This is a genomic window from Streptococcus mitis (assembly GCF_002860865.1).
Classification (GTDB): Bacteria; Bacillota; Bacilli; order Lactobacillales; family Streptococcaceae; genus Streptococcus; species Streptococcus mitis_AT.
On sequence record NZ_PKIE01000001.1, the window covers coordinates 458,689 to 516,359 of the forward strand.

The 57,671-nt window shown below is 40.1% G+C and carries 34 protein-coding genes and 1 other RNA gene (2 of these 35 only partly in view); 27 read left to right on the forward strand and 8 right to left on the reverse strand.

Annotated features, from left to right (window positions below):
- From glyA to CYK18_RS02385, 5 genes are all read left to right on the forward strand, one after another.
- Positions 1-242, forward strand: partial view of a serine hydroxymethyltransferase gene (glyA, locus tag CYK18_RS02360; protein ID WP_000575485.1) — the end only. The gene continues 1,015 nt to the left of window position 1, outside the view; the window shows 242 of its 1,257 coding nt (coding positions 1,016-1,257); its start codon lies off the left edge, out of view; its stop codon occupies positions 240-242.
- 7 nt (positions 243-249) lie between these two features.
- A complete protein-coding gene (locus CYK18_RS02365) occupies positions 250-1,224 on the forward strand; it encodes a nucleoid-associated protein (RefSeq protein ID WP_180947998.1) in 975 nt (324 codons plus the stop codon).
- Positions 1,224-1,838 carry a cell wall hydrolase Pmp23 gene (pmp23, locus tag CYK18_RS02370; protein WP_061439446.1) on the forward strand — a complete coding sequence of 205 codons (615 nt, stop codon included), beginning with the start codon at positions 1,224-1,226 and terminating at the stop codon, positions 1,836-1,838. Before CYK18_RS02365 ends, pmp23 begins: the two co-directional genes overlap by 1 nt.
- A 72-nt stretch (positions 1,839-1,910) precedes the next feature.
- Positions 1,911-2,885, forward strand: a complete 975-nt coding sequence (locus tag CYK18_RS02375) for a DUF1002 domain-containing protein (RefSeq protein ID WP_001227768.1) — start codon at positions 1,911-1,913, stop codon at positions 2,883-2,885.
- Positions 2,886-3,100: 215 nt separating this feature from the next.
- Positions 3,101-4,492: an APC family permease gene (locus CYK18_RS02385; RefSeq protein ID WP_001020332.1), complete on the forward strand. Its 1,392-nt coding sequence runs from the start codon at positions 3,101-3,103 to the stop codon at positions 4,490-4,492.
- A gap of 18 nt (positions 4,493-4,510) precedes the next feature.
- Here CYK18_RS02385 and CYK18_RS11010 read toward each other — a convergent pair whose 3' ends face one another.
- Positions 4,511-4,642, reverse strand: a complete 132-nt coding sequence (locus tag CYK18_RS11010; RefSeq protein ID WP_004248630.1) for a hypothetical protein — start codon at positions 4,640-4,642, stop codon at positions 4,511-4,513.
- A gap of 153 nt (positions 4,643-4,795) precedes the next feature.
- Between CYK18_RS11010 and adcAII the strand changes: the two genes are divergently transcribed.
- From adcAII to CYK18_RS02430, 9 genes are all read left to right on the forward strand, one after another.
- Complete coding sequence (gene adcAII / locus CYK18_RS02390; protein ID WP_000744913.1) at positions 4,796-5,713, forward strand: zinc-binding lipoprotein AdcAII; 918 nt, start codon at positions 4,796-4,798, stop codon at positions 5,711-5,713.
- A gap of 7 nt (positions 5,714-5,720) precedes the next feature.
- Positions 5,721-8,741: a pneumococcal-type histidine triad protein gene (locus tag CYK18_RS02395; protein ID WP_101784819.1), complete on the forward strand. Its 3,021-nt coding sequence runs from the start codon at positions 5,721-5,723 to the stop codon at positions 8,739-8,741.
- Between the two features lie 162 nt (positions 8,742-8,903).
- Positions 8,904-12,056 carry a pneumococcal-type histidine triad protein gene (locus CYK18_RS02400; protein WP_101784821.1) on the forward strand — a complete coding sequence of 1,051 codons (3,153 nt, stop codon included), beginning with the start codon at positions 8,904-8,906 and terminating at the stop codon, positions 12,054-12,056.
- Between the two features lie 354 nt (positions 12,057-12,410).
- Entirely contained in the window at positions 12,411-13,082 is a 672-nt protein-coding gene (locus tag CYK18_RS02405; RefSeq protein WP_101784823.1) for a CPBP family intramembrane glutamic endopeptidase, read from the forward strand.
- Between the two features lie 129 nt (positions 13,083-13,211).
- Positions 13,212-16,487 carry an ATP-dependent nuclease subunit B gene (gene rexB / locus CYK18_RS02410; protein ID WP_101785305.1) on the forward strand — a complete coding sequence of 1,092 codons (3,276 nt, stop codon included), beginning with the start codon at positions 13,212-13,214 and terminating at the stop codon, positions 16,485-16,487.
- Positions 16,484-20,134 (forward strand): helicase-exonuclease AddAB subunit AddA, encoded by a 3,651-nt coding sequence (gene addA, locus CYK18_RS02415; RefSeq protein WP_101784825.1) that lies wholly within the window; start codon positions 16,484-16,486, stop codon positions 20,132-20,134. Before rexB ends, addA begins: the two co-directional genes overlap by 4 nt.
- 178 nt (positions 20,135-20,312) lie before the next feature.
- A complete protein-coding gene (locus CYK18_RS02420) occupies positions 20,313-21,491 on the forward strand; it encodes a hypothetical protein (RefSeq protein WP_101784827.1) in 1,179 nt (392 codons plus the stop codon).
- Between the two features lie 218 nt (positions 21,492-21,709).
- Positions 21,710-27,913, forward strand: a complete 6,204-nt coding sequence (locus CYK18_RS02425) for a ZmpA/ZmpB/ZmpC family metallo-endopeptidase (protein ID WP_101784830.1) — start codon at positions 21,710-21,712, stop codon at positions 27,911-27,913.
- 41 nt (positions 27,914-27,954) lie between these two features.
- Positions 27,955-33,546 carry an SIALI-17 repeat-containing surface protein gene (locus tag CYK18_RS02430; protein ID WP_101784832.1) on the forward strand — a complete coding sequence of 1,864 codons (5,592 nt, stop codon included), beginning with the start codon at positions 27,955-27,957 and terminating at the stop codon, positions 33,544-33,546.
- 300 nt (positions 33,547-33,846) lie between these two features.
- Here CYK18_RS02430 and CYK18_RS02435 read toward each other — a convergent pair whose 3' ends face one another.
- Both CYK18_RS02435 and rsmG read right to left on the reverse strand, forming a co-directional pair.
- Entirely contained in the window at positions 33,847-35,130 is a 1,284-nt protein-coding gene (locus CYK18_RS02435; RefSeq protein WP_060628761.1) for a uracil-xanthine permease family protein, read from the reverse strand.
- A gap of 203 nt (positions 35,131-35,333) precedes the next feature.
- Entirely contained in the window at positions 35,334-36,047 is a 714-nt protein-coding gene (rsmG, locus tag CYK18_RS02440) for a 16S rRNA (guanine(527)-N(7))-methyltransferase RsmG (RefSeq protein WP_101781888.1), read from the reverse strand.
- Between the two features lie 93 nt (positions 36,048-36,140).
- Here rsmG and CYK18_RS02445 point away from each other — a divergent pair, with 93 nt between their 5' ends.
- Both CYK18_RS02445 and htpX read left to right on the forward strand, forming a co-directional pair.
- Positions 36,141-36,701 carry a LemA family protein gene (locus CYK18_RS02445; RefSeq protein WP_000219834.1) on the forward strand — a complete coding sequence of 187 codons (561 nt, stop codon included), beginning with the start codon at positions 36,141-36,143 and terminating at the stop codon, positions 36,699-36,701.
- A 1-nt stretch (position 36,702) separates the two neighbouring features.
- Entirely contained in the window at positions 36,703-37,602 is a 900-nt protein-coding gene (gene htpX, locus CYK18_RS02450) for a zinc metalloprotease HtpX (RefSeq protein ID WP_033687100.1), read from the forward strand.
- A gap of 163 nt (positions 37,603-37,765) precedes the next feature.
- Here the strand turns inward: htpX and CYK18_RS10765 are convergent, their stop codons facing one another.
- The 3 genes from CYK18_RS10765 to def all read right to left on the reverse strand — a co-directional run bounded on the left by CYK18_RS10765 (position 37,766) and on the right by def (position 39,623).
- Entirely contained in the window at positions 37,766-37,906 is a 141-nt protein-coding gene (locus CYK18_RS10765) for a hypothetical protein (protein WP_180947999.1), read from the reverse strand.
- A gap of 332 nt (positions 37,907-38,238) precedes the next feature.
- A complete protein-coding gene (gene rlmB / locus CYK18_RS02455) occupies positions 38,239-38,967 on the reverse strand; it encodes a 23S rRNA (guanosine(2251)-2'-O)-methyltransferase RlmB (RefSeq protein WP_101781890.1) in 729 nt (242 codons plus the stop codon).
- 44 nt (positions 38,968-39,011) lie between these two features.
- Positions 39,012-39,623: a peptide deformylase gene (gene def, locus CYK18_RS02460; protein ID WP_001272956.1), complete on the reverse strand. Its 612-nt coding sequence runs from the start codon at positions 39,621-39,623 to the stop codon at positions 39,012-39,014.
- Between the two features lie 174 nt (positions 39,624-39,797).
- Here def and CYK18_RS02465 point away from each other — a divergent pair, with 174 nt between their 5' ends.
- The 4 genes from CYK18_RS02465 to ssrA all read left to right on the forward strand — a co-directional run bounded on the left by CYK18_RS02465 (position 39,798) and on the right by ssrA (position 43,012).
- A complete protein-coding gene (locus CYK18_RS02465; RefSeq protein ID WP_101785307.1) occupies positions 39,798-41,117 on the forward strand; it encodes a CapA family protein in 1,320 nt (439 codons plus the stop codon).
- 21 nt (positions 41,118-41,138) lie between these two features.
- Entirely contained in the window at positions 41,139-41,966 is an 828-nt protein-coding gene (locus tag CYK18_RS02470) for an HAD family hydrolase (protein WP_101784835.1), read from the forward strand.
- A gap of 1 nt (position 41,967) precedes the next feature.
- Positions 41,968-42,603 (forward strand): SGNH/GDSL hydrolase family protein, encoded by a 636-nt coding sequence (locus tag CYK18_RS02475; RefSeq protein ID WP_101784837.1) that lies wholly within the window; start codon positions 41,968-41,970, stop codon positions 42,601-42,603.
- 61 nt (positions 42,604-42,664) lie between these two features.
- Positions 42,665-43,012, forward strand: a transfer-messenger RNA (tmRNA) gene (gene ssrA, locus CYK18_RS02480).
- A gap of 190 nt (positions 43,013-43,202) precedes the next feature.
- Here the strand turns inward: ssrA and CYK18_RS02485 are convergent.
- Positions 43,203-43,550, reverse strand: coding sequence for a DUF6568 family protein (locus tag CYK18_RS02485; RefSeq protein WP_101784839.1), 348 nt, complete (start codon positions 43,548-43,550; stop codon positions 43,203-43,205).
- Positions 43,551-43,661: 111 nt separating this feature from the next.
- Entirely contained in the window at positions 43,662-45,380 is a 1,719-nt protein-coding gene (locus tag CYK18_RS02490) for a phospho-sugar mutase (RefSeq protein ID WP_101784842.1), read from the reverse strand.
- A gap of 153 nt (positions 45,381-45,533) precedes the next feature.
- Here CYK18_RS02490 and abc-f point away from each other — a divergent pair, with 153 nt between their 5' ends.
- The 7 genes from abc-f to glgB form a co-directional block, all read left to right on the forward strand.
- Positions 45,534-47,435: a ribosomal protection-like ABC-F family protein gene (gene abc-f / locus CYK18_RS02495; protein WP_101784843.1), complete on the forward strand. Its 1,902-nt coding sequence runs from the start codon at positions 45,534-45,536 to the stop codon at positions 47,433-47,435.
- A 2-nt stretch (positions 47,436-47,437) separates the two neighbouring features.
- Positions 47,438-48,301: an Rgg family transcriptional regulator gene (locus tag CYK18_RS02500; RefSeq protein WP_101784845.1), complete on the forward strand. Its 864-nt coding sequence runs from the start codon at positions 47,438-47,440 to the stop codon at positions 48,299-48,301.
- Between the two features lie 79 nt (positions 48,302-48,380).
- Positions 48,381-49,559 carry an MFS transporter gene (locus CYK18_RS02505; protein ID WP_101784847.1) on the forward strand — a complete coding sequence of 393 codons (1,179 nt, stop codon included), beginning with the start codon at positions 48,381-48,383 and terminating at the stop codon, positions 49,557-49,559.
- Between the two features lie 92 nt (positions 49,560-49,651).
- Entirely contained in the window at positions 49,652-51,610 is a 1,959-nt protein-coding gene (ligA, locus tag CYK18_RS02510; RefSeq protein ID WP_101784849.1) for an NAD-dependent DNA ligase LigA, read from the forward strand.
- A gap of 112 nt (positions 51,611-51,722) precedes the next feature.
- Positions 51,723-54,002, forward strand: a complete 2,280-nt coding sequence (pulA, locus tag CYK18_RS02515) for a type I pullulanase (RefSeq protein ID WP_101784851.1) — start codon at positions 51,723-51,725, stop codon at positions 54,000-54,002.
- A gap of 265 nt (positions 54,003-54,267) precedes the next feature.
- Positions 54,268-55,692, forward strand: coding sequence for an NADP-dependent glyceraldehyde-3-phosphate dehydrogenase (locus tag CYK18_RS02520; protein ID WP_101781907.1), 1,425 nt, complete (start codon positions 54,268-54,270; stop codon positions 55,690-55,692).
- Between the two features lie 274 nt (positions 55,693-55,966).
- Positions 55,967-57,671: the 5' portion of a 1,4-alpha-glucan branching protein GlgB gene (gene glgB / locus CYK18_RS02525; RefSeq protein WP_101784853.1), read on the forward strand. It continues 224 nt past the right edge of the window; only the first 1,705 of its 1,929 coding nucleotides appear in the window; it begins with the start codon at positions 55,967-55,969; its stop codon lies off the right edge, out of view.

Consider the following 57,671-nt stretch of genomic DNA (forward strand, 5'->3'; position numbering starts at 1 on the left):
AAGTCAATATTACCCTAAATAAAAACTCAATTCCTTACGAAACCTTGTCACCATTCAAGACAAGTGGTATTCGTATCGGATCTGCAGCCATTACTGCGCGTGGATTTGGTGAAGAAGAAAGTCGCAAAGTGGCTGAACTCATCATTAAAACCTTTAAGAATGCAGAAAATGATGCTGTCTTAGAAGAAGTGAGAAGTGCAGTCAAAGAATTGACAGATGCCTTCCCATTATACGAGGACTAAAACTTTTATGGACATTTATATTAAGAAAGCCATTATTCACCAGTTCAGTCCGGATGACACCGAGCTGTTCCTAGCGGATAAGTTTCTCAATATTACTCCAAAAATCGAAGAATACTTGCGTAAAAAAATTGAACGTGTGTATTCAGATGAAGCCAAGACTGGGATTTTCGAAGAAGAAAATCCCTTCTTCAATCATATCACAGACGATTTGTTGGAGACATCAGTAACACTGGCTAATCTCTGGAAAGAAGAGTTCAGTATTTCTGAAAACTTCAAGACAAATGACTTGATTTTTGTGCAATTTTCTAAAGAAGGCGTGGAACATTTCGCTTTCTTGCGAATTGCTCTGCGTGAGACCTTGACCCACCTCGGTGGAGAAGTTGATAATCCAATCAAGCTGACTCAGAATAACTTGCCTGGATTTGGAACAGGGGCTGATGAGGCCTTGGTGGTTAATCTTCAAAGCCACAAGTACCATCTGATTGAAAAACGAATCAAGTACAACGGGACTTTTTTGAACTATTTTTCAGAAAATCTTCTTGCTGTCGCTCCTAAGATTTCTCCTAAGAAATCTATCAAGGAATTGGAAAAAACAGCCCAAAGAATTGCTGAGACTTTTAACACAGATGATTTTCAATTTCAATCCAAGGTCAAATCAGCGATTTTCAACAACCTAGAAGAAAGCAATGAATTATCACCTGAAAAATTGGCCAATGACCTTTTTGACAATAATCTGACGGCTCGTTTGAGCTTTATTGACCAAGTCAAGGAAGCTGTACCAGAACCAGTTCAATTTGATGAAATTGATGCCAGTCGCCAGCTTAAAAAATTTGAAAACCAAAAACTCTCCTTATCAAATGGAATTGAGCTCATCGTTCCCAATAACGTCTATCAAGACGCCGAGTCTGTTGAGTTTATCCAAAATGACAATGGAACTTACTCTATCTTAATCAAAAATATCGAGGATATCCAAAGTAAATAATGTTTAAACGAATTCGAAGAGTGCTTGTACTAGCAGTCTTCCTTTTTGCTGGATATAAAGCTTATCGAGTTCACCAAGATGTTAAGCAAGTCATGACCTATCAACCCATGGTGCGAGAAATTTTGAGTGAAAAAGACACTCCAGCAAACGAAGAGCTTGTGCTCGCTATGATTTATACTGAAACAAAAGGAAAAGAAGGCGATGTTATGCAGTCTAGTGAGTCTGCAAGTGGTTCCACCAACACCATCAATGATAATGCCTCTAGCATTCGGCAAGGCGTTCAAACTCTGACAGACAATCTCTATCTGGCCCAGAAGAAGGATGTAGATGTCTGGACAGCTGTTCAAGCCTATAATTTTGGACCTGCCTATATCGATTTTATCGCCCAAAATGGCAAGGAAAATACCTTGGCTCTGGCCAAACAGTACTCTCGTGAGACTGTTGCCCCCTTGCTTGGCAATACCACTGGAAAGACTTATAGTTATATTCACCCTATTTCCATTTTTCACGGTGCCGAACTCTATGTAAATGGAGGAAACTATTACTATTCTAGACAGGTGCAACTCAACCTTTACATCATCAAATGTTTCACTCTCTTTTCGACATCTGGCTAGCCCAGGTGTTTTTTTATAAGTTTTCTTTAAGATAGATATATTACTCTAGAAAGGTAAAGGAGGAAATTCCCTATGAGAAAGAAACTCTTTCTGACTAGTGCTGCGGTCTTGTGGGCAGTAACAGCTATGAATAGTGTCCATGCAGCAACAGATGTTCAAAAAGTCATCGATGAAACCTATGTTCAACCTGAATATGTCCTAGGTTCATCATTGTCTGAAGACCAAAAAAATCAAACCCTTAAAAAACTGGGCTACAATGCCTCAACAGACACCAAAGAACTCAAGACCATGACACCTGATGTCTATTCTAAGATTATGAATGTTGCCAATGATTCTAGCTTACAATTGTATTCATCAGCCAAGATTCAAAAGCTAGGTGACAAATCACCACTTGAGGTCAAGATTGAAACACCAGAAAACATTACTAAGGTGACGCAGGATATGTACCGCAATGCGGCCGTAACTTTGGGTGTGGAACACGCCAAAATCACTGTAGCAGCACCTATTCCAGTTACAGGTGAGAGTGCTTTAGCAGGGATCTACTATTCGCTAGAAGCTAATGGAGCCAAGGTGCCGCAAGCCAATAAAGACTTGGCTCAAGAAGAGTTGAAGGCTTTGTCAGATATCAATGCTGAAAACAAGGACAAGTCAGGCTATGATGCTAATAAATTAAACGTTGCCCTAGCTGATATCAAGTCAGGACTGGCCAAAGCTAAAGAAAGCAAGGGAAATCTGACAGAAGAAGATGTCCGTAAAATTGTTGAAGATACTTTAAAAAATTATAAACTTGATCAGGTTATAACAGGAAACCAGATCAATATCATCATCAATTTTGCATTGAACCTCTCAAAGAGTGATATCCTCAGCAATGCAGACTTCACTAAAACCCTAAATGACCTGAAACAAAGTATTGTTTCACAAGCTGGCGACAGTTTTAAAAATATCAATCTTAACTTTGATGCGGATAAGGCGCTAGAGGACGGGGGTAATTTCTTAAGCGCCCTCTGGCAAGCCATTGTCAACTTCTTCAAGAGTTTTGGTTCTTAATACTCTTCGAAAATCAAATTCAAACCACGTCAACGTCGCCTTGCCGTACTCAAGTACAGCCTGTGGCTAGTTTCCTAGTTTGCTCTTTGATTTTCATTGAGTATAAGCTATTACAAAAAGGTAGTCAGATTTTTTCAGAAAAATGTTTTATAAATATTCACAAATCTCCTATATTTATGGTAAAATAGAATCATCATTTTATTTTGGAGTCAAAGATGAATATATTTAGAACAAAGAATGTTAGTTTAGATAAAACGGAGATGCATAGGCATTTGAAGTTATGGGATTTGATTTTGCTGGGAATCGGAGCCATGGTAGGGACAGGCGTCTTTACAATTACAGGCACTGCAGCCGCAACTCTAGCAGGTCCAGCCCTAGTGATTTCAATCGTTATTTCTGCCTTGTGTGTGGGATTATCAGCCCTCTTTTTTGCAGAATTTGCTTCGCGAGTACCCGCTACAGGTGGTGCCTACAGTTATCTCTATGCTATTTTAGGAGAATTCCCAGCCTGGTTGGCTGGCTGGTTAACCATGATGGAATTCATGACAGCCATATCTGGTGTGGCTTCGGGTTGGGCAGCTTATTTTAAAGGCTTGCTTTCTCAATATGGGATAGTCCTTCCTCAGGCTTTAAATGGCACCTTCAATCCTCAAGCAGGGACATTTGTTGATTTATTACCTATTCTTGTCTTAGTTTTAGTTACCTCGCTTGTTTTACTTAATGCCAAGGCTGCCTTACGCTTTAATTCTATTCTAGTAATTTTGAAATTTTCCGCTTTAGCTCTCTTTATTTTGGTGGGAATTTGGCATATCAAGCTTGATAATTGGAGCAACTTTGCTCCTTATGGTTTTGGACAAATCTATGGAGCTAGTACTGGTATTATGGCTGGTGCGTCCTTAATGTTCTTTGGATTTTTGGGATTTGAATCCATCTCTATGGCTGTAGATGAGGTCAAGAATCCTCAAAAAAATATTCCTAGAGGGATTGTCTTATCGCTTTCTATTGTAACCATTCTCTATGCCTTGGTGACCCTTGTCTTGACTGGTGTGGTTCACTATAGTCATCTAAATGTAGATGATGCTGTTGCCTATGCTCTTCGTAGCGTTGGGATTAGTTGGGCAGCTAACTATGTGTCATTGGTGGCTATCTTGACCTTGATTACAGTTTGTATTTCGATGACCTATGCCCTATCGCGTATGATTTACAGTTTAGCGCGTGACGGCTTAATGCCTGCCTCCTTTAAAGAACTAACGAAGACTAGCAAGGTACCAAAGAATGCTACTATCTTGACAGGTCTAGCTTCAGCAGTAGCTGCAGGAATATTCCCACTAGCCAGTATCGCAGCCTTCTTAAACATTTGTACCTTGGCCTACTTGATCATGCTGGCTTATGGTTTGATTCGCTTACGGAAAGAAAAAGGAATGCCCAAAGCTGGAGAATTTAAAACACCATTGGTACCCTTATTACCAATTTTATCAATCATCATTTGTTTATCCTTTATGTTGCAGTATAATATGGAAACTTGGATTGCTTTCCTAGTTGCATTGTTAGTAGGAAGTATTATTTACTTCACTTATGGCTATAAGCATTCTACCATAGAAGAATAATACTCTTCGAAAATCTCTTCAAACCACGTCAGCTTCATCCACAACCTCAAAACAGTGTTTTGAGCTGACTTCGTCAGTTTCATCTACAACCTCAAAGCAGTGCTTTGAGCAACCTGCGGCTAGCTTCCTAATTTGCTCTTTGATTTTCATTGACTATATAAAGTGAGAATCTGTTGAGTTATTGAAACTCAGCAGATTTTTATATGTGAAAGAAATTTCAATTTTTTTCTTAAAATAGCTTGACAGATTAAATTTTTAGGAGTAGAATGTTTACCAGTTAATTAAATAGTTAAGGGGTTATCCATGAAGAAACAAAGTTTATTTTTAGTATTGTTAAGTATCTTTCTTTTGTGTTTAGGTGCTTGTGGTCAAAAGGAAAGCCAGTCAGGTAAAGGGATGAAAATTGTAACTAGTTTTTATCCTATCTATGCTATGGTCAAGGAAGTATCTGGTGACTTGAATGATGTTCGAATGATTCAGTCAAGTAGTGGGATTCACTCCTTTGAACCTTCAGCAAATGATATCGCAGCCATCTATGATGCAGATGTTTTTGTTTACCATTCTCATACGCTCGAATCTTGGGCAGGAAGTCTGGATCCAAATCTAAAAAAATCTAAAGTGAAGGTTTTAGAGGCTTCAGAGGGAATGACTTTAGACCGCGTCCCAGGGCTAGAAGATGTGGAAGCAGGGGATGGAGTTGATGAAAAAACACTCTATGACCCTCATACTTGGCTCGATCCTGAAAAAGCTGGCGAAGAAGCCCAGATTATCGCTGATAAACTTTCAGAGGTGGATAGTGAGCATAAAGAAACTTACCAGAAAAATGCGCAAGCCTTTATCAAAAAAGCTCAAGAACTGACTAAGAAATTCCAGCCTAAATTTGAAAAAGCGACTCAGAAAACATTTGTAACACAACATACAGCCTTTTCTTATCTAGCGAAGAGATTTGGACTTAATCAACTTGGTATTGCAGGCATCTCTCCTGAACAAGAACCAAGTCCACGACAACTTACAGAAATTCAGGAATTTGTTAAAACCTATAAGGTTAAAACGATTTTTACAGAAAGTAATGCTTCTTCAAAAGTAGCTGAAACTCTTGTCAAATCAACAGGTGTGGGGCTTAAAACTCTGAATCCTTTAGAGGCAGACCCACAAAATGACAAGACTTATTTAGAAAACCTGGAAGAAAATATGAGTGTTTTAGCAGAAGAATTAAAGTGAGGAAAGAATGAAAATCAATAAAAAATATGTAGCGAGTTCGGTGGCAGTCCTTGCCCTAAGTGTTTGTTCCTATGAACTTGGTCGGTATCAAGCTGGTCAAGTTAAGAAAGATTCTAATCGAGTTGCTTACATAGACGGTGATCAGGCTAGTCAAAAGGCAGAGAACTTGACACCCGATGAAGTCAGTAAAAGAGAGGGAATCAACGCAGAACAGATCGTCATCAAGATTACGGATCAGGGTTATGTGACCTCTCATGGAGACCATTATCATTACTATAATGGCAAGGTTCCTTATGATGCCATCATCAGTGAAGAACTCCTCATGAAAGATCCGAATTATCAGTTGAAGGATTCAGACATTGTCAATGAAATCAAGGGTGGCTATGTGATTAAGGTAGGCGGGAAATACTATGTTTACCTTAAAGATGCGGCTCATGCGGACAATATTCGGACAAAAGAAGAGATTAAACGTCAGAAGCAGGAACACAGTCATAATCATGGAGGCGGTTCTAACGATCAGGCGGTAGTTGCTGCCAGAGCTCAAGGCCGTTATACAACGGATGATGGTTATATCTTCAATGCCTCTGATATCATTGAGGACACGGGTGATGCTTATATTGTTCCTCATGGCAATCACTTCCACTATATTCCTAAGAGTGATTTGTCTGCTAGTGAATTAGCTGCTGCCCAAGCTTTCTTATCTGGGAAAGGTGGCCAATTAAGTACGGTTGAATATCGTTCAAGCAGAGCTGAAACAAGATCTAGTCTAAGAATGAGTCAATCTGAAACTCCTCAAGATTCTGCCAAAGCTCCTGAAAGTCAAAGTGAGGATTTAGCTAGTCTCCTTCAAGAATTGTACGCTTTGCCACTTAGCCAACGTCATGTGGAGTCTGATGGCTTGGTGTTTGATCCAGCACAGATTACAAAACGTACTGCAAATGGTGTGGCAGTTCCTCACGGAGATCATTTCCATTTCATTCCTTATTCGCAAATGTCTGCTTTGGAAGAAAAATTGGCTCGAAATCTACCAATTGGAGGTCAGCCAGTTCAAAGTCATGATGACAATACGAAACCAAGCAGTCCTGAGAAACCAAGTTTAACATCAAGTTCAACGATTAAACCAAACTTTAATCTCAATTCACAGGCACCAAATCGAGGAACTGGAGGCGCTTATACAACGGATGATGGGTATGTCTTTAGTCCGACAGATGTAATTGAAGATACAGGAGACGCTTTTATTGTACCGCACGGCAACCATTTCCACTATATACCAAAAGGTGCTTTGTCTGCAGGGGAATTAGCTGCAGCCCAAGCCTATTGGAACGGGAAGCAGGGCTCACATTCTGCTACAAGCTCAAGTAAACCAAGTAGTAACAATCCAAATCCGGCTCCAGCCCAACCAAGTTTGACAGAGACTCCAAACCTGACTGTCACCCCAACTTATCATCAAAATCAAGGGGAAGACATTTCAACACTTTTAAGTGAATTGTATGCCAAACCTTTGTCAGAGAGACATGTAGAATCGGATGGATTAGTCTTTGATCCGGCCCAAATCATCAAACGTACTGCAAATGGTGTCGCAGTGCCTCACGGAGACCATTATCACTTTATCCCTTATTCACAAATGTCACCGCTGGAAGAAAAATTGGCTCGTATGATAGCCGTCAAGGGACAAAATGGCAGTGTCTTGCCAAGTGTTACTCCACTGAAGCCAGCCCCTACTACCAAACCTCTAGCACCAGTGGAAAATAAACCGACAGAATTTGATGTCAATCAGGTTGTTAGAAAAGTTGGTGATGGATATATTATAGAAGATAAGGGCGCTAGTCGTTATGTTCTAGCTAAAGACTTAGCCAAGGATAAGATTGACGCTATTGAAAATCTCTTGTCTAAGAAAACTCAAGAGACGCATGCCCTAGTTGCGAAGAAAGAAAATGTCGCTCCTCGTGACCAAGAATTTTATGATAAAGCATATAATTTATTGGCCGAGGCTCATAAAGCCTTGTCTGAAAATAAGGGTCGTACTTCTGATTTCCAAGCCTTAGACAAATTAGCAGAACGCTTGAATGATGAATCTTCTAATAAAGGAAAATTAGTAGATGATTTATTGGCATTCTTAGCACCAATTACTCATCCAGAGCGACTTGGTAAACCAAATTCTCAAATTGAATATACCGAAAACGAAGTCCGTATTGCACAATTAGCTGATAAGTATACAACCTCAGATGGCTACATTTTTGACGAACATGATATTATCAGTGATGAAGGAGATGCCTATGTAACGCCTCATATGGGTCATAGTCACTGGATTGGAAAAGATAGCCTTTCTGATAAGGAAAAAGCAGCTGCTCAATCTTATACTAAAGAAAAAGGAATTCTACCTCCGTCAGCAGACGCAGATGCTCAAGCAAATCCAACTGGAGATAGTGCAGCGGCTATTTACAATCGTGTGAAAGGTGAGAAACGGATTCCACTCGTTCGACTTCCATACATGGTTGAGCATACAGTTGAGATTAAAAATGGTAATTTAATCATTCCTCATAAGGATCATTACCATAACATTAAATTTGCTTGGTTTGATGATCACTCATACAAAGCTCCAAATGGTTATACTCTGGAAGACTTATTTGCGACGATTAAGTATTATGTTGAACATCCTGACGAACGTCCACATTCTAATGATGGATGGGGCAATGCCAGCGAGCATGTCTTAGGTAAGAAAGACCACAGTGAAGATCCAAATAAGAACTTCAAAGCAGATGAAGAGCCAGTAGAGGAAACACCTGCTGAACCAGAAGTCCCTCAAGTAGAGACTGAAAAAGTAGAAGCCAAGCTCAAAGAAGCAGAAGCTTTACTTGCTAAAGTAACAGATGCTAGTTTGAAAGCCAATGCAACGGAAACCCTAGCTGGTTTACGAAATAACTTAAGTCTCCAAACCTTGGATAATAATGGTATCATGACAGAAGCAGAGAAATTACTTGCTTTGTTAAAAGGTAGTAATCCTACATATGTAAGCAAAGAAAAATAAACCAATGAAAAATGAAAGTCTCGATAAAGAGGCTTTCATTTTTATTATGTATATACGAAAAATTCTTGACAAGGAATACTAAAAAGAGTAAACTATTAACTAGTTAATTAACCGGTTCATCGTTTTGTGGTGAATCAAATAGGCTTAAGAAAAGAGGAAAGAATGAAAATCAATAAAAAATATGTAGCGGGTTCAGTGGCAGTTCTTGCCCTAAGTGTTTGTTCTTATGAACTTGGACGGTACCAAGCTGGTCAAGTTAAGAAAGATTCTAATCGAGTTGCTTATATAGACGGTGATCAGGCTGGTCAAAAAGCAGAGAACTTGACACCAGATGAAGTCAGTAAGAGAGAGGGAATCAACGCAGAACAGATCGTCATCAAGATTACGGATCAAGGTTATGTGACCTCTCATGGAGACCATTATCATTACTATAATGGCAAGGTTCCTTATGATGCCATCATCAGTGAAGAACTGCTGATGAAAGATCCGAATTATCAGTTGAAGGATTCAGACATTGTCAATGAAATTAAGGGTGGATATGTGATTAAGGTAGACGGGAAATACTATGTTTACCTTAAGGATGCAGCTCATGCGGACAATATTCGGACAAAAGAAGAGATTAAACGTCAGAAGCAGGAACACAGTCATAATCATGGAGGCGGTTCTAACGATCAGGCGGTAGTTGCTGCCAGAGCTCAAGGACGCTATACAACGGATGATGGTTATATCTTTAATGCCTCTGATATCATTGAGGATACGGGTGATGCCTATATTGTTCCTCATGGCAATCACTTCCATTATATTCCTAAGAGTGACTTGTCTGCTAGTGAACTAGCTGCTGCCCAAGCCTTCTTATCTGGAAAAGGTGGTCAATTAAGTACGGTTGAATATCGTTCAAGCAGGGGAGAAACAAGATCTAGTGTGAGAACGAGTCAATCTGAGGCTCCTCAAGATTCTGCAACTGCTCCTGAAAGTCAAAGTGAGGATTTAGCTAGTCTCCTTCAAGAATTGTACGCTTTGCCACTTAGCCAACGTCATGTGGAGTCTGATGGCTTGGTGTTTGACCCAGCGCAGATTACAAAACGTACTACCAATGGTGTAGCAGTGCCTCACGGGGATCATTTCCATTTCATTCCTTATTCACAAATGTCTGCTTTGGAAGAAAAATTGGCTCGAAATCTACCAATTGGAGGTCAGCCAATTCAAAGTCATGCTGATAATACGAAGCCAAGCAGTACAGATAAACCAAGTTCAACACCAAGTTCACCGATTAAACCAAACTTTAATCTCAATACTCCGGCACCGAATCGAGGAACTGGAGGCGCTTATACAACGGATGATGGGTATGTCTTTAGTCCGACAGATGTAATTGATGATACAGGTGACGCTTTTGTTGTACCGCACGGCAATCATTTCCACTATATACCTAAGAGTGATTTATCAGCAGGAGAATTGGCTGCAGCCCAAGCCTATTGGAATGGGAAGCAGGGCTCACATTCTTCTACAAACTCAAGTAAACCAATTAGTGATAATGCTAAACCAGCCCAACCAAGTTTGACAGAGAGTCCAAACCTGACTGTCACCCCAACATATCATCAAAATCAAGTGGAAGATATCCCAACACTTCTAAGTGAATTGTATGCCAAACCTTTATCAGAACGCCATGTGGAATCGGATGGTCTAGTCTTTGATCCGGCACAAATTATCAAACGTACAGCTAACGGTGTAGCAGTGCCTCACGGAGACCATTATCACTTTATTCCTTATTCACAAATGTCTGATTTAGAGCAGAAGATTGCAAGAATGATTCCACTTCATTATAGTTCAAGTCATTGGTTACCATCAAGACCAAATCTAATCCCTGCTCCAGATCCTACCCCAGTACCAAGTCCACAACCTATACCAAATCCTCAATCATCTCCAAGCAATCCAATTGATGAAAAATTGGTGAAACAGGCGGTTCGAAAAGTAGCTGATGGTTATGTCTTCGAAGAGAATGGAATTTCTCGTTATATTTCTGCTAAGGAACTTTCAGCAGAAACTGTTGCAGCCATTGATAATAAACTTTCCAAACAAGAAAGTTTGTCTCATGTGTTAGGAGCTAAGAAAAGTACCATCCCTTCTAGTGATCAAGAATTTTACAACAAGGTTTATGATTTACTAGCAAAAGTTCATCAAAATTTGATTTCTAATAAAGGGCGCCAAGCTGATTTTGACGCTTTGGATAAACTATTGGAACGTCTTAATGATGTTTCAAGTGATAAAGTCAAGTTAGTTGATGATATTCTTACCTTCCTAGCACCAATTACCCATCCAGAGCGACTTGGCAAACCAAATGCTCAAATTGCTTATACGGACGATGAAATTAAATTAGCGAAATTAGCAGGTAAGTATACAACAGAAGATGGCTATATCTTTGATCCTCGTGACATAACTAGCGATGAAGGCGATGCCTATGTAACTCCACATATGACTCATAGTCATTGGATTAAGAAAGAAAGTTTGTCTGAAGCTGAAAGAGCAGCAGCTCAGACTTATGCTAAAGAGAAAGGTTTGACACCTCCTTCAACAGAGAATCAGGGTTCAGGAAATACTGAGGTTAAAGGAGTAGAAGCAATCTATAATAAAGTGAAGGCAGCTAAGAAGGTTCCACTTGATCACATGCCTTACAATCTCCAACATACTGTTGAAGTTAAAAACGGTAGCTTGATTATACCTCATTACGACCATTACCATAACATTAAATTTTCTTGGTTTGACGAAGGACTTTATGAGGCACCTAAAGGCTATAGTTTAGAGGATCTCTTTGCGACTGTAAAATACTATGTAGAACATCCAAACGAACGTCCTCACTCAGATAATGGTTGGGGAAATGCCAGCGACCATGTTCGTAAAAATAAAGTAGAAGACAGTAAACCTGATGAAGATAAGAAACATGATGAAGTAAGTGAGCCAACTCGCCCTGAATCTGATGAAAAAGAGAATCACGCAGGTTTAAACCCTTCAGTAGATAATCTTTATAAACCGAGCACTGATGAAGACGAGACAGAGGGAGTTGCTAACGATACAACAGACGAAGCTGAAGTCCCTCAAGTAGAGACTGAAAAAGTAGAAGCCAAGCTTAAAGAAGTAGAAGCTTTACTTGATAAAGTAACGGATGCTAGCTTGAAAAACAATGTGACAGAGAGCCTAGCTGGTTTACGAAATAATCTGAGTCTCCAAACCATGGATAATAATGGCATCATGGCAGAAGCAGAAAAATTGCTTGCTTTGCTAAAAGGAAGTGAGTCAGTTACGACGAAACCAGAGGCATAATTTTATCTTGTTAAATTAAAATGATGTAAGAGTCAGTAGCAATACTGGCTTTTATTTGTCTTGCTCCGTAAGGTTCAGGCCAAATAAACCACCTGATTTTTTTGGGGGGCTTTGGCTTCATTTAGGAGAAATCAATCTATGTCCAAGGTTAGTAACTTAATCATAGGTCTTCCTTTGTTAGAGGAGATAATGGTAAAAGGGTAGGGTTTAATTGATTTTACAGTCTAGGATGTTTTGATGACAATTCATGATTTGAAGAGGATATTTTGTAAAGAGATGCTATACTAAACTTGTTATACAGTTAAGTAAACCATTATATTCAATAATCTAGTCAAGGAAAACAGAGGGTTTAAGATGAAAAAATGGATTGTTCAGATTTTACTAGCATTGTCCTTAATTTTTTACAAATCAACTTGGTTTTGGAGGCTTTTCAATCACCTCGCAAAGCCTTATCTACCAGCAAGTCGTGAATTTTTTCAGATTCTGCTTTGGATGGAGAGTGGAGGTCTTTTATTAGCAGTCATCTATCTACTAGTTTTTGCAGGAAAGAAGACTTTTCATTTCAAGTGGCAGCCGAGGTACTTTATCTACCTTTTACTGGGCTACATCATTTCGTATATGTCTGACTTCCTCTTGTCTTATTTCATACCCTCGTCTTCAAATCAAATTTCTTTGAATGAAACGATAGAAATGATAGGGAGACAGGAATTACCCTATTTCTTGCTCATAGCTTGCTTCATCGGCCCTATTGCTGAGGAATTGATTTATCGCGGTGTGCTTATGACAACCTTTTTTAAAAACTCGCCTTGGTACGGAGATGTCTTGCTTTCTGCTATTATTTTCGGTTATATTCATATCAATTTCGCTTTAACTCCTCTTGCTTTTTTCATTTATGCTAGCGGAGGGCTTATTTTTGCTCTATTGTATCGCATGACAAAAAGTCTCTACTATCCAATACTAGTTCATATTCTCATCAATATCACTGCCTTCTGGGATGTATGGTTACAACTATTTTCAGGAAGTTAGCTTACTAAAACAATGTCGGAACTTTCCGGCATTTTCTTTTCAACAAATGAGCAAGAACTGATTATTTTCAGACTTGGCTGTCTAATCATGGTATAATAAAAGGTAATGAAAAATTCCAACGAGGCAGAGATGAAATTACTTTATACTGATATTCGGACTTCTTTGACAGAAATTCTAACTAGAGAGGCAGAGGAGCTAGTTGCTGCTGGCAAGCGGGTCTTCTACATCGCTCCCAACTCTCTTTCTTTTGAAAAGGAACGCGCCGTACTGGAATGCTTGTCCCAGCAGGCTTCTTTTGCGATTACCGTCACGCGCTTTGCTCAAATGGCTCGTTACCTGATTTTGAATGATTTGCCTGCCAAGACCAGTCTAGATGACATCGGTCTTGGGATGGCCTTTTACAGATGTCTTGCCGAACTTGATCCCAAGAATTTACGTGTTTATGGAGCTATCAAGCAGGATCCTCAATTTATCCAGCAGTTGATTGATCTTTATCATGAGATGACGACTGCTCAGATGAGTTTTTTGGACTTGGAGAGTTTGACGGATGAGGACAAGCGAGCCGATTTAGTCTTGATTTTTGAGAAGGTAACGGCCTATCTTAATCAAGGTCAATTGGCTCAAGGAAGTCAGTTGTCCCATTTGATTGAGGCTATTGAGAATAACAAAGTTAGTAGTGATTTTACTCAACTCGCCTTGGTTATTGATGGATTTACTCGTTTTTCTGCTGAGGAAGAGCGGATTGTGGACTTACTTCACGGCAAGGGTGTTGAGATTGTCATTGGAGCCTATGCTAGTAAGAAAGCATATACTAGCCCTTTTAGCGAGGGTAATCTCTACCAAGCCAGTGTGGAGTTTCTCCATCATCTAGCCTCTAAATACCAAACTCCTGCCCAGGATTATTCTCAAACTCATGAGCAGATGGATAGTTTTGATAAGGCCTCTCGTTTGTTGGAGTCTTCTTATGACTTTTCAGAACTCACTTTGGAGGTCGATGAGAAGGATCGTGAAAACTTACAAATCTGGTCTTGCTTGACGCAAAAGGAGGAGTTGGTGCTAGTAGCCCGTAGCATTCGTCAGAAATTACACGAGAACTCAAATCTGAGTTACAAGCATTTCCGTATTCTCTTGGGGGATGTAGCTTCTTATCAATTATCGCTGAAAACGATTTTTGACCAGTATCAGATTCCTTTCTATCTTGGTAGAAGCGAATCCATGGCTCACCACCCTTTGACACAGTTTGTCGAATCTATTTTAGCTTTGAAACGCTATCGTTTCCATCAGGAGGATTTGATTAACCTCCTCAGAACAGGTTTGTATACCGACCTTAATCAAGCTGATATTGATGCTTTTGAGCAATATATCCGCTATCTTGGTATCAATGGCTTGCCAGCCTTTCAGCAAACCTTCACCAAATCCCACCACGGAAAATTTGATTTGGAACGTTTAAATGCCCTTCGTTTGCGGATTGTAGCACCTCTTGAGACCCTCTTTGCCAGTCGAAAACAAAAGGCTGAAAATCTCTTGCAAAAGTGGAATGTCTTTCTAAAAGAAGGAGCGGTGACTAAGCAGTTGCAAGACTTAACAGCCACTATGGAAGCTGTAGAACAAGAAAGACAGACTGAAGTTTGGAAGGCATTCTGTCATGTTTTAGAACAATTTGCGACTGTTTTTGCTGGTTCACAGGTTAGTCTAGAGGACTTCCTAGCCTTGCTCCATTCTGGAATGAACCTATCTCAATACCGTACCATTCCAGCGACAGTGGACACCGTTCTGGTGCAGAGTTACGATTTGATTGCGCCCTTAACGGCTGACTTTGTCTACGCCATTGGGCTAACACAGGACAATTTACCAAAAATCGCGCAAAATACCAGTCTTTTGACAGATGAAGAAAGGCAAAACCTAAACCAAGCGACAGAGGAAGGGGCACAATTGCTGATTGCCAGCAGTGAAAATCTCAAGAAAAATCGTTACACTATGCTTTCCTTGGTCAATTCTGCTCGTAAGCAGTTGGTCTTGTCAGCTCCAAGCCTTTTTAATGAAAGTGAAAGTAAGGAATCTGTCTATCTTCAAGAGTTGGTCCATTTTGGATTTAGTCGAAAAGAGAGGAGGATGAATCACAAAGGGCTATCTAAGGAGGATATGGGGTCCTATCACAGTCTTTTGTCTAGTCTGGTTGCCTATCACCAGCAGGGCGAGATGAGTGATACTGAGCAAGATTTGACCTTTGTTAAGGTTCTGTCGCGTGTCATGGGTAAAAAGTTAGACCAGCAAGGTCTGAAAAATCCAGCCCTCCCAACCAGTCCAAGCAGTAAGCAGTTGGATAAGGATACCTTACAGGCTCTCTATCCAGCTGACAAGGAATTTTACCTGTCTACGTCTGGTTTGACAGAGTTTTACCGGAACCAATACAGTTATTTCCTCCGTTATGTTCTAGGCTTGCAGGAGGAATTGCGCCTACGTCCAGATGCTCGTAGTCACGGAAATTTCTTACACCGCATTTTTGAACGCGCCTTGCAGTTGCCTGACGAAGAATCCTTTGACAAACGTCTAGAACAATCTATCCACGAAACCAGTCAGGAACGGGAATTTGAAGCTATATATCAAGAAAGTTTGGAAGCCCAGTTTACCAAGGAAGTTCTGCTTGATGTTGCACGGACAACTGGACATATTCTCCGACACAATCCAGCCATCGAAACCATCAAAGAGGAAGCGAATTTCGGTGGGAAAGAGCAAGCCTTGATTCAATTGGACAATGGACGCAGTGTCTTTGTACGAGGTAAGGTTGACCGCATTGACCGATTGAAAGCTGATGGAGCGATAGGAGTAGTAGACTACAAATCTAGTCTAACTCAGTTCCAGTTTCCCCATTTCTTTAATGGACTCAATTCCCAGTTGCCAACCTATCTAGCTGCCTTAAAAAGAGAAGGGGAGCAGAACTTTTTTGGTGCCATGTACTTGGAAATGGCTGAACCTGTCCAATCTCTGATGGCCGTTAAAAGTCTGGCAGGTGCAGTAGTAGGAGCTAGCAAGTCAATGAAATACCAAGGCATCTTTTTAGAAAAAGAAAGCAGTCATTTGGGCGAATTTTACAACAAAAACAAGGCCAATCAGCTCACAGATGAGGAATTCCAGCTCCTACTGGATTACAATTCCCATCTTTACAAGAAAGCTGCTGAGAAGATTTTAGCAGGCCAGTTCGCCATTAATCCTTATACTGAAAATGGCAGAAGCATTGCCCCATACGTCCAGCAACATCAAGCCATTACTGGCTTTGAAGCCAATTATCACTTGGGTCAAGCCCGTTTCCTAGAAAAGTTGGACTTGGCTGACGGCAAGCGTCTGGTCGGAGAAAAACTCAAGCAAGCTTGGTTTGAAAAAATAAGAGAGGAGTTGAATCGATGAAGCCTATTCCCTTTTTAACTGAGAAGGAAATTCAAAAATTGCAAGAAGCAGAAGCGCATTTGAGCAAGGAACAAAAGAAAACTGCCGAGCAAATCGAAGCCATCTACACTTCTGGTCAGAATATCCTGGTTTCAGCATCGGCTGGTTCGGGGAAGACTTTTGTCATGGCAGAGCGCATTCTAGATCAATTGGCGCGCGGTGTCGAAATTTCTCAACTCTTTATCTCAACCTTTACTGTCAAGGCTGCCACCGAGCTTAAAGAACGTTTGGAGAAAAAAATCAGCCAACAAATCCAAGAAAGTAGCGATGTTGACCTCAAACAACACTTAGGTAAACAGTTGGCAGACCTACCCAACGCAGCTATCGGAACCATGGACTCTTTTACCCAAAAATTCCTTGGCAAACATGGCTATCTGATTGATATTGCGCCTAATTTCAGGATTTTACAAAACCAGAGCGAGCAACTACTTCTAAAAAACGAAGTTTTTCATGAGGTTTTTGAAGCCCATTACCAAGGTAAGCAGAAAGAGACCTTTAGTCATTTGCTGAAAAACTTTGCTGGACGTGGCAAGGATGAACGGGGGCTACGCCAGCAAGTCTATAAAATCTATGACTTTCTCCAATCCACCAGCAACCCTCAAAAGTGGCTGAGTGAATCTTTCCTCAAAGGCTTTGAGAAAGCTGATTTTACCAGTGAAAAAGAAAAACTGACTGAGCAAATCAAACAAGCCCTTTGGGATTTGGAAAGCTTTTTCCGTTACCATCTGGATAATGATGCCAAGGAGTTTGCAAAGGCTGCTTATCTAGAGAATGTTCAGTTGATTCTGGATGAAATTGGCTCCCTAAATCAGGAGTCCGATAGTCAGGCTTATCAGGCAGTACTTGCGCGTGTCGTCGCCATTTCAAAAGAGAAAAACGGCCGATCTCTGACTAATGCCAGTCGTAAGGCTGATTTGAAGCCACTGGCCGATGCCTACAACGAAGAGAGAAAGACCCAGTTTGCTAAACTAGGACAACTGTCAGACCAGATAATCATTCTCGACTATCAAGAACGTTATCATGGAGATACATGGGAACTAGCTAAGACTTTCCAAACCTTCATGAGTGATTTTGTAGAGGCTTATCGTCAGCGTAAACGCCAGGAAAACGCCTTTGAATTCGCTGATATCAGCCATTACACCATTGAGATTTTAGAGAAATTCCCGCAAGTTCGTGAGGCTTATCAGGAACGCTTCCACGAAGTCATGGTCGATGAGTATCAGGATACCAACCATATTCAAGAACGGATGTTGGAGTTGCTGTCTAATGGCCACAATCGCTTTATGGTGGGAGATATCAAGCAGTCTATCTATCGTTTCCGTCAGGCAGATCCGCAGATTTTCAATGAAAAATTCCAACGCTATGCGCAAAATCCACAAGAAGGAAAGCTGATTCTGCTCAAGGAAAATTTCCGTAGTAGTTCAGAAGTGCTGTCAGCAACCAATGATGTTTTTGCACGCCTTATGGACCAAGAGATCGGCGAAATCAACTATGATAACATGCACCAGCTTGTTTTTGCCAATACCAAACTGACTCCCAATCCAGACAACAAGGCAGAATTTCTCCTCTACGACAAGGACGACTCTGGTGAGGAAGAAGAGAGCCAAGCAGAAACGAAACTAACAGGTGAAATGCGCCTAGTCATCAAGGAGATTCTGAAACTTCATCAAGAAAAAGGTGTTGCCTTTAAAGAAATCGCCCTTCTGACCTCCAGTCGCAGTCGTAATGACCAGATTCTTCTCGCTCTGTCTGAGTACGGGATTCCTGTTAAAACCGACGGTGAACAAAATAATTATCTCCAATCTCTAGAAGTACAAGTCATGCTAGATACCCTTCGTGTCATTCATAATCCCCTGCAAGACTATGCCTTGGTTGCCCTTATGAAGTCTCCAATGTTTGGCTTTGATGAAGACGAGTTAGCACGTTTGTCCCTTCAGAAAGCAGAGGATAAAGTCCAAGAAAATCTCTATGAGAAACTGATCAATGCACAAAAAATGCTAACAATCCAGAAAAACTTGATTCACACGGCTCTAGCTGAGAAACTAAAGCAATTCCTGAATATCTTGGCTTCTTGGCGCTTGTGTGCCAAGACCCACTCCCTCTATGACTTGATTTGGAGGATTTACAACGACCGTTTTTATTATGACTATGTTGGGGCTTTGCCAAATGGTCCTGCTAGACAGGCAAATCTCTATGCCCTAGCTCTGCGTGCTGATCAGTTTGAAAAGAACAATTTCAAGGGCTTGTCCCGCTTTATTCGTATGATTGACCAAGTCCTAGAAGCCCAGCACGATTTGGCAAGCGTGGCCGTCGCACCGCCAAAAGATGCAGTAGAGCTCATGACTATCCACAAGAGTAAAGGGCTAGAGTTTCCTTACGTCTTTATCCTCAATATGGATCAAGACTTTAACAAGCAAGACAGCATGTCAGAGGTCATTCTCAGCCGTAAAAATGGACTTGGTGTCAAATATATTGCCAAAATGGAGACAGGAGCAGTTGAAGATCACTATCCTAAAACCATCAAACTCTCCATTCCTAGTCTGACCTATAGGCAGAATGAAGAGGAATTACAGCTGGCAAGCTATTCTGAGCAAATGCGTCTACTGTATGTTGCTATGACGAGGGCTGAGAAAAAGCTCTATCTTGTCGGCAAGGGTTCTCGCGAAAAGCTGGAAGCCAAGGAATACCCAGCAGATAAAAATGGAAAACTAAATAGCAATACTAGACTGCAAGCACGGAATTTCCAAGATTGGCTTTGGGCTATCAGTAAAGTGTTTACTAAGGACAATCTCAACTTTAGTTATCGTTTTGTTGTAGAAGATCAGTTGACCAGAGAAGCTATCGGAGACTTGGAAAACAAGAGCCCTCTACAAGATAGCTCTCAAGCAGATAACCGTCAGTCAGAAACCATCAAAGAAGCCCTTGAAATGCTGAAGGAGGTGGAAGTTTATAATACTCTTCACCGCGCAGCTATTGAACTTCCTAGTGTTCAAACTCCAAGTCAAATCAAGAAATTCTACGAACCTGTTATGGATATGGAAGGTGTCGAGATTGCTAGTCAAGTTCAATCAGTAGACAAGAAGATCAGCTTTGATTTGCCAGATTTTTCAAGCAAAGAAAAGGTAACAGGAGCTAAGATTGGTAGTGCTACCCACGAACTGATGCAGAGAATTGACCTCAGCCAGCGACCAACACTTGCTAGCCTGACAGAAACTCTCAAACAAGTTCAAACGAGTCCAGCTGTCAGAGACAAGATCAATCTTGCTAAAATTCTTGCTTTCTTTGACACAGCACTCGGTCAGGAAATTCTTGCTAATACCGACCATCTCTATCGCGAGCAACCCTTCTCCATGCTCAAACGAGACCAAAAGAGTCAGGAAGACTTTGTTGTCCGTGGTATCCTTGATGGCTATCTACTCTATGAGGATAAAATCGTTCTATTCGACTATAAGACAGACCGCTATGATGAACCAAGTCAACTCATAGACCGTTATCGTGGTCAGTTAGCCCTATACGGAGAGGCTTTATCTCGAGCCTATTCGATTGAAAATATTGAAAAATACTTGATTTTACTAGGTAAAGACGAGGTTCAAGTTGTAAAAGTATAATTTATACTCTTCGAAAATCTCTTCAAACCACGTCAGCTTTATCTACAACCTCAAAACTGTGTTTTGAGCTGACTTCGTCAGTCTTATCTGCAACCTCAAAACTGTGTTTTGAGCAGTCTGCGGCTAGAGCTTCCTAGTTTGCTCTTTGATTTTCATTGAATATTAGAAAGGAGACCTCATGACACTTCCAGTTAGAAAATCCCTGCATGATGCGGTGTTACAGGCTTCAAAAGCTGATACTTGGGAACAAGCTACCAAGGAATGGAGTGAAGTTTCCTTGATTTTTAACGGTATCGGCCGTAGCAATTGTGTCTGTGGGAATGCCATCAAGTACGCCTACGAACTCTTTAATGGTGTCACAGGTCAACGCCTCTTTCCAATTGGTAGCGACTGTGTTCGTCATTTTCATCGATTGTCCCTTGACCAGCAACTGGAAGAGGAAGAAAAACTGCTCAGAAAGGTTGAAAATCTGACCAGAAAAGCCCAGAAAAAGGAGAAAATCAAGGTCAATAAAAGTGACTTTGACGAGCGACTTCTAAAGTGGCTCTGGGAAAAAGGTGTTTTTAAACCCAATCGTGGTAATCAGTTCTCACCTGAGAGAGACTACCAGCTTTTCCTAGAAGTCTTTCAGGGAGGAAGTTGGACCAAGGCAGAGCCAAAGAAAAAGGCTCGTATGGAAGAAGTCTTAGAAAAATGTATCAAACCCTTTTTACTTGGAAAGCCAGATGACCAACTCTACCTTGTCAAGCTAGGTAAGGAGAAAATTGACTACGAACAAGAACTGCGTATCCAGGCTGAGAAAGAGCGCAGGAAGAGGGATAAAATCGCCAAGCAGTATGCAGACAATCTGGTTCTAGCCATGGGACCAGCAGAGCGTGCCTACCAAGATTACTTTGGCTTTACAGAAACCCTAACCCAAGAAGAACGCAAGTGGGAGAAAATTCTTTTTGGTAAAAATAGAACAGAACGGGCTATCAAGGCCAAACAATACCAAAAAGAGCTGGAAAAAGACCAACGAATTGCCAGTCAGGATCCAATTGAAAGAAAGCAGAAGCAGACCTGGCTCCTCAATTCCTATTTTCGTGAGCTTCCTGAAGAAAAATCCCGATTTGCTCGGCTCTTATTAGAATATCGAAAAAGTGGAGAAGTCCCCTTTTCAACTGAATACTTATCCGACCATCTGCTCGACTTTTTCTATAAAATGAAAGCCTTTGAGTTTGAAATCGCACCAGAACAAGTCCGAGACTTTTTAAAAGAAAGCCTCCCAGCAGATCATCTCTCCTCAGCACAAGAAAGCTGGATAGAAGGAATTCTCCTCAACTGCCTCAAACCATTTTTAGAACGATTAGTGATATGAGTAACACCTACCGTGGAAGTTTCATGGTAGGTGTTATTGTATCCCAAAAATAATATAAAACAAAGCATATAAAACAACGTATGAAAACGCAACTCAATTTTAAGACTTTTTGGTAAATTAAGAGTATAATTAAAGTGTGATGCCTTTTTTATAGATAATACACTAATATATTAAAGGCCTTCGTAACATAAATATAAATTTTATTTCAAGGAGGAATCATGGAAAAGTATTTTGGTGAAAAACAGCAGCGTTTTTCATTTAGAAAATTATCAGTAGGACTTGTATCTGCTACGATTTCAAGTTTGTTTTTTATGTCTGTATTAGGTAGTTCATCTGTAGAGGCTCATGAGACTAAAGGTGTTCACTATAAATATGTGACAGAGTCAGAGTTATCATCAGAAGAAAAGAATCAGCTCGTTTATGATATTCCGACATACGTGGAGAATGATGATGAGACTTATTATCTTGTTTATAAGTTAAATTCCCAAAATCAACTGGGAGATTTACCCAACACTGGAAGTAAGAATGATATGCAAACCCTAGTTGCTGGTGCTAGCTTAGCTACTCTGGGGATTTTAATTTTTGCCGTTTCTAAGAAAAAAATTAAGAATAAAACAGTGTTACATTTAGTATTGGTTGCAGGAATAGGAAATGGTGTTCTTGTATCGGCTCATGCTTTAGAAAATAATCTTTTACTGAATTACAATACGGACTATGAATTGACCTCTGGAGAAAAATTGCCTCTTCCTAAAGACATTTCAGGTTACACATATATTGGATATATCAAAGAGGGAAAAACTACTTCTGATTCTGAAGTAAGTAATCAAAAGAGTTCAGTTGCCACTCCTACAAAACAACAAAAGGTGGATTATAATGTTACACCGAATTTTGTAGAGAATCCATCAACAGTACAAGCTATTCAGGAACAAACACCTGTTTCTTCAACTAAGCCGACAGAAGTTCAAGTAGTTGAAAAACCTCTTTCTACAGAATTAACGAATCCAAGAAAAGAAGAGAAACAATCTTCAGATTCGCAAGAACAATTAGCAGAACATAAGAATCTAGAAACGAAAAAAGACGAGAAGGTTTCTCCAAAAGAAAAGACTGGGGTAAATACATTAAATCCACAGGATGAAGTTCTATCAGGCCAGTTGAATAAACCTGAACTCTTATATCGTGACGAAACTATAGAGACAAAAATAGATTTTCAAGAAGAAATTCAAGAAAATCCTGATTTAGCTGAAGGAACTGTAAGAGTAAAACAAGAAGGTAAATTAGGTAAGAAAGTTGAAATCGTCAGAATATTCTCTGTAAACAAGGAAGAGGTTTCACGAGAAATTGTTTCAACTTCAATGAGTGCGCCTGTTACAAGAATAGTCGAAAAAGGTACTAAAAAAGCTCAAGTTATAAAGGAACAACCTGAGACTGGTGCAGAACATAAGGAAGTACAGTCTGGAGCTATTGTTGAACCCGCAATTCAGCCTGAACTACCAGCAGCTGTAGTAACCGACAAAGGTGAGCCAGCAGTCCAACCAGAGTTGCCAGAAGCAGTTGTAACAGATAAAGGTGTACCAGAAGTCCAACCAGCGTTACCCGAAGCTGTTGTAACTGAAAAAGGCGAACCAGCAGTCCAACCAGAGCTACCGGAAGCGGTTGTGACCGACAAAGGTGAGACTGAGGTTCAACCAGAGTCGCCAGATACTGTGGTAAGTGATAAAAGAGAACCTGAACAGGTGGCACCGCTTCCAGAATATAAAGGACCACAAGCCGGAGCTATTGTTGAACCAGAGCAGGTAGCACCACTACCAGAATACACAGGTCCACAGGCAGGGGCAGTAGTTGAACCTGCAATCCAACCAGAGTTACCCGAAGCAGTTGTTACAGACAAGGGTGAACCAGAAGTTCAGCCAGCGTTACCCGAAGCAGTTGTAACTGAAAAAGGCGAACCAGCAGTCCAACCAGAGCTACCGGAAGCGGTTGTGACTGACAAAGGTGAGACTGAGGTTCAACCAGAGTCGCCAGATACTGTGGTAAGTGATAAAGGAGAACCTGAACAGGTAGCACCGCTTCCAGAATATACAGGAGTTCAGGCTGGAGCGATAGTAGAACCAGAGAAGGTAGAAGCACCGAAGGAATACACAGAAGTGCAAGCCGGAGCAATAGTAGAACCAGAACAAGTAGCCCCCCTACCAGAATATACAGGAGTACAAGCTGGAGCGATAGTAGAACCAGAGAAGGTAGAAGCACCGAAAGAATACACGGGAGTGCAAGCCGGAGCAATAGTAGAACCAGAACAAGTAGCCCCCCTACCAGAATACACAGGCCCACAAGCTGGAGCTATTGTCGAACCAGAGCAGGTAGCCCCCCTACCAGAATACACAGGCGTACAGGCTGGGGCTATTGTTGAACCTGAGCAGATTGCCCCCCTACCAGAATACACAGGTCCACAGGCAGGAGCAATAGTAGAACCAGAACAGGTAGATCCACTTCCTGAATACAAGGGGAATATTGAGCAACTAAAACCTGAAACTCCCGTTGAGAAGCCGAAAGAAACAGATCCAGAAAAAACAATAGAACTAAGAAGTGTTTCTGATGTGGAACTCTATAGTTATGAAGGCAATCAATCAAAACAACATACAAGCTTAGATAAAGTACCAGATAATAAATCTGCTTATTTCATCAAAGTGAAGTCAGCTAAATTTAAAGATGTACTGCTTCCAGTTTCAAACATTGAGGATACTACAAAAGATGGCAAACCAGTCTATAAAATCACGGCTAGATTGGAACACTTGAAGCAATCTGTAGACAATCAATACCAAGACAATTTTACATATTATCTTCCAAAACTTGTTCAAAACGATAGCCCTATCTACACATCATTTAAAAAATTAGTAACTGATATGAATAGTAGACCTGATGGAACTTTCACTTTGGGTGCAACAATGAATGCTCGTGAGGTTGAGTTAGGTGAAAACCAAGAAAGTTACGTTACAAGTAAATTTACCGGGACATTAATTGGTAGTCATCAAGGTAAACATTATGCTATCTATAATTTGAAAAAGCCGTTATTCAATAAATTAGAACACTCTACTGTTAAGGATCTCACCTTAAAAGATATCAATATTTCTGGTAAGAATCATGTCGCATCAGTTGCTAAGGAAGCCACAAATTCTTCAACTTTAGATAACGTTCACGCAAATGGAATCATTGCTGGTGAGCTAGGTATCGGAGGACTTGTTCAAAAAGTTGATAATTCTACAGTAAGAAATAGTAGCTTCACCGGAAGAATAACAAATACCTTTGTTACAACCTCTCAGTATGCAATTGGTGGTCTAGTCGGTCAATTAACTGGTACAAATGCTAGTGTAGGCCATTCTATAGCATCAGTAACTATTTCAAGCAATGCAGAATATTCTAACCAAACCATTGGTGGAATTGCAGGTATCGTAGAAAATAATGCAACTGTAGCAAATAGTTATGCTGAAGGTGAAATAAATAATGCTAAACCATTCGCTAGAGTTGGTGGAGTTGCAGGTTCCCTATGGACACAAGAAGGTGGAGCAGATGATAATACCGGCCACTTGAATAAGGTTCTCAGCGATATGAATATTACAAATGGGAATGCGATTTCTGGTTACCACTTCAAAGGTATGAAGGAGACAGAGGTTTACAGTAATAAAGATAATAAGGTAGTTAATGTTCAAGCAGTTGGAGATGAGGTAATGTCAGTTGATTCCACTGTAGAACGTGGTACTGAGATTGAAAAAACAGCAGTTCAAGCCAAGAAAGATGAGATTACTACAAAGAAAACTATAACCGTGGAAGATTTTACAAATTCTGCTAAACAGGATGTAGATTATACCAAGGCAGCTCATTATCAGGAGACAAGAAAGGTTGCATATAAAAATATAGAAAAATTATTGCCTTTCTATAATAGAGACACCATTGTGAAATATGGAAATCAATTATCAACTAATACTAATCTATTTAAGAAAGAACTGCTATCTGTTGTCGCTATGAAAAATGAGGAAGTGGTTTCAGATATTACTTCAGACAAGCGCTCTATCAATCACTTATTACTACATTACAACGATGGAACATCTGAGAAAGTAAGCTTAACCTACCATAGTGACTTTGCAAATCTGGCTGAGTATACTATTGGAACTACAGGTCTAGTATACACACCAAATACTTTCCTAAAAGATTATACCTCTATAATAGATAGAGTTAAAAATGACTTAAATACAGTGCAGTATAATCCAACTGCTCTTAAGAATTTGTTAGGAATTTCGGATAATGTTAAATTAACAGAACTCTATCTAGATGAGCAATTCACTAAGACAAAAGATCACTTAACTGAAACTCTTAAAAAATTACTTTCAGCTGATGCTGCTGTTTCTGGAAATAATAGTGCTATTGACAATTACATTGTTGATAAAATCAAGCGAAACAAAGAAGCTTTGATGCTAGGATTAACCTATCTAGAACGCTGGTATGGTTTCAAATTTGACAAGGCTAGCGCAAAAGATTTGCTTATGTTCCATATGGATTTCTTTGGTAAGGGAAATACCTCTCCTCTTGATACGATTATTGAACTAGGTAAATCTGGCTACAACAATCTCTTGGCTAAAAATAATGTGGTTACTTACAATGCCTTGTTGACTAATAACTACAGTACAAAAGATTTATTTAGTGCTTTAGAAGTTTACCGTAAAGCATTTGCACCACATCAAACTAACAATGAATGGTTTAAATCTCAGACAAAAGCCTTAATCGTTGAAGAAAAATCTAATATTCCAGAAGTAAAAGCTAATCAGGAAAAAGCTGGCACCAAGTATTCTATCGGTGTCTATGATCGAATCACTAGCGACAGTTGGAAATACCGTAACATGGTACTGCCTCTACTAACCTTGCCAGAAAGATCAGTATTTGTCATTTCAACTATCTCTAGTCTAGGCTTTGGTGCTTATGATCGCTATCGTAATAAAGATCATCAAGCAAGTGGTGATTTGAATAGCTTTGTTGAAAAGAGTGCTCACGAAACAGCAGAGCGTCAACGAGATCACTACGATTATTGGTATCGTATTCTAGATAAGGAAGGGCGTGAGAAGCTTTACCGAAATATCTTGCTTTATGATGCCTATAAATTTGGAGATGACCATACCAATGGAAAAGCCCAAACAGTATCAGATTTTGATAGTCCAAATCCTGCAATGAAACATTTCTTTGGACCTGTTGGAAATAAAGTTGGTCATAATGGACACGGTGCTTATGCTACAGGGGATGCCGTTTATTATATGGGTTATCGTATGTTGGATAAGGATGGAGCTATCACTTATACACATGAAATGACGCATGACTCAGATCAGGACATCTATCTTGGTGGCTATGGTCGAAGAAGTGGCTTGGGACCAGAGTTCTTTGCCAAAGGCTTATTACAAGCACCAGACCATCCAGATGATGCGACAATCACCATCAACTCGATCTTGAAACATTTAAAATCGGATAGTAAAGAAGAAGAACGATTACAAATACTCGATCCAACTACGAGATTTAAAGACGCGACAGATCTTCAAAAATATGTCCACAATATGTTTGATGTTGTTTATATGTTGGAATATCTTGAAGGGCAGTCTGTTGTGAATAAATTGAGTGTTTACGAAAAAATGAATACTCTAAGAAAAATCGAGAATAAATTTGTTAAGGATCCAGATGGAAATAATGTCTACGCAACAAATGTTGTCAGAGATTTAACCGCAGAAGAAGCTGAAAAATTACATTCATTTAATGATTTGATTGAGAATAATATTATTTCGTCTAGGGAATATGCCTTAGGTGAATACGAAAGAAATGGCTACTTCACTATTAAATTATTTGCGCCGATTTATGCAGCATTAAGTAATGATGACGGAACGCCAGGTGACCTGATGGGACGTCGTATGGCCTATGAACTATTAGCTGCTAAAGGATTTAAAGATGGTATGGTGCCATATATTTCAAATCAATTTGAACCCGATGCTAGGGCAAATAATAAAACGATTACCTCATATGGTAAGACTAAAGGATTGGTAACAGATAAATTAGTACTTCAAAAATTATTTAATAGTAAATACGACACTTGGAGTGATTTTAAAAAGGCCATGTATAAAGAGCGACAAGAAAAATTCAGCAAATTGAATAAAGTTACCTTTAATGATACAAGTAAATCATGGACAAGCTTTGCAACCAAAACTACAAGCAATATAGATGAGTTGCAACAACTAATGAATGAAGCTGTCCGCAAGGATACAGAAACTCCTCATTGGGATAACTATAATCCAGAAACAGATAGTGCGGTTCATAAGTTGAAGAGAGCAATCTTTAAAGCTTATCTTGACCAAACTGATGATTTTAGAAGTTCAATTTTTGAAAATAAAAAATAGTGTTTACTGTTAGGAAATAAAATTAAAGAAGGTGATTACGCTTGTCATTATTTAAAAAAGAACGATTTTCGATCCGAAAAATCTGTGGGATTGTTGTTTCGGTGTTACTCGGAAGTGTCTTGGTTGCACCGTCAGTCATCCATGCTTCTACCTATCATTATGTTGAAAAAAGCGCTCTTACAAAGGAAGAACAAAGTATGATTCAGGCAGGAATTCCTACTGATAATGAAGCAAGTTATGCTCTTATTTATCAGCAGGAAGCTCTTCCTGCAACAGGTTCATCGACTTCTGTGCTTACAGCTTTAGGTCTATTAGCTGTTGGTAGTTTAGTCCTTTTGGTTCATAAAAAGAAAAAAGTTAGTAGTTTGTTCTTAGTTACTACTATCGGACTGATTAGTCTTTCTAGTATGCAAGCTCTCGATATAAGCAATCCTTTGAAAGCTCCAAGTAATGAAGGAGTAGTTCAAATTGCTGGATATCGTTATATTGGATACTTACCCCTTAATGATAATGCAATTTCAGAAATTCAACATAAGGATGAGAGGACAAAAAATGTTCCAGTATCTGAAACTCAGGAAAGTATCCCTAATGAAGCGCCTAAAGCTGAGAAACCTAAATACACTGAGCCTGTAAGTACAGTCCCAGACGAGGCGCCTAAAGTAGAAAAACCTGACTATACGCAACCAATAGGTGCAAATCTTGTAGAGTCAGAAGTTCATGAAAAACCAGCATACACTGAACCTGTAGGTACTGTTCCAGACGAGACTCCTAAAGCAGAGAAGCCTGACTATACGCAACCAATAGGTACAAACCTTGTAGAGCCAGCAGTTCATGAGAAACCTGAATATACAGGTCCAATTGGCGGTAATTTAGTTGAACCAGCAGTTCATGAAAAACCAGCATACACTGAGCCTGTAAGTACAGTCCCAGACGAGGCTCCTAAAGTAGAAAAAACTGACTATACGCAACCAATAGGAGCAAACCTTGTAGAGCCAGCAGTTCATGAAAAACCAGCATACACTGAACCTGTAGGTACTGTTCCAGACGAGGCTCCTAAAGCAGAGAAGCCTGACTATACGCAACCAATAGGTACAAACCTTGTAGAGCCAACAGTTCAACCGGCATTACCCGAAGCTGTTGTAACTGACAAAGGAAAACCAGAAGTTCAACCAGCGTTACCAGAAGCTGTTGTAACTGATAAAGGGGAACCAGAAGTTCAGCCAGCGTTACCCGAAGCAGTAGTTACAGAAAAGGGAGAACCCGCAGTTCAACCATCCTTACCGGAAGCTGTTGTAACTGACAAAGGCGAACCAGAAGTACAACCGGCCTTACCAGAAGCTGTTGTGACTGAGAAAGGGGAACCTGAAGTTCAACCAGCCTTACCCGAAGCTGTTGTGACTGAGAAAGGGGAACCTGAAGTTCAACCAGCGTTGCCGGAAGCTGTTGTGACTGAGAAAGGGGAACCCGCAGTTCAGCCAGCCTTACCCGAAGCAGTAGTCACAGAAAAGGGAGAACCAGAAGTTCAAGCTGAGTTGCCAGAATATACGTCAAAAGTTGCTCCAACTTTGACTTTAGATAAGGTTACAGAAGATGCGATGGATCGTTCAGCTAAATTGGATTACACTCTTGAAAATACAGGTAATGCTGAAATCAAGAGCATTATAGCTGAGATTAAAGATGGGGACACTGTTGTTAAGCGAGTTGATTTATCTAAAGAAAAATTGACAGACGCTATTCAAGGTTTGGATTTATTCAAAGATTATAAAATTGCAACAACAATGACTTACAACCGTGGTGAAGGTGATGAAACATCTAAACTGGATGAAAAACCTTTGCGTTTGGAGTTGAAAAAGGTCGAAATTAAAAATATTTCATCTACTAATTTAGTGAAGGTGAATGATGATGGTACTGAAACACCAAGTGATTTCATGAGCGAAAAACCTTCTGATGAAGATGTGAAGAAAATGTACTTAAAAATCACTAGTCGTGATAATAAAGTAACACGTTTAGCAGTTGATAAAATTGAAGAAGTGACTGAAGAAGGTAAGAAACTTTATAAAATCACTGCTGAAGCTCAAGATTTGATTCAACACATTGATCCATCTAAGGCGCGCAATAAGTATGTTTATTATATAGAAAAACCCCAACCTAAAGAAGATAATGTCTACTATAACTTTAAAGATTTAGTAGAGGCTATGAATGTTAATAAAAATGGTACATTTAAAATCGGAGCAGATTTGAATGCAACGAATGTACCAACACCTAACAAACAATATGTTCCAGGTACGTTTAAGGGACATCTATCAAGTGTTGATGGTAAACAATATACAATTCATAACATTGCCCGTCCCTTATTTGACCGTGTTGAAAATGGTTCTGTGAAAAATATTAATTTAGGTAATGTGGATATCAATATGCCTTGGGCTGACGGAATAGCACCTGTTGCCAATATGGTGAAAAATGCAACTGTTGAAGATGTTAAGGTAACTGGTAGTGTAGTTGCTAATAACAATATTGCGGGTATCGTCAATAAAATCGATAGTGGTGGTCAGTTGACAAATGTAGCCTTCATCGGTAAACTCACGGGTGTTGGTGATAAAGGTCAATATATGGCTGGTATTGCCGGTGAGATTTGGAGAGGTAATGTTGCAAAAGCATATGTCGAGGCTGATATTGTTGCTAACAGAGCCCGTATAGGTGGTTTAGTTGCTAAAACAGATAATGGCAACGACTCTATGGGAATTGGTAAATACGGTTCAATTCGTAAATCAGTCACCAAAGGAACCATTAAGACTAAAGTTTTGCTTGAAACAGGTGGATTTATCAATAGCAATCTTCCTTTCGGTAAACTGGAAGATAATATTTCAATGATGAGAGTTGAAAATGGTGAAGAGTTCTTTGGTTCTTCAGATTTGGACTACGATGGTGGTTATTTCACAAATGGATGGTTAGAGCGTAACTTTGTTGTCAAAGGTGTCAGTTCAGGTAAGCATTCATACAAACGTTCTCGTGACAAAATTAAAGAAATTAGTCAAGATGAAGCTAACAAGAGAATTGCAGCCTTTAATATTACTGCTGACAAATACGAAATCAACGAACCTGTGGTCAATCGCTTAAATCGTTTAACCAGAAGAGAAGATGAATATAAGTCAACCCAAGACTATAAAGTAGATCGAGATCGGGCTTATCGTAATATTGAGAAACTTCAACCATTTTATAATAAAGAATGGATTGTCAACCAAGGTAACAAACTTGCAGAAGATTCAAACTTAGCTAAGAAAGAAGTCCTTTCTGTTACGGGAATGAAGGATGGTCAATTCGTGACCGATTTATCGGATATCGATAAAATAATGATTCACTATGCAGATGGTACAAAAGAAGAAATGGGGGTCACACTCAAGGATTCTAAAGTCCAACAAGTGCGTGAATATAGCGTATCTGGTCTTGGTGATGTTGTCTATACACCAAATATGGTTGTTAAAAATCGAGACAAACTGATTGCAGATGTGAAAGAGAAGTTATCTTCAGTCACATACGATTCGCAAGATGTTCGTAAAATTATTGGAAATCCAGCTGATTTGTATCTAGAAGAAAGCTTTACTGACGTCAAAGACAATCTTGATAAATTTGTGAAAGCTTTAGTCGAAAATGAAGATCATCAATTGAATAGTGACGAAGCTGCGATGAAAGCACTTGTGAAGAAAATTGACGATAATAAAGCTAAAATCATGATGGCTCTATCTTACTTGAACCGTTACTATAACATTAAGTATACTGACAACAGTATGAGTATCAAAGACATTATGATATTTAAACCTGACTTCTACGGTAAAACACCAAGTGTGTTAGATCGCTTGATTAACATCGGGTCTAGCGAGAAGAACTTAAAGGGTGACCGAACTCAGGATGCTTATCGTGAAATCATTGCAAGTAATACTGGTAAAGGTAGTCTTCGTAACTTCCTAGAATACAACATGCGTTTGTTTACAGAGGATAAAGACATCAATGATTGGTTTATCCACTCAGCTAAGAATGTTTATGTTTCAGAACCTAAAACTACAAATCCTGACTTTGTCAATAAACGTCATAGAGTCTTTGATGGTTTAGATAACGGTGTTCATGGTCGTATGATTTTACCACTTCTAACGCTTAAAGATGCCCATATGTTCTTAATTTCAACATATAACACGATGGCGTACAGTTCATTTGAGAAATATGGAAAACATACAGAAGAAGCTCGTAATGAGTTCAAAACTAAGATTGATGAAGTTGCACATGCTCAACAAACTTATTTAGATTTCTGGTCACGTTTATCATTATCTAATGTTCGTGATAGACTTCTTAAGAGCCAAAATATGGTACCGACACCAGTTTGGGATAACCAAAACTACCATGGAGTCGACGGTGCAAACAGCATGGGATACGGAAAGAACGGGGCAATTATCAGACCTATTAGAGAATTGTATGGTCCAACTGGCAAATTCCACGCAACAAATGGAGCCATGGGAGCGATGGCTAGTATTTACGATAGTGCAAACAATAATGACCAAGTTTACTTTATGGTAACCGATTTAATATCACAATTTGGTATTTCAGCATTTACACATGAAACAACACACGTCAATGACCGAATGCTCTATTACGGAGGATACAGTCAACGTGTTGGTACAAATGCAGAAGCCTATGCACAAGGTATGCTGCAAACACCTGACAGCTCAACGACTAATGGTGAATACGGCGCACTTGGAATTAATATGGCTTACCATCGTCCAAATGATGGTAACCAATGGTACAACCCAGATCCTGACAAATTAAAGACACGTGATGACATTGACCGCTACATGAGAAACTACAATGAAGCTATGATGCTGCTTGATCATGTAGAAGCTGATGCTGTACTTCCTAAAATTAAAGGAGACAATAGTAAGTGGTTCAAGAAGATTGACAAAGAAATGCGCTCTAAGATTCAGTATAATGATCTTTTAGGTCCAAACCAATGGGATAGTGTCCGTGATTTGAAAGGTGAAGAAAAGGTAATGACTTTATCTAGCGTCAATGATTTAGTGGATAATAACTTCATGACGAAACATGGAAATCCAGGTAACGGACGTTATCGCCCTGAAGATTATGCTGTCAACTCAGCATATGTAAACGTCAATATGATGGCTGGTATTTATGGTGGTAATACTAGTCTTGGAGCTCCTGGTTCATTATCGTTTAAGCACAATGCTTTCCGTATGTGGGGATATTATGGTTATGAAAATGGCTTTATCAGTTATGTATCAAATAAATACAAAGCAGAAGCAGATAAAAACAATCACGGTTTACTAAGCGATAAGCTAATAATTAATAAAGTATCGAAAGGAAACTTTAATACTCTTGAGGAATGGAAGAGACATTGGTACGAGGAGGTTCTTGCTAAAGCTAAGAAAGGCTTTGAAGGTATCGATATTGATGGCGTCCATATCAGTAACTATGATGAGTTAAGGCCTTTATTTGATAAAGCAGTCGAAGAAGATTTGAAAAAAACAGATGACTTCTCTCATACTGTAGCTCTTAAATCTAAGGTATTCAAAGCCCTTCTTAAAAATACAGACGGTTTCTTTAACCAACTGTTTAAAAAAGACATTTAAATGTTTAGAATATAAAGGGAACAGTTTTTTGCTCCCTCTGAAAAGTCATCATTTGATGGCTTTCAAAAAGCACCTCAAAAAAGGTATTGCCAAGTTGCAATACCTTTTTTTGATGCTCTTTTATCTTGTCCTTGTTTCAATTGACGATACCACATTATGTACTGTTTTGCTTCCTTTTACTATAAAAGGACTTAGTCCTGTGAAGTACAGAACTAAATCCTTTCAATAATTATTTGTGCAACTTTTGGGGGTTAGTAAAGAGAAGCTCGTTTTGTTCATTCTCTTTCTGTGTCAAGTATCTTAATCTTTATTTTCGTATGGTAAGATCAAGTTCAAGATGATTCCTGTCATGGCTGATAGGGCAGTACCTGAAAGGGTAACTGGACCGAGTTTAAGGATAGCTCCTCCAAGTCCAAGGACCAACATAGCACTTGCGATGATGAGGTTACGCATTTGAGCAAAATCAACACGTTCTTTAATCAAGACTTTCAAACCGTTGCTGGCGATAACTCCATAGAGAAGGATTGACATACCACCAAGTACAGCATTTGGAATGGTTGAAATCAAGGCAGTGAATTTACCAAGGAAGCTAAGGGCAATCGCGATAAAGGCAGCGTTACGAATAACTGAGACAGAAGCGATACGAGTCATACCGATAACCCCTGTATTTTCTCCGTAAGTTGTATTGGCTGGTCCACCAAGGAAGGCAGAAACTGAAGTTGCGATACCGTCACCAAGAAGAGTACGGTGAAGACCTGGTTCTTTTAAGAATTGACGGCCACAGATTTGACCCAAAACAGTATGGTCTCCGATATGTTCAGAAATTGTTACGATAGCGATTGGCAAGATAGCGATAGTTTCTGGACCAAAGTAAAGATTGTATTCTTTAAAGGCACCACCTGTACTAAATGGCAAGTAGAAACCAGGAATTTCAAACCAGTTAGCTTTTAGAACTGGTGTAAAGTCAACCAAGCCAAGGGTTAGTGCAAATAGGTAACCACCGATAATGGCAAAGAGGAATGGAATGATTCGCAGGAAGCCTTTTCCTTTTGTATTGATAAAGGCAGCAATCAAGAAAGTAACAACTGCTACAAGAGCATTTTTCCAGTTTCCATCAGCTACAAGACCAGCGTTGGTAACAGCTGAACCTGCAAGTCCGAGACCGATAACGATAATCATAGGACCAATAATGATTGGTGGTAAGAGTTTATCGATCCATTTTGTACCTGCAAAACGAACACCAGCAGCCACAAGGACATAGACCAAACCAGTCAAGATAACCCCTGTTTGAGCAGCAGATACATCACCACCCATTTCTTTCATAGCAAGTGACATTGCTGTGATAAAGGCAAATGAAGAACCTAGATAAACGGGAACTTTAAAACCAGTTGAAATCATGTAGATGAGTGTCCCGACACCCGAAGCAAAAAGGGCAACAGATACAGGCATTCCCAAAATCAATGGTACCAAGATGGTCGCACCAAACATAGCGAAAACGTGTTGGAAACTAAGGAGAATTCCTTTTCCAGCTGAAGGACGTTGGTCAACGTCTAGTAACAAATCAACAGTTGATTCTTGTTTCATATAAACCTCACTTTTGGGCATCAAAAAAGAGCCCATTATTTTACAGCAATAGGCCCTCAGAGTAAGACTTCTTTAAAATCTAGACTTTAAAGAGTTTCAAATATTTCTGTGTCTTCGTCACCTCACGGGATGACATTAAAAACCTTTGCTTGTGATAGTATAGCAGAAATTACGAACTTTGTAAATATTTTTTACTAAAAAATTTAAAGTGGGCGTTTATTGGGCATACCAGCCTTACGTGGATATTTATTTGGTGTTTCTTTTTTCTTTTCTACCACTGTGATGTAGCGCGGATCTCCATTAGGTAGAGCGTAGCTGAGATTGTCTTCGACCTTACTAAAAAGGAGGTTGAGGGCATTCTTAGCTTCTAATAATTCCTCAGGCGCATTGCTAGCCTTGAGTGCCAATAGTTTTCCGCCAACTTGCAGGTAAGGAATTGTCAATTCAGACAAGACTTGCATACGGGCTACAGCACGAGCCGTTACAAAATCATAGTGAGCACGGAATTTCTTGTCTTGGGCAAAATCTTCGGCACGTCCATGGTAGAAGTGAACACCGTCCAAATCCAGTTCTTGAGCCAACAGTTGGAGGAAGTTGATGCGCTTGTTGAGAGAATCAATGATAGTCACATCTAGCTGAGGATAGAGAATTTTCATTGGTAGACTAGGAAATCCTGCCCCAGCCCCGATATCAAGCAGTTTGATAGTTTCATTGGGAATCAAGCCTTGCAGAATAGGTGCAATCGAATCATAAAAATGTTTGAGATAAACTTCTTCTTTATCTGTAATAGCCGTCAAATTAATCTTTTCATTCCACTCGACCAAGAGTTCAAAATAACGTTCAAATTGTTTTTTTTGCTGGTCCGACAGTGGAAGATTCTGCTCGGCAAGCAGGTTGTAAAATGTTTCTGGTTTCATAGTTATTTCCTTCTTTAGTATTATCTTATTTTACCACAATCATTAAAAATTTGATATACTGGTATTAATCTAAAAGCAGAAAGGACTTATATAATGACTTGGATTATTCTTGGAGTTTTGGCTCTTATTGTTATTTTTGTGATTGTTAGCTATAACGGTTTGGTTAAGAATCGTATGCAAACAAAGGAGGCTTGGAGTCAGATTGATGTTCAGTTGAAACGTCGAAATGATCTCTTGCCAAACTTGATTGAGACTGTAAAAGGTTATGCTAAATACGAAGGTTCTACCCTTGAAAAGGTGGCAGAACTACGTAACCAAGTGGCGGCAGCGACTTCACCGGCAGAAGCTATGAAAGCTAGTGATGCCCTCACTCGTCAGGTTTCAGGTATTTTTGCAGTTGCAGAAAGCTATCCAGATTTGAAAGCTAGTGCCAACTTTGTTAAATTGCAAGAGGAATTGACAAACACAGAAAATAAAATTTCTTACTCTCGTCAACTTTATAACAGTGTTGTCAGCAACTACAATGTAAAATTAGAAACTTTCCCAAGCAATATTATCGCTGGAATGTTTGGATTTAAAGCAGCAGATTTCCTTCAAACACCAGAAGAGGAAAAGGTAGTTCCTAAAGTTGATTTTAGCGGTTTAGGTGACTAAGATGTTGTTTGATCAAATTGCAAGCAATAAACGAAAAACCTGGATTTTGTTGCTGGTATTTTTCCTACTCTTAGCTCTTGTTGGCTATGCGGTTGGTTACCTCTTTATGCGATCTGGGCTTGGTGGCTTGGTTATCGCACTGATTATCGGTTTTATCTATGCCTTGTCCATGATTTTTCAATCGACAGAGATTGTCATGTCCATGAATGGAGCGCGTGAGGTTGATGAGCAAACGGCACCAGACCTTTACCATGTAGTGGAAGATATGGCTATGGTGGCTCAGATTCCCATGCCACGAGTTTTCATCATTGATGATCCAGCCTTAAATGCCTTTGCGACAGGTTCTAACCCGCAAAATGCGGCGGTTGCTGCGACGTCAGGTCTCCTAGCTATCATGAATCGTGAGGAGCTAGAAGCTGTTATGGGACATGAAGTCAGTCATATTCGTAATTACGATATCCGTATTTCGACTATTGCTGTTGCCCTTGCTAGTGCTATCACCATGCTTTCTAGTATGGCAGGTCGTATGATGTGGTGGGGTGGTGCAGGTCGCAGACGAAGTGACGATGACCGAGATGGAAATGGCTTAGAAATCATTATGCTCGTGGTTTCCCTACTAGCTATTGTTCTGGCACCTCTCGCTGCAACCTTAGTGCAACTAGCTATTTCTCGTCAGAGGGAATTCCTAGCTGATGCTTCCAGTGTTGAGTTGACGCGCAATCCGCAAGGAATGATCAATGCTCTACGTAAGTTAGACAATAGTAAACCCATGAGTCGTCCTGTTGATGATGCCAGCAGTGCACTTTATATCAATGATCCCAAGAAAGGGGGAGGGTTCCAAAAACTATTTTATACCCACCCACCTATCTCAGAGCGGATTGAGCGTTTAAAACATATGTAATACTCTTCGAAAATCTCTTCAAACCGTGTCAACGTCGCCTTGTCGTACTCAAGTACAGCCTGCAGCTAGTTTCCTAGTTTGCTCTTTGATTTTCATTGAGTATAAAAATGTGACTATACAATCCTAAAAATGAGCATTCTCGTAGTTGGAGATGCTCATTTTCTTATATAATCAACTCAAAAATCAATTTGTTACGATACAACTTATATTCTTCGAAAATCTCTTCAAACCGCATCAGCTTCGCCTTGCCGTACTTAAGTCCAGCCTGTGCGGCTAGCTTCCTAGTTTGCTCTTTGATTTTCATTGAGTATTAGAATTTCTTTAGGAAACTTCGTTCAGAACACATGATATATCGAAGAAGAATCTAGCATCTATGTCAAATGGAGGAAGCAATTGATTGCAATTTTAGCAGATTAGAGAATATTTTTGGTGAACTCAGAGTGTGTGTTAGAGACAAGTAGGCCAGCGTAGTAGAGCTAGGATTCATCTTAATCAGCATGGAGTTTACAAAATTGTCCAAGAATTCAATCTACAAATCAGCTATTTAAAAAGTACACAATGATTTCAGCTTGTTTGTGAGCAAAGCTGAAATCATTGTGTGCTTTTAATTAGAAGTTGGTTTTTGTCCAGCCTCTTTTATAGTCTATTTCGGAAAACTTCGTACATGAGAATGGCTGCAGCAACACTGGCATTAAGGCTTTGAACATGTCCATTCATAGGAATGGTAATCATCTCATCGACCTGTTTTTTGATGTTACTAGAGATACCTTTTCCTTCATTTCCGATGATGAGGGCGATTTTCCCTTTTGTATTCCACTTGTGGCAAGGAGTCCCATTCATATCTGTTCCAAAGGTCCAGAAGCCTTCATCCTTGAGTTTGTCTAGAGTTTGGCTTAGGTTGGTCACTCGGGCAATGGGAACGTGTTCAATAGCACCTGTGGCCGTTTTGGCAACGACAGGAGTAACTCCGACAGCACGGTGCTTGGGAATGATGACTCCTGAAACATTGGTCGCATCAGCGGTTCTTAAGATGGAGCCTAAGTTGTGAGGATCAGTTAACCCGTCCAGAATCAATAGCAAAGGATTTTCTTCTTGACGCGTTTTGGAAAGAATGTGATCTAGCTCGCTATAGGCAAATTCGGACACTCGTAGAACAAAACCTTGGTGAACAGCACCTTCAGTCATCTCAGAGAGGGATTTTTTTGAAGTCCAAGAAATGGACACCTTCTTTTCTGTAGCCAGTTCTTTGACTTTCTCAACATTCTTACCTCGGAGATCTTCTTGGAGGTAGAGTTTGTTTCCTGTGTTTGCAAGGAGGGCTTCGGTAACGGCATGGACGCCATAGACAATATCATTTGTTTTCATGCCTCTATTATAACACAAAATCCCGTCTTGCAACGGGATTTTCTTTATTCTAGAATTAGTAAACCATCTTTAACTGCAAATGGGTCTTTTTCATTGATACGATCGTAAAACATGATACCGTTAATGTGGTCAATTTCATGCTGAACAACGATGGAGTTGTAGCCTTTGAGTTTGATACGGTGTTTTTCTCCATCCTTGTCAAAGTAGTCAACAGTAACGCGGGCATGGCGAACAACATAGCCAGGTACGTTGCGGTCAACAGACAGACAACCTTCTCCTTCACCAAGAGCAGCATCTTGAACAGAGTGAGAGACGATTTTTGGATTGTACATAATAGCTTGCAAGTCGTAGGCTTCCTGTGGAGTTTCACCTTCTTCAACAATATTAGGCACCAAAACAGCGATAATGCGTTTTGAGATATCTAATTGAGGAGCAGCAAGTCCAACCCCACCACGTAGCCCCATCTTTTCAGCCATGACAGGATCTTGGGAATGTTTGAGGAATTGCATCATCTTTTCGCCAAGGATGATTTCTTGGTCAGACAAGGGAAAAGTGACTTCCTCAGCAACTGCGCGAAGAGTCGGATTCCCCTCGCGGATAATATCGTTCATATCAATTAAGTGAGCAGCTTTTGTAATACGTTCTATAGCAGACATTTTCTCTCCTTTCATTACTTCTACATGATATCACAAAATGACAAGGATTGAAAGCATTACGGCATCGAGCTTTTATAGAAAATGCCTAGTAGGTTCAATTCAATTGTGAAAGAATTACTTATCTGTGTTATAATAAAAAGAAAAGGCTTGCATAAGAAAGTAGGGAGAATGAAGATGCAAAGAAGACAAGATAGAAATCAGGGTGGTTTAGCTTTTCGTTTTATGAAGGGCTTGGTAAACTTTTTTAGGAGTTATCACAGGTGGAGCAATAAAGGATTTGTGGCGGTACTCTTGCTAGCAGTTGCTTTATCAATGGGATTGGTCTTGTTGTTTGAAAGCTTCCAAGGCATGCCTCTGACCAGTCAAAAACGAGATACTATTTCTCAAGAAGGAACTAAGCAAAAGTCTCAGGAGCAGGAAGAGGAAAAAACTGCCAGAATTATGGCTAACGGAGATTTGCTCTACCACGATGGACTTTTCTTTTCAGCTAAAAAAGAAGACGGTACCTATGACTTTCATGAGAATTTTGAGTATGTGACTCCTTGGCTTAAGCAAGCAGACTTAGCTATTGGTGACTTTGAAGGAACCATTAATAAGGATCATTATTTAGCAGGTTATCCTCTCTTTAATGCTCCTGCTGAAGTTATGGATGCCATTAAGGATGCAGGTTATCATGTGCTGGATTTAGCTCATAATCATATTTTGGATTCGCAAATTGAGGGAGTTATTTCAACAGCCGATATTATTGAGAAAGCTGGAATCACTCCAATCGGAGTTTATACGCACGAGCCACGTGATCAGGCTCCGCTGGTCATTAAGGAAGTGAATGGTATCAAGGTTGCACTGTTAGCCTATTCCTATGGATTCAATGGCATTGAGCAGTATATTTCTCAGGAAGACTATAATCGTTATCTTTCAGATTTAAACGAAGATAAGATGAAGGCTGAAATTGAACGGGCAGAGAAGGAAGCAGATATCACCATTATCATGCCTCAGATGGGTGTTGAGTATCGATTGGAACCAACTGAAGAACAAAAAGCTCTTTATCACAAGATGATTGATTGGGGGGCGGATATCATCTTTGGAGGGCATCCTCACGTTGTGGAACCATCTGAAACGGTTGAAAAAGATGGAGAAAAGAAACTCATTATCTATTCAATGGGGAACTTCATTTCCAATCAACGGATTGAATCTATGGGAGATGAAGAAAATGCTAAGTGGACTGAACGGGGCGTTCTCATGGACGTGACCATTAGAAAGAAAGATGGAAAAACAACTATCGGAACAGCTAAAGCCCATCCTACTTGGGTCAATCGAACACCAAAGGGAACCTTTTCACCAGAAGGCTATCCTTTATATCATTATCAAACCTATATCTTGGAAGATTTCATAGAGGGTGGCAGTCATCGTGATCAATTGGATGAAGCGACTAAGGAACGAATTGATACAGCCTACAAAGAAATGAATGAACATGTAGGGTTGAAGTGGGATTAGCTTGAATTCAGAGGAAAGTAAATGACGATTAAAGTGATTGCGACAGATATGGATGGGACCTTGCTGGATGCTAGAGGCCAGCTTGATCTTCCACGCTTGGAAAAGATTTTAGATCAGTTGGATCAAAGGGGCGTTCGTTTTGTCATCGCGACGGGCAATGAAATTCACCGCATGAGGCAACTACTGGGGCACTTGGTGGATCGAGTGGTTCTGGTTGTTGCTAACGGTGCTCGTATTTTTGAAAATAATGAACTGATTCAGGCTCAGACTTGGGATGATGCCATTGTCGATAAGGCTTTGGCTCATTTCAAGGGTCGAGCGTGTCAGGACCAGTTTGTTGTGACGGCTATGAAGGGTGGTTTCGTCAAAGAAGGTACGATTTTTACAGACCTTGAAAGTTTTATGACTCCAGAAATGATTGAAAAATTCTACCAACGGATGCATTTTGTGGACGAATTAACCTCTGACCTCTTTGGTGGTGTGCTCAAGATGAGTATGGTTGTTGGTGAGGAACGTTTGAGTTCGGTCTTGGAAGAAATCAATGACCTCTTTGATGGCCGTATTCGGGCTGTATCCAGTGGCTATGGTTGCATTGATATCCTCCAAGCTGGGATTCATAAAGCATGGGGCTTGGAAGAATTACTCAAGCGTTGGGACTTGAACCCCCAACAAATCATGGCTTTTGGTGACAGTGAAAATGATGTTGAAATGCTTGAAATGGCTGGAATTGCCTATGCGATGGAAAATGCTGATGAGAAAGCCAAAGCTGTGGCGACTGCTCTAGCACCAGCTAACAGCCAAGGAGGAGTTTACCAAGTCTTGGAAAATTGGTTAGAAAAAGGAGAATGAAGTGGCAGTACAGTTATTAGAAAATTGGTTACTAAAGGAACAAGAAAAAATCCAAACCAAGTATCGTCACTTAAATCAGGTTTCTGTTGTAGAGCCAGACATTCTTTTTATTGGGGATTCCATTGTCGAATATTATCCTCTGCAGGAACTATTTGGAACTGCAAAGACGATTGTCAATCGAGGCATTCGAGGTTATCAGACAGGGCTGTTATTAGAGAATCTGGATGCGCATCTGTACGGTGGGGCGGTAGATAAAATTGTCCTTTTAATTGGGACAAATGATATCGGAAAAGATGTGCCTGTGAATGAGGCTCTCAATAATCTCGAAGCTATCATACAATCCATTACTCGCGATTATCCATTGACTGAGATTAAATTGCTTTCCATTTTGCCAGTCAATGAGGGAGAGGAGTACAAGCAGACAGTCTATATCCGCACGAATGAAAAAATCCAGAAATGGAATCAATCCTATCGAGAGCTTGCTTCAGCCTATATGCAGGTAGAATTTGTGCCAGTTTTTGATAGTTTGACAGACCAAGTAGGTCAACTCAAAAAAGAATATACAACTGATGGACTGCATCTCAGTGTTGCTGGTTATCAGATTTTGACAAAATCTTTGAAAGACTATCTTTTGTAGTTAATTGCTTTCCTTTTTGCATTTTTGAGTTAGATAAGGTATAATGGTTTTGTTGTCTTTTGGGGTCGTTACGGATTCGACAGGCATTATGAGGCATATTTTGCGACTCGTGTGGCGACGTAAACGCTCAGTTAAATATAACTGCAAAAAATAACACTTCTTACGCTCTAGCTGCCTAAAAACCAGCAGGCGTGACCCGATTTGGATTGCTCGTGTTCAATGACAGGTCTTATTATTAGCGAGATACGATTGAGTCTTGTCTAGTGGCTTGATAAGAGATTGATAGACTCGCAGTTTCTAGGCTTGAGTTATGTGTCGAGGGACTGTTAAACTAATACATAACCTATGGTTGTAGACAAATATGTTGGCAGGTGTTTGGACGTGGGTTCGACTCCCACCGGCTCCATTATTCCTTTGCATTCTTTTGCATTCCTTGGTAAAACGTTGTTAAATCAACGTTTTTTATTTTTGTCTTTGGTATTCCTTTGCGAAAAAAGGATACAACATTTTTGTCGTATCCTAAAAATCTATGTACTTCACAAAGCGTTCTTCGGCTCCATTATGCGTTTTTGTGATTTTAAAACTTGTTAGCTGGTTTTTTACAATCCTGCAAATTCTTTGATTTCTTGTGCTGACATTGAAGAGTCGCAACGGACATTGATTTGTCCATCCGCAATGTGAACAAAGCCTGGTACAGTTGGGATTCCGTAGCGTGAGCGGAATGCTTGCAACTCATTGAGTTGGCTTGGTTCTTCACTATTGATGAAGTAGATGTGAGCTTTGGTTTCAGCTATGACACCTGCCAAAGTACCTGCAAATTTACGGCAGTAAGGGCAAGTTTTGCGACCGATAAAGAAGGTTGCAGTTTCTTTTTTATCAAGAGCTTCTTGCGCACGCGCAACTGTAGTTACTTCAAGGTCTTTGATATTATCTAAAAATTGTTCCATGAGATTACCTCGCTTTCATTGATAAGTCTAGTATGCCATAAAGTTTCTAAAATTGCTTAGATTTGATACGAAAAAAAGATGAGATTGTTTGGTCTCATCTTTTATAGGATTTTATTTTACAAAAGCATTGATTTCTGCTTCGATATTAGCAATCTTAGCTTGTGATTCTTCGTTGGTTTCACCTACAACTGCAATGTAGAATTTGATTTTTGGTTCTGTACCTGAAGGGCGAGCAGCAATCCATGAACCGTCAGCAAGTGTGTATTTCAACACATCACTTGGAGGAGTTGTTAAGTTTGTAACAGTTCCGTCAGCAGCAGTAGCAGTTTGCGCCTTGAAGTCTTCTACGACAGTGATAGCTGTTGCGTTCCATTCTTTTGGAGCATTGTTACGGAATTTAGCCATAATCGCTTTGATTTGTTCTGCACCATCCACACCTGAAAGAGTAACAGAGATTGTTTTTTCTGCGTAGTAACCGTACTCTTTGTAGATTTCTTCGATACCGTCAGCAAGTGTCAAACCACGTGAACGGTAGTAGGCAGCAAGTTCAGCAACGACTAGAACGGCTTGGATAGCATCTTTATCACGTACGAATGGTTTAATCAAGTAACCGAAGCTTTCTTCAAATCCCATCATGTAAGTGTGATTGTGTTTTTCTTCGAATTCTTGGATTTTCTCAGCGATAAATTTGAAACCTGTCAAAACGTTGAACATAGTTGCGCCGTAGCTTTCAGCAATCTTCGTTACCAAGTCAGTTGATACGATAGATTTGCAGAGGGCTGCATTTTCAGGAAGAGTTCCAGCGTTTTTGTGGGCTTCCAAGATGTATTTAGCCATGATGGCACCGATTTGGTTACCTGAAAGGTTGAGGTAGCTACCATCTTTTTGAAGAACTTCAACACCAACACGGTCAGCATCAGGGTCAGTTGCGACAAGAACGTCTGCACCAACTTGACGACCAAGTTCTTCAGCAAGTGCAAAGGCTGCTTGGCTTTCTGGGTTTGGCGATTTTACAGTTGAGAAGTCTGGGTCAGCAGTTGCTTGCGCTTCAACGACTTGAACAGAGTCAAATCCTGCTTGGGCAAGAGCACGACGAGCCAACATTTCACCAGTACCATGAAGTGGTGTGTAGACAATCTTCATGTCTTTACCGAATTCTTCAATCAAGGCTGGGTTGATGTTTACGTCCTTAACCTCTTTAAGGTATTCTACGTCAACAGCTTCGCCGATAACTTCAATCAAGCCAGAAGCTTTTTCAGCTTCCACATCAGCAACTTCAACTGCAAATGGGTTTTCGATTGCACGGATATAAGTAGTCAAAGCGTCCGCGTCGTGTGGAGGCATTTGTCCACCGTCTTCACCGTAAACCTTGTAACCGTTAAATGGTGCAGGGTTGTGGCTGGCTGTGACCATGATACCTGCGAAACAGTTGAGGTGACGAACTGCAAATGATAGCTCTGGAGTTGGACGAAGGCTTTCAAATACATAAGATTTGATGCCGTGTTTAGCAAGAACTGCCGCAGATTCAAAGGCAAACTCAGGTGAGAAGTGACGGCTATCGTAGGCGATTGCGACACCACGTTCTTTTTCGTTTCCACCTTTTGACTCAATCAAACGAGCCAAACCTTCAGTAGCTTGGCGAACAACGTAGATGTTGATGCGGTTTGTACCAGCACCAATCAAGCCACGCATCCCTGCAGTACCAAATTCAAGATTTGTATAGAAGGCATCTTCCTTTGTTTTTTCGTCCATATTTTCCAAATCTTGACGAAGGTAGTCAGGAAGCTCCGCAAAATCAACCCATTTCTGGTAATTTTCTTGGTAAGACATTAAAATTCTCCTTTTTGTAAATTGTTTTAACCGTTCACATTATAGCACTTTTTAGCGTTTTAGTAAAACGGTAGCATAATTTTCAGAAAAGTAGTGACATATGCCTGTTTATCAAGTCTTGAATGCCTTAGGGAAACATGCTATACTACTTGTATGATTATTTTACAAGCTAATAAAATTGAACGTTCATTTGCAGGAGAGGTTCTTTTTGATAATATCAACCTGCAGGTTGATGAACGTGATAGGATTGCCCTTGTTGGGAAAAATGGAGCAGGTAAGTCTACTCTTTTGAAGATTTTGGTTGGAGAAGAGGAGCCAACTAGCGGAGAAATCAATAAGAAAAAAGATATTTCTCTGTCTTACCTAGCCCAAGATAGCCGTTTTGAATCTGAAAATACCATCTACGATGAGATGCTTCATGTATTTGATGACTTACGTCGGATGGAGAAACAACTTCGTCAGATGGAGCTGGAGATGGGTGAAAAGTCTGGTGAAGATTTAGAGAAACTGATGTCAGATTACGATCGCTTATCAGAGAATTTTCGCCAAGCAGGTGGCTTTACCTATGAAGCTGATATACGAGCGATTTTAAATGGATTCAAGTTTGACGAATCTATGTGGCAGATGAAAATTGCCGAGCTTTCGGGTGGTCAAAATACTCGTCTGGCTCTGGCCAAAATGCTTCTTGAAAAGCCAAATCTCTTGGTCTTGGACGAGCCAACCAACCACTTGGATATCGAAACTATTGCCTGGCTAGAGAATTACTTGGTAAACTATAGCGGTGCCCTCATTATTGTAAGCCACGACCGTTATTTCTTGGATAAGGTTGCAACAATTACGCTGGATTTGACCAAGCATTCCTTGGATCGCTATGTGGGCAACTACTCTCGTTTTGTCGAATTGAAGGAGCAAAAACTTCTAACTGAAGCCAAAAATTATGAAAAGCAACAGAAGGAAATTGCTGCTCTGGAAGATTTTGTTAATCGTAATCTAGTCCGAGCCTCAACGACCAAACGTGCGCAATCTCGACGCAAACAACTGGAAAAAATGGAGCGTTTGGACAAACCTGAAGCTGGCAAGAAATCAGCCAACATGACCTTCCAGTCTGAGAAAACGTCGGGCAATATTGTCTTGACTGTTGAAAATGCGGCTATTGGCTATGATGGGGAAATATTGTCAGAGCCTATCAACCTAGACCTCCGTAAAATGAATGCTGTTGCCATCGTTGGTCCAAATGGAATCGGTAAGTCAACCTTTATCAAGTCTATTGTGGACCAGATTCCTTTTATCAAAGGTGAAAAGCGCTTTGGTGCCAATGTTGAGGTGGGTTACTATGACCAAACCCAAAGTAAGCTGACACCAAGTAATACTGTATTAGATGAGCTCTGGAATGATTTTAAACTGACACCAGAAGTTGAAATCCGTAACCGTCTAGGTGCCTTCCTTTTCTCTGGTGATGATGTTAAAAAATCAGTCGGCATGCTGTCAGGTGGCGAGAAAGCTCGTTTGCTTTTGGCTAAATTGTCTATGGAAAACAATAACTTCTTGATTCTGGATGAGCCGACCAACCACTTGGATATTGATAGCAAGGAAGTGCTAGAAAATGCCTTGATTGACTTTGATGGAACTCTTCTATTCGTCAGCCACGACCGTTACTTTATCAATCGTGTGGCAACTCATGTACTGGAATTGTCAGAGAATGGCTCGACTCTTTACCTGGGAGATTACGACTACTATGTTGATAAAAAGGCTGAAATGGAAATTAATCAGATGGAGGAAGCTTCAACTAGCAATCAAGTAAAAGAAGCAAGCCCAGTCAATGATTATCAAGCTCAGAAAGAAAGTCAAAAAGAAGTTCGTAAGCTCATGCGACAAATCGAAAATCTAGAAGCTGAAATCGAAGAGTTAGAAAGTCAAAGCCAAGATATTTCTGAACAAATGTTGGAAACAAACGATGCCGACAAACTGATGGAATTACAGGCTGAGCTGGACAAAATCAGTCATCGTCAGGAAGAAGCTATGCTTGAGTGGGAAGAATTATCAGAGCAGGTGTAAAGATGGAACATCTTGGAAAGGTATTTCGTGAATTTCGGACAAGTGGAAATTATTCTTTAAAGGAGGCGGCAGGGGAGTCCTGTTCAACTTCTCAGTTATCTCGCTTTGAGCTTGGGGAGTCTGACCTAGCAGTCTCACGTTTCTTTGAGATTTTGGATAACATTCATGTAACAATCGAAAATTTCATGGATAAGGCTAGGGATTTCCATAATCATGAACATGTTGCCATGATGGGACAAATTGTACCCCTTTACTACTCAAATGATATTGCAGGTTTTCAAAAGCTTCAAAGTGAACAACTTGAAAAGGCTAAGAGTTCGACAAATCCACTCTATTTTGAGCTGAACTGGATTTTGTTGCAAGGTCTGATTTGTCAAAGAGATTCGAGTTATCATATGGAGCAGGATGATTTAGATAAGGTAGCAGATTATCTCTTCAAAACAGAAGAATGGACCATGTATGAGTTGATTCTTTTCGGTAACCTCTATAGTTTCTACGATGTAGACTATGTCACTCGGATTGGTAGAGAAGTCATGGAGAGGGAGGAATTTTATCAAGAGATTGGTCGCCATAAGAGATTAGTGTTGATTTTGGCCCTCAATTGTTACCAGCACTGTTTAGAGCATCTTTCTTTTGACAATGCAAGCTATTTTGAGACTTATACAGAGAAGATTATTGGTAAAAATATTAGTCTGTATGAACGGAATATTTTACATTACCTAAAAGGCTTTGCCTTATATCAAAAAGGACAGTGTAAAGAAGGCTGTAAGCAGATGCAAGAGGCCATGCATATTTTTGATGTGCTAGGTCTTCCAGAGCAAGTAGCCTACTATCAGGAACACTATGAAAAATTTGTCAAAGATTAATTTTCCCAAATAAGGGAAAAAATAAAAAGCTCCTTTCAGTTTTGATACAATAGTTTCAAAATTTGAAAGGAGTTTTTATATGAATCGCTATGCAGTACAGTTGATTAGTCGCGGAGCTGTTAACAAGATAGGAAATATGCTCTATGATTATGGAAATAGTGTCTGGTTGGCTTCCATGGGGACTATCGGACAGACAGTTTTAGGAATGTATCAGATTTCTGAACTCGTCACATCTATTCTCGTAAATCCCTTTGGCGGAGTCGTTTCAGACCGTTTTTCTCGTCGTAGGATTTTAATGGCGACGGATCTTGTTTGTGGGATTCTTTGTCTGGCTATTTCTTTTATAAGGAATGACAGCTGGATGATTGGGGCTTTGATTGTTGCCAACATTGTTCAGGCTATTGCTTTTGCCTTTTCTAGACCTGCAAATAAGGCCATTATCACAGAATTGGTAGAGAAGGATGAACTGGTCCTCTACAATTCTCGTTTGGAGTTGGTCTTGCAGGTTGTCAGTGTGAGTTCCCCTGTACTCTCTTTTCTGGTTTTACAATTTGCAAGTCTTCGCATTACCCTGGTATTAGATGCCCTTAGTTTTTTTCTCGCTTTTGGCTTGGTAGCCTTGCTTCCAAAGAAAGAAGAGAAGACTATGGGTGAGAAGAAACTAACATTCAAAGTTATTTTTTCTGATATCAAGGAGGGGGTTCACTATATTGTGAAGCAAAAGGAAATCTTCTTTTTGTTAGTCATGGCTTCAAGTGTCAATTTTTTCTTCGCAGCCTTTAATTACCTCCTCCCCTTTTCAAATCAGCTCTATGGAGTTCAAGGTGCTTATGCTACTATTTTAACAATGGGTGCTATTGGGTCTATTGTTGGGGCGCTGCTAGCTAGTAAGATTAAAGCCAGTATGGAAATGCTTCTGTTTTTGTTGGCTCTGACTGGACTTGGGGTGATGATAATGGGATTTACCCTCCCCTCCTATCTTACTTTTTCAGGTAATTTCGTTTGTGAACTCTTTATGACGATGTTCAATATTCACTTTTTTACTCAAGTACAAACCAAGGTTGAAGGTGAATATCTGGGAAGAGTTCTCAGTTCGATTTATACCTTAGCTATACTATTTATGCCTATTGCAACAGGTTTAATGACCTGGCTTCCAAGTGTTCATCTTTATTCTTTCTTGATTATTGGACTTGGAGTTGTAGCCTTATCTTTCTTAGCTCTCGGATATGTTCGAACTCATTTTGAAAAAGAGACATGAGTCTGTTTGAGTTTTAAAAATAATTCCAATCTAAGTATTTTTTCCGCCCTTCTCGTTTGTGAGGAGGGCTTAGTTTATGGTAAAATGGTCTTATGAATAAAAGAATGAATGAGTTAGTCGCCTTGCTCAATCGCTATGCGACTGAGTACTATACCAGCGATAATCCGTCGGTTTCAGACAATGAGTATGATCGCCTTTACAGAGAGTTGGTTGAGTTAGAAACTGCCTATCCAGATCAAGTATTAGCAGACAGTCCGACCCATCGTGTTGGTGGCAAGGTTTTAGATGGTTTTGAAAAATACAGTCATCAGTATCCTCTTTATAGTTTGCAGGATGCTTTTTCACGTGAGGAGCTTGAAGCTTTTGACGCGCGTGTTCGTAAGGAAGTGGCTCATCCAACCTATATTTGTGAGCTGAAAATCGATGGCTTATCTATTTCTCTTACTTATGAAAAGGGGACTTTAGTTGCTGGGGCAACACGTGGTGATGGTTCTATTGGGGAAAATATCACAGAAAATCTTAAGCGTGTTAAGGACATTCCATTGATCTTGCCAGAAGAACTAGATATCACAGTTCGTGGGGAATGTTACATGCCACGCGCTTCTTTTGACCAGGTCAACCAAGCTCGCCAAGAAAATGGAGAGCCTGAATTTGCCAATCCTCGTAATGCGGCAGCAGGAACCCTGCGTCAGCTGGATACAGCAGTAGTTGCCAAGCGTAATCTTGCAACGTTTCTCTATCAAGAAGCCAGCCCTTCAACTCGAGATAGTCAAGAAAAAGTGTTGAAGCACCTTGAACAACTAGGTTTTGTAGTCAATCCTAAGCGAATCTTGGCTGAAAACATAGATGAAATCTGGGATTTTATTCAAGAAGTAGGACAGGAACGGGAAAATCTGCCTTATGATATTGATGGAGTTGTAATCAAGGTCAACGACCTAGCAGGTCAAGAAGCACTCGGCTTTACCGTTAAGGCTCCAAAGTGGGCAGTGGCCTACAAGTTCCCAGCTGAAGAAAAAGAAGCTCAACTCTTATCAGTTGATTGGACAGTTGGCCGTACGGGTGTTGTAACTCCGACTGCAAATCTAACACCAGTACAACTAGCTGGTACAACTGTTAGCCGTGCGACTCTGCACAATGTGGATTATATTGCTGAAAAAGATATCCGCAAAGACGACACGGTTATCGTTTATAAGGCTGGGGACATCATACCTGCCGTTTTACGTGTAGTAGAGTCCAAACGGGTTTCTGAAGAAAAACTAGATATCCCTACAAACTGTCCAAGTTGTAACTCTGACTTGTTGCACTTTGAAGATGAAGTGGCCCTTCGTTGTATCAATCCGCGTTGCCCTGCTCAAATCATGGAAGGTTTGATTCACTTTGCCTCTCGAGATGCTATGAATATCACAGGCCTTGGGCCATCTATTGTTGAGAAACTATTTGCTGCTAATTTGGTTAAGGATGTGGCGGATATTTACCGATTACAAGAAGAAGATTTCCTCCTTTTAGAGGGTGTTAAGGAAAAGTCTGCTTCTAAACTGTATCAAGCTATTCAAGCATCTAAGGAAAACTCTGCTGAAAAACTCTTGTTTGGTTTGGGAATTCGCCATGTCGGAAGCAAGGCCAGTCAGCTCTTACTCCAACATTTCCACTCGATTGAAAATCTGGCTCAGGCAGATCCAGAGGAAGTGGCTAGTATTGAAAGTTTGGGTGGTGTGATTGCCAAAAGTCTTCAGACTTATTTTGCGACAGACGGCTCTGAAATTCTCCTCAGAGAATTGAAAGAAGCTGGGGTCAATTTGACTTATAAAGGTCAGGCTGTAGTAGCAGACGCAGCCTTGTCAGGTTTGACAGTGGTATTGACTGGAAAATTGGAACGGATCAAGCGCTCAGAAGCTAAAAGTAAACTTGAAAGTCTGGGTGCTAAGGTAACAGGCAGCGTTTCTAAAAAGACCGACCTCGTCGTGGCAGGTGCAGACGCTGGAAGTAAACTGCAAAAAGCACAAGAACTTGGAATCGAGGTTCGAGATGAAGCTTGGCTAGAAAGTCTGTAATGATAGTTTAAAACCAGAGTTTAGACAGTATAACTAGTTTGTTAATCGGGACAAAATTAGTCAAAAATTTATTAGTAAAACAGAAACAAATAAAAAAAAGGAAAAATAAAAAATGTATAACTACCCTATGCGCATTCATTACCACCGCAAGAATGGAGAATATGACACTTGCTCTTTTGTAAAAAGTCAGGACCAGCGAATTGATTTGCTAACCTACAAAGAAGATTATTTTGGTGCTTTATTTAGTTTCGAACACCCAAGCGTTCATCCCTTAGAAAGCTTGAATTTTGTGGTTCATACCGGCCAAATCAGTAAAGAGTATGCTATCCGTTTTAATCACTATCCCCTCTTAACAGAGGTCTGGATTTTGGAAGGGGATGATAGAATTTATTATTCTGAAAATCCTGCTATTGCCAGTCCTTTCTATAAAAATCAAAATCCTTTTGCCTTTGACAAGGCTATCAATAGTGCTAGTTTCGACCACCACTGGGGCTACCAAGGTGTATTGGGTTGCCGTGTAGAGGATAATCAGGCACATTTCGTCCTCTGGGCTCCGACAGCGACAGAAGTGCAGGTAGTTGTTTATGAATCAGCTACTAATGATGCACCTGTTTGGAAGACTTTTGATATGGAGAGAGGCAATAGCTACTCTTATAACCATAAGGACAATACTATTGGTGTCTGGAGTTTGGATGTTGAGGAAGATTTGACTGGTAAGGCTTATCAGTATCAAGTCCAATTCCCTCACCACCAAACAGTGACACGCGATCCCTATACCATTGCTACCAGTCCTGATGGCAAACGTTCTGCTATTCTAAGCCATGCAGAAAAACAAGTCGAAAACTTCGAGGTTAAGCATGGTTCTGAGGCTACTTGGCGCTTGGCAAACCCATGTAAGGCAGTTATCTGTGAAATGCACATTCGTGATTTGACCAAATCACCGACCTCAGGTGTGGATGAACATCTTAGAGGAACTTTCTTAGGTGCTGCTCAGACTGGAACAGTTAACCAGTACGGCCAGTCAACTGCTTTTGATTACATCAAGAAGATCGGCTACAATTATGTTCAGTTGCAACCAATTGCAGACCGTCATAAAGAATATGATGAGGATGGGAATGTAACCTACAACTGGGGTTATGACCCACAAAACTATAACGCGCCAGAAACGAGCCTTTCAACTAATCCAGATGATCCAGCTCAGGTTATTCGTGATTTGAAGACCATGGTTCAAGCTTACCACGATGCGGGAATTGGTGTCATTATGGATGTGGTCTATAACCATACCTTCTCAGTTGTTGATGCACCTTTCCAAACAACTGTCCCTGATTACTATTATCGTATGAATCCAGACGGTACCTTCCAGAATGGAACAGGCGTTGGAAATGAAACAGCCAGTGAACACGAAATGTTCCGCAAGTATATGATTGATTCCCTTCTATACTGGGTGCAGGAATACAATATTGACGGCTTCCGTTTTGACTTAATGGGGATTCATGATGTCAAGACCATGCAGATGATTCGTCAAAGCTTAGATGAAATCGACCCTAACATTATCCTCTATGGAGAAGGTTGGGATATGGGAACAGGTCTTGCCCCTTATGACAAGGCTAAGAAAGACAACGCCTACGAAATGCCAAATATTGGTTTCTTTAATGACAATCAGCGTGATGCTGTTAAAGGTGGAGAAGTTTACGGTGCAATTAAATCAGGTTTTGTCAGCGGTGCTGCGACAGAGCCAATTCTTGCCAAAGCAATCCTAGGCAGTCGTGAATTAGGAACCTATACACATCCAAATCAAGTACTTAACTATGTGGAAGCCCATGACAATTACAATCTTCATGATTTATTGGCAACTCTTCATCCAGACCAAAGTTCAGAACAAATCATGCGCAAGGTTGAGACAGCAACAGCTATGAACCTACTCATGCAAGGGATGGCCTTTATGGAAATCGGTCAAGAATTTGGTCGTACCAAACTAGTTGTGACTGGTGAAAATGGTGAGTTGACCCATGATGATAGAGAGCGTGCTATGAATAGCTATAACGCTCCTGACAGTGTGAACCAAGTGAACTGGGATTTGATTAATGAGCGTCAAGATAGTATTGAGTTTATCCGTCAGATGATTCGATTGAAGACAGGAACCGGTGCCTTTTCTTACCCTACTTATGATGAAATTTACCATCATGTTTTTGTTCATTCAGCAAATGAACATAGTGGTTTGATTGTCTATGAGATTCAAGGGGAAGACCATTTACTGGTTGTATTTAATGCTAAAGGGCAAGACTTCCAGTTTGAAAATGCTGGAAATCTAGAACTATTGGTGACCAATAGCCATTTAAGTGATAAAGATATGGTTGGTGGCGTCAGTGCCAGCGTCTTTAAAGTCTTGTAGAAAAAATCAAAAGTTTTCAATTGTGTCGTATAATTTCTAGGATATCTTCTTGCTAAAAATTATAAAACTCAATGAAGAATAACATAGCATGAAAAAGGTTTAGTTCATCTAAGCCTTTTCTTCTTGTACTGACTGCTTAACAAAAGAGTTCAAATAGTTTGAAAAGTCAAGCTTGTGAAAATAATCTCAAAAATATTGCAAAAAGGGTTGTAATTTTCTGAAAATTTGGTAAAATATATCTAATCATTTTCAGGAGGACGAGAATTTGACAAGATATAAGAATTTAGTAAATGGAGAATGGAAATCATCTGAAAAAGAAATTACGATTTATTCACCAATCAATCAAGAAGAATTAGGGACAGTACCAGCTATGAGCCAAGCGGAAGTAGATGAGGCTATGCAAGCTGCGCGTGCAGCATTGCCAGCATGGCGAGCTTTATCAGCAGTTGAACGTGCGGCTTATTTGCATAAAACAGCAGCTATTTTAGAACGCGATAAGGAAGAAATTGGTACTATCCTTGCCAAAGAAGTAGCAAAAGGGATTAAAGCAGCCATTGGAGAAGTAGTGCGTACAGCAGACTTGATTCGTTATGCTGCTGAGGAAGGTCTCCGTATCACTGGACAAGCAATGGAAGGTGGTGGTTTTGAGGCAGCAAGTAAAAACAAACTGGCTGTTGTCCGTCGTGAGCCGGTTGGAGTCGTGCTAGCTATTGCTCCCTTTAACTATCCAGTTAATCTTTCTGGTTCTAAGATTGCTCCGGCCTTGATTGCAGGGAATGTTGTTATGTTTAAGCCACCAACACAAGGTTCCATTTCTGGTCTCTTGTTGGCTAAAGCCTTTGAAGAAGCAGGGATTCCAGCAGGTGTTTTCAATACCATTACGGGTCGTGGTTCAGAAATTGGGGATTATATCATTGAGCACAAAGAAGTCAACTTCATCAACTTTACAGGTTCAACTCCAATCGGAGAACGTATTGGTCGTTTAGCTGGTATGCGTCCTATCATGCTGGAGCTTGGTGGGAAAGATGCAGCTCTTGTACTAGAAGATGCAGATTTGGAACATGCTGCCAAGCAAATTGTTGCGGGTGCCTTTAGCTACTCAGGCCAACGTTGCACGGCAATTAAACGGGTCATTGTTCTCGAAAGTGTTGCAGATACATTAGTTACTTTGCTTCAAGCAGAGGTTGCTAAATTAACAGTTGGTGACCCATTTGACAATGCTGATATTACACCTGTTATTGACAATGCTTCAGCCGACTTTATTTGGGACTTGATTGAGGATGCACAAGAAAAAGGGGCTCAGGCTCTTACACCAATCAAACGTGAGGGCAATCTTCTCTGGCCAGTGCTTTTTGACCAAGTTACAAAAGATATGAAAGTAGCATGGGAAGAGCCATTTGGCCCTGTTTTACCAATTATTCGTGTGGCTAATGTAGAAGAAGCAATTGCCTTTGCCAACGAATCTGAATTCGGCCTTCAATCCTCAGTCTTTACAAATGATTTCAAAAAGGCTTTTGAAATTGCTGAAAAACTTGAAGTGGGTACAGTTCATATTAATAATAAAACCCAACGTGGTCCAGATAATTTCCCATTCCTTGGTGTCAAAGGTTCTGGAGCTGGAGTGCAAGGAATTAAATATAGCATTGAAGCGATGACAAATGTCAAATCCATTGTTTTTGATGTGAAATAAAAAATAAAATCAGGAAATTGTTTTCCTGATTTTATTTTTTACTTTAAAACAACAATTTTATTAGTAAAATGACGAACTTTATGATAGTATTGTAAAAAAACAATTCGTTTTCATAATCTGTTTGAAAATTTCTTGATTTACAAGTGAACACATCAGTGAATTTGTTGAAGACTTTCAAAAGATTTTTTTGCAAATTCCGTAATTTACTTGAATCTTCCCTAAAAAGGTAGTATAATAAATCTATAGAAAACGCTTACAGAAAAGAGGAGGTATTATGGATAAAAGAGAAGCTTTGCGCACCTTTATGACAGGAGAAAATTTTCACCTTCAGCATTATCTAGGAGCACATAGGGAAGAACTAAATGGAGAATACGGTTATACATTTCGTGTGTGGGCTCCCAATGCTCAGACTGTCCACTTGGTGGGAGATTTCACGAATTGGGTAGAAAATCAAATTCCGATGGAACGAAATGAATTTGGAGTCTGGGAAGTCTTCACTACTCTTGCTCAAGAAGGCCAAATTTATAAGTATCATATCACACGCGCAAATGGTCATCAGTTGATGAAGATTGATCCTTTGGCTGTACGGTATGAGGCACGTCCGAGTACTGGAGCTATTTTAACAGAGATTCCAGAAAAGAAATGGAAGGATGGGCTTTGGTTAGCTCGCAGAAAACGTTGGACTTTCTTTGAACGTCCTGTCAATATCTACGAAGTTCATGCTGGATCGTGGAAGAGAAATCCAGATGGAAGTCCTTATAGTTTTGCACAATTGAAAGATGAACTCATTCCTTACCTAGTTGAGATGAACTATACTCACATTGAGTTTATGCCCTTGATGTCTCACCCTCTCGGTTTGAGTTGGGGTTACCAGCTTATGGGTTACTTCGCTTTAGAGCATGCCTATGGTCGCCCTGAAGAGTTTCAAGATTTTGTTGAGGAATGTCACTTAAACAATATTGGGGTTATTGTAGACTGGGTACCTGGTCATTTCACCATTAATGATGATGCCTTAGCTTATTATGACGGGACACCGACTTTTGAGTACCAAGACCATAATAAGGCTCATAACTACGGTTGGGGCGCTCTCAATTTTGACCTTGGAAAGAATGAAGTCCAGTCCTTCTTGATTTCTAGTATTAAGTTTTGGATTGACTTTTACCATTTAGATGGTATTCGAGTGGATGCAGTTAGCAATATGCTCTATCTTGACTACGATGATGCTCCATGGACACCTAATAAAGATGGTGGCAATCTCAACTATGAAGGATATTATTTCCTTCAACGCTTGAATGATGTCATTAAACTAGCACATCCAGATGTGATGATGATCGCTGAAGAAAGTTCGTCAGCAACCAAGATTACGGGAATGAAAGAGCTTGGTGGTCTAGGATTTGACTACAAGTGGAATATGGGCTGGATGAATGATATCCTCCGATTCTATGAAGAAGATCCGATTTATCGTAAATATGACTTTAACCTGGTGACTTTCAGCTTTATGTATGTTTTCAATGAAAACTATCTCCTACCATTCTCGCACGATGAAGTGGTTCACGGTAAGAAGAGTATGATGCACAAGATGTGGGGAGATCGCTATAATCAATTCGCAGGCTTACGCAATATCTACACTTACCAAATTTGTCACCCTGGTAAGAAATTGCTCTTCATGGGTAGTGAATACGGGCAATTTCTAGAATGGAAATCTGAAGAACAGTTGGAATGGTCTAATCTAGAAGATCCAATGAATGCTAAGATGAAGTATTTCACTTCTCAGCTAAACCAGTTTTACAAAGACCACCGCTGTCTGTGGGAAATTGATACCAGCTATGATGGGATTGAAATCATCGATGCGGATAATCGAGACCAGAGTGTTCTGTCCTTCATCCGTAAAGGTAAGAAGGACGACATGCTAGTCTGTGTCTTTAACATGGCACCTGTGGAACGAAAAGATTTTACAATCGGGCTTCCTGTCGCAGGGA

Excerpts from the sequence above, each read along its gene's own strand:
- rlmB (WP_101781890.1), bottom strand. The coding sequence starts at position 38,967 with ATGAAAACAAATGATATTGTCTATGGCGTCCATGCCGTTACCGAAGCC.
- CYK18_RS02485 (WP_101784839.1), bottom strand. The coding sequence starts at position 43,550 with ATGGAACAATTTTTAGATAATATCAAAGACCTTGAAGTAACTACAGTT.
- ligA (WP_101784849.1), top strand. The coding sequence starts at position 49,652 with ATGAATAAAAGAATGAATGAGTTAGTCGCCTTGCTCAATCGCTATGCG.
- CYK18_RS02365 (WP_180947998.1), top strand. The coding sequence starts at position 250 with ATGGACATTTATATTAAGAAAGCCATTATTCACCAGTTCAGTCCGGAT.
- CYK18_RS02465 (WP_101785307.1), top strand. The coding sequence starts at position 39,798 with ATGCAAAGAAGACAAGATAGAAATCAGGGTGGTTTAGCTTTTCGTTTT.
- CYK18_RS02445 (WP_000219834.1), top strand. The coding sequence starts at position 36,141 with ATGACTTGGATTATTCTTGGAGTTTTGGCTCTTATTGTTATTTTTGTG.
- CYK18_RS02435 (WP_060628761.1), bottom strand. The coding sequence starts at position 35,130 with ATGAAACAAGAATCAACTGTTGATTTGTTACTAGACGTTGACCAACGT.
- CYK18_RS02405 (WP_101784823.1), top strand. The coding sequence starts at position 12,411 with ATGAAAAAATGGATTGTTCAGATTTTACTAGCATTGTCCTTAATTTTT.
- CYK18_RS02500 (WP_101784845.1), top strand. The coding sequence starts at position 47,438 with ATGGAACATCTTGGAAAGGTATTTCGTGAATTTCGGACAAGTGGAAAT.
- rexB (WP_101785305.1), top strand. The coding sequence starts at position 13,212 with ATGAAATTACTTTATACTGATATTCGGACTTCTTTGACAGAAATTCTA.
- CYK18_RS11010 (WP_004248630.1), bottom strand. The coding sequence starts at position 4,642 with ATGAAAATCAAAGAGCAAATTAGGAAGCTAGCCGCAGGTTGCTCAAAG.
- addA (WP_101784825.1), top strand. The coding sequence starts at position 16,484 with ATGAAGCCTATTCCCTTTTTAACTGAGAAGGAAATTCAAAAATTGCAA.
- CYK18_RS02375 (WP_001227768.1), top strand. The coding sequence starts at position 1,911 with ATGAGAAAGAAACTCTTTCTGACTAGTGCTGCGGTCTTGTGGGCAGTA.
- CYK18_RS02385 (WP_001020332.1), top strand. The coding sequence starts at position 3,101 with ATGAATATATTTAGAACAAAGAATGTTAGTTTAGATAAAACGGAGATG.
- CYK18_RS02395 (WP_101784819.1), top strand. The coding sequence starts at position 5,721 with ATGAAAATCAATAAAAAATATGTAGCGAGTTCGGTGGCAGTCCTTGCC.
- CYK18_RS02470 (WP_101784835.1), top strand. The coding sequence starts at position 41,139 with ATGACGATTAAAGTGATTGCGACAGATATGGATGGGACCTTGCTGGAT.
- adcAII (WP_000744913.1), top strand. The coding sequence starts at position 4,796 with ATGAAGAAACAAAGTTTATTTTTAGTATTGTTAAGTATCTTTCTTTTG.
- CYK18_RS02425 (WP_101784830.1), top strand. The coding sequence starts at position 21,710 with ATGGAAAAGTATTTTGGTGAAAAACAGCAGCGTTTTTCATTTAGAAAA.
- pulA (WP_101784851.1), top strand. The coding sequence starts at position 51,723 with ATGTATAACTACCCTATGCGCATTCATTACCACCGCAAGAATGGAGAA.
- abc-f (WP_101784843.1), top strand. The coding sequence starts at position 45,534 with ATGATTATTTTACAAGCTAATAAAATTGAACGTTCATTTGCAGGAGAG.
- rsmG (WP_101781888.1), bottom strand. The coding sequence starts at position 36,047 with ATGAAACCAGAAACATTTTACAACCTGCTTGCCGAGCAGAATCTTCCA.
- pmp23 (WP_061439446.1), top strand. The coding sequence starts at position 1,224 with ATGTTTAAACGAATTCGAAGAGTGCTTGTACTAGCAGTCTTCCTTTTT.
- CYK18_RS02505 (WP_101784847.1), top strand. The coding sequence starts at position 48,381 with ATGAATCGCTATGCAGTACAGTTGATTAGTCGCGGAGCTGTTAACAAG.
- CYK18_RS02420 (WP_101784827.1), top strand. The coding sequence starts at position 20,313 with ATGACACTTCCAGTTAGAAAATCCCTGCATGATGCGGTGTTACAGGCT.
- htpX (WP_033687100.1), top strand. The coding sequence starts at position 36,703 with ATGTTGTTTGATCAAATTGCAAGCAATAAACGAAAAACCTGGATTTTG.
- CYK18_RS10765 (WP_180947999.1), bottom strand. The coding sequence starts at position 37,906 with ATGAAAATCAAAGAGCAAACTAGGAAGCTAGCCGCACAGGCTGGACTT.
- def (WP_001272956.1), bottom strand. The coding sequence starts at position 39,623 with ATGTCTGCTATAGAACGTATTACAAAAGCTGCTCACTTAATTGATATG.
- CYK18_RS02400 (WP_101784821.1), top strand. The coding sequence starts at position 8,904 with ATGAAAATCAATAAAAAATATGTAGCGGGTTCAGTGGCAGTTCTTGCC.
- CYK18_RS02490 (WP_101784842.1), bottom strand. The coding sequence starts at position 45,380 with ATGTCTTACCAAGAAAATTACCAGAAATGGGTTGATTTTGCGGAGCTT.